The organism is Paenibacillus sp. TSA_86.1 (assembly GCF_052691815.1).
In genome coordinates, this window is the sequence record NZ_JBQZGE010000022.1 from 1 (window position 1) to 57,671 (window position 57,671).

Consider the following 57,671-nt stretch of genomic DNA (forward strand, 5'->3'; position numbering starts at 1 on the left):
CGTCTCATACTTTCGCGTTCATTCTGCAAGCAGAATGTTTACTCACTCGTTGTTCAGTTTTCAAAGATCAAACTTATTTAGTTACTGTCACTCATTCGTTTCAGTAACTTTTATATCATATCACGTCCAAACCAACTTTGCAAGCTCTTTTTCAAGTTTCTTTCGAAGCTTGTTTTCATTTGCTTGCCGCACCGTGTAATCTGTGTTTTCTTGGCCGGAATTAGAATATACCATGTACAGAATAACATTGCAAGTGTTTTTTCTATTTCTCCAAACAGCTTCATTCTTACTTCCAAGAATAATCAGAACTACACGAGTGCATAAGGAAAACCTCTTACAAAGGCATTAAATGATGATCTTACATAATAAACGTCTCTTACTTCCTATATTCCTTTAACCTAAATTTTTAACAGGAGCCTTTCTCGGCCATAAACTATAACTCATGCTAATCAGAAAGTCGATGCTCAGCACCATACCCCATACTCGGATCAGACCCGTAAACACCTCTGTACGTGCTGGATCACCGATCCACCTTATCATGATATACAAAAGCACACTCCCAATACTCCAAGCCAAAAAATGCCTGAACCAGCCTACGCGCTCACGCCTTGCATGCTCTTTACCATACAGCTTGTTTCTCCTGGGATTCTCTCCACCTCTAAACCAGTATTGAAAGTAACGGTCAGCCCAAGCAATCATCTGATGTCCAAAAGCAATACTTACCCCAATATAGATAGCTGCAATACCATGAACCATACTTGCTGTAGCTCCACGCTGGAGATCTATTACCGTGGCGACTAGCAACAGGACATCAATAATTGGCGTAGCTGCCAACAAGGCCAAACCCAGCCGCTTCATGCCCAGCATATATCGAACGCTAAGTCCTGCCGCAACAAATACCCAGAATGCGATCTCACATGCAATAATAAAATAAGCGATCATAACCATACCTCCTCATTATAGTACAACTGTACCATAATTATTTTAACACGTTTGTATTATATTATTCAATGATGATATAATACAGTCATGCCTAAAATCGTAGATCATGATAAACAACGCGTGCTTGTGGCCGAGGCCGCATGGCGTATTATTCGAAGAAACGGTATGGAACAAGCCTCTGTACGAAATATTGCGGAGGAGGCTGGTATCTCGGTCGGTTCCATGCGTCACTATTTTTCCACTCAATCCGAGCTGCTGTTATATGCAATGAATCTGGTCTCAGAACGGGTGACTTCCCGGCTTCAAGGCATATCTTTTGACGGGTCTCCAATGGAACATATGAAACAGTTACTACTTGAATTCCTGCCAAATACGGATGAGAAAATGGCTGAAATGGAGGTCTGGTTCGCTTTTACTGCCAAATCCAAAACTAATCCTGCACTCAAAAAGCTGGCTGACATTGTCTATAATGATATTAGGCGAGCTGTTGAATTTGTTATTACCTCACTGGTAGAGGCCGACATCTTCAGACCCGATCTAAATAAGGAACTTGAGATCGAAAGACTGTATGCTCTCGTTGATGGCTTGGCCATCCATGCGGTGCTTAGACCGGATCAGGTGAACGGCAATCTAATCGATGAAGCCCTCACATTACATCTGGCCTCACTATGCCTGTAGAACAAAGCCCGTAAATTGAACATCCCCATTGTTAATCAGGCTTAAGCAAATTAAGTAATGGCGCGAAGCACACATAGCAAGATCCAGGGTCTGCCTCAGACAGATTGTCATAGTTCAACTCTATCTCTATCTTGATAGACCCATCGCAAATAAAAAAAACGCAGCACATTCAATGTCACCCCCATTTTTTTGTATAAGGGAGTACATACTGAATGCCTGCGTTTTTTGTTGTTTTAACCAATGATAATCCGGCCTTCTGGGTGGCGGTAAAGTTTCTTTTCTTTACGGGGACGAAGTGCATATGCAATGGTCAGTGGTCCGATCCGACCAACAAACATGGTAAAGGTAATAATGATTTTGCCCCAATTAGTCATCTCATGGGTTACGCCCACCGACAGCCCCACCGTACCAATAGCCGATGCTGCTTCGAACATGAGTGAAAGGAATGGCGCATCCTCTGTCGTCAGCAGAAGCATCACCACAATCATGAAAATAATCAAGGAGACCATAATGATGGTTAATGCCCTCATCAGCAACTCTTTGGGGACGCGCTGACGGAAAAAGACGATATCTTTGTTGCCACGAATCATGGCGTAGACCGCCCCGATCATAATCAGAAACGTGGTTGTCTTGATTCCCCCACCTGTCGAACCCGGAGAAGCACCGATGAACATCAGCAAAATAAAGAAAAACTGTGTTGCCTGCCGCATCTGCGTGATATCAATGGTGCTGGTTCCGGAAGAACGTGTGGAGACAGACTGGAAGAACGATGCGTAGATTTTCTCGCTCCAAGTTAATGAACCCAGCGTATGACTATTCGTGAATTCAAAAATAAACAGCACCACTGCACCTATCCCAATCAGCGCACCTGACACAGATAGCACCAGTTTGGACTGCAAAGATAAGCGGCGGCGTTTGCGATACTCAAACAGGTCATTCAGGACAACAAAACCAAGCCCACCGGAGATCACCAGAATCGAAGCTGTGATGTTGAAAATCCAGTCTCCGGTATAATATTGAAAACTGTTGCCAAACAGATCAAATCCACCGTTGTTAAACAAGGACACCGAATGGAAAATCCCATAGTATACGGCCTGCATAAAAGGCATCTCGGTTGCCCAGCGCAAAGCCAGAATAACTGCAGCCACCCCTTCAATGGTAAACGAAAAGATCAGAACCTTGCGGATAATCCGCACAATCCCCTCCATGCTATCTGCATTAATGGCTTCCTTCAGCAATAACCTGTCCTTAAGAGAGATGCGTTTGCCCAGCACAAGTGCAAACAATGTAGCCATTGTCATAAAGCCAAGTCCGCCAAGCTGCATAAGGATCATGATGACAATCTGACCAAACAGATTGAAGGTTGTCCCTACGTCCACCACTACAAGCCCAGTCACGCATGCCGCAGAAGTAGCTGTAAACAAAGCATCAATAAAGGCGAGATGTATACCACTTTGATTGGAAAACGGCAGCATCAACAAAACTGTACCAATAGAGATAATCAGCAGGAACCCGCCAACCAATATTAACGGGGGAGATATGAACCTGGCGATGTGAAGCCTGAACTTCATGAAGGGCACCTCTTTTAACCAAAATGAAAATGTGAGCAACGGTGACCCGTTGTATAGCTGCCGCGTTGCTTATGTAAACCCAAAGAGGAACTTGCCCCAGCTTGAATCCAGTGGCAGGTTCCTCTTCTATTATGAACGAATGATACGTTCCTTATTTACTCTTGTGTACGTGGACGCATGTGCGGGAAGAGCAGCACGTCACGGATGGACGGCGAATTGGTCAGGAGCATGATCAGACGATCGATACCGATTCCCAGACCACCTGTTGGTGGCATACCATACTCAAGTGCACGGATGAAGTCGTCATCCATCTCATGAGCTTCGTCATTGCCATGCTCTTTCTCCAACATCTGTGCTTCAAAGCGCTGACGCTGATCAATTGGATCATTCAGCTCGGTGAAAGCATTGGCATGCTCACGTCCAACGATAAACAACTCGAAACGATCCGTGAAGCGTGGATCTGCATCGCTTTTCTTCGCCAGTGGCGAAATTTCAAGCGGGTGTCCCATAATGAAGGTTGGCTGAATTAGTGTTTCTTCAACAAATTCTTCAAAGAAAGCGTTCAAGATATGACCAAATGTCATATGTGGTTCAACTTTTACATTATGCTCTTTGGCCAGGCTGTGCGCTTCTTCATTCGTCATGTGTACGGAGAAGTCTACACCGACCACTTCCTTAACAGCATCCACCATCGTTACACGGCGCCATTGCGGCGTAAGATCTACTTCATGATCACCGTATTGAATCACTTGTGTACCAAGTACTTCCTGTGCAATGTGGGCTACAAGGTTTTCAGTCAAGGCCATGATATCCTTGTAATCTGCATACGCTTCATACAGCTCAATCATCGTAAACTCCGGATTGTGACGTGTAGACATACCTTCGTTCCGATATACACGACCGATCTCATATACTTTTTCCAAACCGCCGACAATCAGACGTTTCAAGTGAAGTTCGATCGCAATCCGCATGTACAATTCCATATCAAGCGCGTTGTGATGTGTAATGAACGGACGTGCCGCTGCACCACCTGCGATGGTATGCAAAGTCGGTGTCTCCACTTCCAGATAACCATGGGAGTCCAGATAACGACGCATGGATTGAATAATTTTCGAACGGGTAATGAAGGTTTGTTGCACTTCAGGGTTCGTGATCAGGTCTACGTAACGCTGACGATAACGCAGTTCAACGTCGGTCAGACCGTGGTATTTGTCCGGAAGTGGGTAAAGTGATTTCGATAGCACTTCCAAGTCCTTTACTTTAACGGAAGTCTCACCTGTTTTGGTTTTGAAAACAACGCCGGATACCCCAACGATATCTCCAAGATCAAGCAGACTAAACGCCGTAAACTTGTCCTCTGGCACGCTATCTTGACGAACATAGATCTGGATTCGGCCGCTCAGGTCTTGAATATGTGCAAAGCTTGCTTTACCCATGCCCCGCTTCGCCATAATCCGTCCGGCAATGCTGACTTCGATGTGCTTCTCTTCCAGCTCTTCTTTGGTCAGTTCTTCATACTTCTTCAGAATGGAGCCGGCCTCTTCGGTACGTACGTATTTTTGGCCAAAAGGGTCGATTCCCAATTTGCGGAGCTCGTCCAATTTGTCGCGGCGAATCTGTAACAGCTCGCTAAGTTCGGTTTCCTGATTCAAGACTTCATCCGTCATGATCTATATTCATCTCCTTATTTACATTGCAGCCCGTGATTACACGTTTGTCCGTAATGTTGAAAAAAGCTTCCCTAAGGAAGCTTTTGTCTACCGAACCTGACTGCTTCGTTACTACAGCTTTTTAATATCTACAATTTTATATTGAATTACGCCAGCAGGCACACTTACATCAACCACTGTACCTTTTTTCTTGCCCAAAATGGCTTTACCTACAGGACTTTCATTGGAGATCTTGTTCTGAAGCGGATCAGATTCCGCAGTACCTACAATCGTATATTCCGTGATATCGCCGAATTCCAAATCCTCTACAGTTACGGTTGCACCCACACTTACGGAATCGGTATCGATTTCATCGCTGTTGATAATTCGCGCGTTACGCAACAACTTCTCCAATGTAATGATACGTCCCTCAATGAAAGCTTGCTCATTCTTCGCATCTTCATATTCGGAGTTCTCACTGATATCACCATATCCAATGGCTACTTTGATCCGTTCAGCCACTTCACGGCGCTTCACTGATTTCAGTGTTTCCAGTTCTTCTTCCAGCTTCTTGAGTCCTTCTGGTGTAAGGATAACTTCCTTGTCGCTCATCTCAACCGATTCTCCTGTCATGGGAATAATTTGATTGTACGGCAACGGAATCAGTGCTGATGACAGAACTCCGCCCGCATACATCTTCAAAACTATATGAAGTTCTCCAGAGAAATAGAATATTCCTCCTGATGCTCTATATTTAGCAAACGCACATGGCGAATTTATACTGAGAAATTATAGGGGAACGATCTCGAAAAGTCAATGTTACACTCCCTGGGGCTGCAAACGTTTTAAAACTCTTCTCCTCTTAAGAAGCGTTTCCAGTGATTACTGGTTCAGATTCCAGATTACCTTCGGCTTTCAACTGATCCACAAAGCTCTCTAGAATGCCCACCATTTCATCCCGCTTGGTTCCTTCCATAATAACGTCCTTAATTCGCGCCGAACCTTTCAATCCCTTCAGATACCAAGCCAGATGTTTACGCATTTCGCGTACGGCAACCGTTTCATTCTTAAGTGCAATCAGTCGATCCATGTGCAGAACAGCTACACGAATCTTCTCTTCTGCATTCGGATCAGGAGGGAGCTGGCCTGAGCTCAGATACTGAATCGTGCGATACAGCATCCATGGGTTGCCCAATGCGGCACGCCCGATCATCACTCCGTCACAGCCGGTCTCATCCAGCATACGGCGGGCATCCTCTGGGGAAGATACGTCACCGTTACCGATGACAGGAATAGAGACGGCATCTTTGACATTTTTGATATGTGACCAATCCGCAGTACCGGTATAGAGTTGTTCTCTTGTCCGACCATGTACACTGACGGCACTTCCGCCCGCACGTTCCACTGCAAGAGCATTTTCAACCACATAGATGTGTTCGTTATCCCAGCCGATCCGCATTTTAACGGTGACAGGTTTCTCTACAGCTTCCACAACGGCCGATACCATCTCGTAGATTTTGTTCGGATCCAGAAGCCAGCGCGCACCTGCATCACACTTGATCACCTTGGGTACAGGGCATCCCATGTTAATGTCGATGATGTCTGCATTGGTTTCCTTATCCACGATCCTGGCTGCTTCCACAAGCGATTCCCGATCGCCTCCCCAGATCTGAAGACTGAGTGGCTTCTCACGTTCATCTACAAACAACATCTCGCGCGTCCGCTGGTTGCCATGCACGATGGCTTTGCCACTCACCATCTCCGCGCAGACAAGACCTGTACCAAACTCTTTAGCAATCAGGCGGAAAGCCGGATTACATACGCCAGCCATAGGTGCAAGGACGACCTGATTCTTCATTTCAATATTGCCAATCTTAAGCATGCTTGTTGTTTCACCTCTTTATCCATTTGAAGCCCGAACTGTTTTCACAATCCTTGACTGTTCCATTTTATTTAGTGTGCTTATTGTTATTTATACTTTTCTGTTTGTTCGTTGTTGTTCGTTGCTAATCGTTACTTACCCTGTAACTCCTCAATGCTAATCGCCAGCACACCTGCAATCTTGCCAAGTTCCTGTGGTGTCACCTTGCGATTCCCTCGCTCAATCGTTCCCAAAATGGCTAATGATATGCCAGTTCCGGCTGCAAGCTCATGCTGCGTTAATCCTTTCAACTTCCGGAATGCCCGGATTCGATTGGCCAATTGCATGTTTTCCAACGCTGTATTCCATCCCTTCCATCCAGTACAGACAACGATGCGTGTACAAAGGTATGCAAGCCTGATGCCTCATCCTGCGGTACAATATCCGACAGCGGCACCAGTACAAAAGCCCGCTCTCCCATACGGGGATGCGGCAGTTGAAGCAGTTCAGTATCTCGCGTCTCATCCTGCATCCAGAGCAAGTCCAGATCTACTGTACGCGGACCCCAGCGTATATCCCGAACCCGTCCAAGCCGGTTCTCCACACTCAGCAATTCGGCGAGCAGCTGCTCCGGTGTCAGACTTGTGCGAACTGCAGCGGCCATATTCAAAAACGCAGGCTGATCAACATACCCTACCGGCTCCGTCTCATACAGCGCAGAACAGCGTAGCACATATATATGAGAATGTTCATCCAAAAGCGTTAACGCTTCAATTAATGTCTGCTCCCGGTCACCCAAATTAGCCCCTAAAGCAATATAAGCCTCTGAGGATTCAGAGGTCGAATGTGCAATCATGATCGGTTCTCACTTTCTTGAGCGGCGAAGCTCTACGGTTACGCCTCCAAAATGAATATCAAATGGCGGATGCGGCTTCGTCACCTTGACTGTCAATGCATTGATAATAGTATAAGTGTCTATTAAAGAAGATGCAATATGTTCACCCAACGCTTCAATTAACTGGAATGATTTATTTTCGACGATCTGCTTCACCAGTTCATGAATCTCTGCGTAATTAATCGTTTTGGTCAGATCATCATTACGTCCGGCTTCACCCAGATCCATATCAATCTCCAAATCGATGTAATAACGTTGTCCGAGCTTCCGCTCTTCTGCAAATACTCCGTGATAACCGTAATACTCCATGCGGTGCAAAACCATTCTGTCCATGCATTTCGCCTGCCTTCTATTCAAATACTTTCTATATCAAAACGCTTCGCTCCAACATGGATGGGCCACAAAGCCCTCCATTATGATCTTCTCCGCAAGCCTGGAGAACGATACAACATAGCATCACACATGTCCGCCGTCCGCCGGATCGACTTCACATCATGGACCCGTACCAATTGGCAGCCTTGGGCAATGCCAAACGCCACCGTTGCTGCTGTGCCTTCCAGCGCATCGTCCGCACCCACATCCAGCGTATGCTGAATAAATCGTTTGCGGGATGTGGCGAGCAGCACCGGATAACCAAGTTCACCAAGCAGCCCCAGAGAAGACATCAGCTGCAGATTCTCTGAGATATCCTTTACAAACCCGATGCCCGGATCCAGTATAATCTGATGCTCCTGCACACCTGCTGCAAGCGCGTGCTGAATGCTGTCCTGCACATCACGCACAACATCATTCAGATAATCACTGTAGTCCCTTGCCTGTCGATTATGCATCAGAATGATAGGACAGCCCAGATCAGCCGCAGTCCGCGCCATCTCCGGGTCAGCCCTGGCTCCCCATACATCGTTGATGATATGCGCCCCTGCCTGAATCGCTTGACGAGCCACATCCGCCTTGTAGGTATCCACCGAGATCGGGATCTGCGGTGCCTCTGCGTGCAAGGCTTCGATGACCGGAATAATCCGTTGAAGCTCTTCGTCCGCACGGACAACATCTGAACCCGGACGTGTGGATTCTCCGCCGATATCAATCAGATCAGCACCGTCTTCCATCATCTGTTTGGCATGGGCTACAGCCCGCTCCACACTATTGTATCGACCGCCGTCGGAGAATGAATCTGGCGTGACGTTCAGAATGCCCATAATCTGTGTTCGGGTTCCCAGCGTAATTGAGGCTGACCCCCATTCATATGTCCGTTCATAGATGACTGGTGTAAGTGTCATGAAGTATACCCCGCTTTCTCCCGGTACATACGCAGCAACGCTGCGGTAACGGGGCCAATATGTCCGCGACTGACCGAGGTCTCCGTGCCGTCCAGATCCCGTAATGTCGTCACTGGAACGATCTCGGCAACCGAGCCTGTCAGAAATATTTCATCCGCTTGCTGAAGATCCTCCCAAGATGACTGCACTTCCCTACAAGGGATACCTTGCTGCGCAGCAATCTCTATCACCACCCCTCTGGTGATACCCGGCAGAATACCCGTGGACAGTGAGGGGGTATAGAGGACTTGTTCACGTACCCAAAACACATTACTAACAATGCCCTCCGCGACATAACCGTCTCTCGTGAGCTGCAATCCCTCTGCTCCCAGTATTCGCTGATCGTGTTGACCACAACCGTTTAATTCACGTTTCGCCAATATACTGTTCATGTAATGGAGTGACTTGAACCGGACTTGGCTCTCCGGCGTATTACGCGGTGTAGACAGGCGTTGGAGCATTTTACCCCTCTCATACAGAGTCGGAGATGGTTCAGCTAATGCTTTTGCCAGTACGATATGGGTCGGATCTGTATAATCTCCCGAAGGTAATCCGAGCGGTGCCTCACCAGCAGATACCGTGTAACGCACGTAAGCATCCTCAAGCCTATTTGCCTGCATCAGACGGGTTATCCAGTCTGTCACTTCTGCCGCTGTTACGGTAAAAGGAATACCCAGCTCTTCACAGCCTGAAGCCATGCGGTCCAGATGCCGTTCCAGAAGGTAAGGCTTGCCACAGTATGTTCGAAAGGTCTCGAACAGCCCCAGCCCGTACAAAAAGCCGTGATCCGTTACAGGAACCACGGCTGCCGCCAATTGAACCAGTTGTCCGTTAATCGCGGCATATTGCATGTTACACCTTCGCCTTTTGCTGTGACAAGAAGTTACGAAGCATCTGATGACCATGATCTGTAATGATGGATTCCGGGTGGAACTGCACACCTTCAATCGCATATGTTTTGTGACGCAGACCCATAATCTCTCCCTCCGCTGTCTCCGCTGTAATCTCCAGGCAATCCGGCAGACTGCTTCGTTCCACGATCAATGAATGATAACGGGTAGCTGTGAACGGAGAGGGTAAACCGGTAAATACCGATGTACCTTGGTGAAGCATTTCCGATGTTTTACCATGCATCATACGATCTGCCCGAATGACATTGCCTCCAAACGCTTGTCCGATCGCCTGATGCCCGAGACATACACCAAAGATGGGAATGCTGCCTTTGAAATGTTCAATAACTGCCAGGCTGATCCCCGCCTCATTCGGTGTGCATGGGCCTGGAGAGATCAGAATATGATCCGGTGCCAGCGCCTCAATGCCTGCCAGATCGATCTCGTCATTGCGCCTTACTTCCACCGTCTCCCCCAATTCACCCAGATATTGAACCAGGTTGTAGGTAAAGGAATCGTAATTATCGATAACCAGAATCATATGTCTGCTCCTCCTCATCTTCCACCGCAGACTGCGGCGGATGCCATGTTTATTTTAACTTAACTGCTTCGTTCTGTTCGACAGGTTCCTGCTCTCGTTGAGATTGCTCCTGCTTGGGTTGTTTATCAATATCAACATCAGCTCGTTCACTGTAGTTCACAGCCCTCATCATCGCCCGGGCCTTATTGTGACACTCCTTGTACTCACGATATGGATCAGAGTCAATAACGATGCCTGCACCAGCCTGAACATACCCAGTCCCATCTTTGATCGCAAGTGTACGAATGACGATATTCAGCTCCATGTTACCACTGTAATCTATCCACCCGATTGATCCTGTGTATGGCCCTCTCCGCACCGGTTCAAGCTCTTCAATAATCTCCATGGTGCGAACTTTGGGAGCACCCGTTATCGTTCCGCCCGGGAAAGTCGCGGCAATGACATCAAATACGGTTAATCCTTCGGCCAATCTGCCCTCCACCTGTGAAACCAGATGCATGACATGTGAATATTTTTCGATTGTCATTAATTCAGGCACATGAACCGATCCGTATGCAGCTATCCGGCCGATATCATTGCGCTCAAGATCAACCAGCATAATGTGCTCGGCTCGCTCCTTCTCACTACCAAGCAGCTCATCTGCCATTGCCTGATCCTCTGCCTCATCATGCCCTCTTCTTCTTGTTCCAGCAATGGGACGCGCGCTGACCTTGCCATTGTCCACTTTCACAAGCAATTCCGGTGATCCACTGACCAATTGAAATTCAGGGCTGCGAAGCATGCCCATATAGGGTGACGGGTTCACTATTCGCAGCCATTCGTAGATATGCTCACTGCTGGATTGAAGCTTCTTTTCATGTCTTAGTGACAGATTAACCTGGAATACATCACCTTGCCGGATATATTCCTGTACCTTGCGCACAGCTTGTTCAAAATCCTCTTGCGGGAAAGATGTCTTCCATCCCTCTGTTTCCCGCTCCGATTCTTCTCTACGCAGTGCAAGATGAACCTGCCTGTGACGGAGTTCCAGCGCTTGCTGCTGCTCTTCTGCCTGGGCAAAACCCGTAATATGAAGCCAGCTCTGCTGCATTGCAACCGCTCGTGCCTCTGCTGCAGCATAGAGATTGCTTAGACCATCCTGATCCTGCCGCTTGGAGTTCATCTCCACATGCACCATACAGAAAAGAGCCTGCTGGTCATGGTCATATGCCCATATTTCCTCAAATCGCATCCACAAGTAATCCGGTAGAACAGGATTGTCTTCAGCCACCGTTGGCAGCTTCTCCAGTGATCTGGCCACATCATAGCTGAGGTACCCCGCACAACCGCCTGCAAAATCGGGTGCTCCGTCAACCTTGGGTGCACGGTAAGGTGCCATCCATCTTTTTAAAACATCCAGTGGCTTGCCCTGATCTTTCCTTGTTGTCCCCTGAAACACATCGTGGATGGTTGCTTCCTGCCCTTTGCCGGAAACGATGGACACCGGATTTAAGCCGAGGAATGTATACCTTCCGCCTTTGCCATTCTCCAGTACGATTGCATTGGGAGATGCATGCTGCCATGCAGCTTCCCATGTCAACGGTAAACCGCCATGATACGGCCCTTCATCCAACTTCATTATATAGGGTAGCATTGTCCAGCCTTGTCCAGCCCACGCTTCCCAGTCGGCATATGTTGTCATCAGGTGTGTCATTGCGGCCCGCCGCCCTTTCCTGTGTCACTATATAGCTTATATAGTTCTTATTGTTTGATAGTATACTAAAGCGCCGTTGCTTTTAAAAGCATTACGCCAAAAATCCTTCCCACCCGTCAGGGCAGGAAGGATAAATATGAACTGGTTCAGGAGCATCAAGGTTTATCCGATAATCGATAAGTCCTGTACCTGTAATTACGCCTCGAAATTGTAAAGCGGTGTGCTCAGATAACGTTCACCATTACTTGGCACGATAACCACAACGCGTTTACCCGCTCCCAGCTGTTTCGCTACTTGAAGTCCTGCGCGAATCGCAGCACCGGATGAAATACCGGACAGAATGCCTTCTTCTTTCGCAACAGTGCGAGCTGTTTCAAATGCGTCATCATTCTCAATGTGAATGATTTCGTCATACACTTCCTGATCCAGGATCTCAGGAATAAAGTTTGCACCAATCCCTTGAATTTTGTGAGGGCCTGGTTTACCACCCGCCAGAATTGGCGATGCTGCCGGCTCTACGGCCACAATTTTGATTCCAGGAAATGCTTCTTTCAACACTTCACCCGTACCAGTGATCGTTCCGCCAGTACCAATCCCTGCAACAAACGCATCAAGTGTTCCACCTACAGACTGGATCGCTTCTACGATTTCAGGACCTGTCGTTTCACGGTGAATTTTCACATTCGCTTGGTTTTTGAACTGCTCCGCCATGAAGTAAGATGGGTTTTCTTTCAAAAGCTCTTCGGCTTTTTTGACTGCGCCGTTCATTCCCTCTGCTCCAGGTGTAAGCACAAGCTCAGCACCATAAGCGCGAAGCAAGTTGCGGCGTTCCAAGCTCATGGTTTCAGGCATTACAATGACCGACTTGTAGCCTTTAGCAGCAGCAACCATCGCGAGGCCAATCCCCGTGTTACCACTTGTTGCTTCAATGATCGTACCACCCGGTTTCAGCTTGCCTTCTTTTTCCGCCTCTTCAACAATGCTGATCGCGATACGATCTTTCACACTTGAGCCTGGGTTTTGATATTCCAGTTTCACCAAGATTTCAGCACTGCCTTCAGGTACGATATTGTTCAGACGAACAAGCGGAGTACCCCCGATGAGTTCAGTTACATTATTAACTACTTTAGCCATATGAATGCCCTCCTTAGTTGGATGAATAATACTTATATCGTTCCTGTAAACCTATGCGATCTGTACCAATAAACCTCTGGATGTTTATGAAGAACTGCGGAAATCCGGTGATTATCCGTTCCTTTCTGCATAAAGAGCCACGCATACAGGTATAGGCAGCGCCGAGTTTTCCGGAAGTTTCTTTATCCTAATGAAAACATATACTTCATACATATATCTTTTGATGTGTTTATATCCGAGTAAACGAGTAGGTATTTGATTATTTTCATCTTATCAACGTTACACGTCATTGTCAATATGAGTACTCAAAAAAATACTTTGCCTTGGGTCTTGAGACCGTAGACAAAGTATTTTTATCAAGATGCAACTCCTATAAGACAGGATGTTTATCAATCATCGTTTCAGGAGGCGGGAATTTCGGAGATAATCACAGCCTCATATTTATCTCGTAACATCTGTTCGACCTGCGGAAGTGGATCAGCCTGGCTCAAGGCCAGCTCCATACGAATTTCTTCATGGACTTCCTTTGCTGACTGCTCCTTGCGTTCGGCTTTGTCATTCATTTTCATGATTGCATAGCCGTTTTCCACCTGTACCGGACCAGCAATTTCACCGATTTTCATATTGGCAGCAAGCTGCAGAATTGATTTGGACTGGAACGGGTCATTCTGCTCAATCCACCCCAATCTGCCTCCTGCATCTCGGGAGTAGGTATCTTCTGATTCCGAGCGAGCCGTTTCTTCAAAATCTTTCCCATTCCGAAGTGCCGTGAGCAAAGCCTCGGATTCCGACTTTTCTTTTACCACTATAATGGATAGGTCATATTTCTCAGGAGTGATGTAGTCTTCACGATGCTCCACCCAATACTGCTGAATATCATCATCCTTAATATGAATGCCTGCGGTAGCAATCTTTTCAAGCAGTAGACGATACCCCGCTTCCAATTCGAGATCCTGCTTCGATAGGCCAAGCTGTGATTTCATCGCATCATAATAAGACTTTTCTGAATCATACCCATCCATAGCCTCTGCCATCTCTCTTGTGATCTCTTCGGGAGTGACCACCAAATTGCGTTGAAGAGCCTCAGCATACACCGCTTTTCGGTTCAGCATCTGCAGCAGGATTTCACTGCCATAACGTCGTTTTAACGCATCCGTCCAGACTTTATCCGTAATCACTTCACCATTAATCGTTGCCACCGTGCTTCCTTCTTCATGGTTGGCATCATGTGGTGTTTCTGCATCTTCTTTACCCTGATTAAGTACCTGCATCGCCATAACCGTACCCATCACCAATACGCCAAGTGTCAAAATAACGACCGCCGTCCACAATCCTTTTTCCTGTCTGGTCATACCGCATCCCGTCCCCGCATCGATCAGTTCTTGGCTTGTTCTAGGATGGTCTCTAGCTGCTCTTTGTTAAAATCATAAGCCTCATTGCAGAATTGGCAGATTACTTCCGCCTGTCCTTCTTCTTCGATTAGCTCCTCCAGCTCGGATTGTCCGAGACTGATCAGGGTTTGTTCCAAACGTTCACGAGAACAACTGCAGTTAAAATGAATATCAAGTTCACCCATAACCTGCACATCCGGCAGAAGACGGCGCAACAATTCTTCAAGCTCCAGTCCCTTGTTCAACAAGGTTGTCACCGGAGGCAAGGCACCAATGGCATTTTCTATTTCTGTGATATCCGGGTCAGTAAGTCCTGGGAGCAACTGTATTATAAATCCACCCGAAACGATAACCGAGTTATCTGTATCGACCAGGACACCCACTCCAACAGCAGAAGGTGTCTGTTCCGACTGAGCGAAATAGTACGTGAAGTCTTCGCCCAGCTCTCCTGAAATAATAGGAATACTGCCACGATAAGGATCTTTCAGACCCAGATCCTTCGTGATATTAATGAAACCTTCTGTACCTACCGCGCCAGCTACATCCAATTTGCCAAAACGATTGCTTGGCAGATGTACATGTGGATTGGAAACATAACCCCGTACCTCACCTTTGGCGTTGGCATCGGCTACGATCTGGCCTATCGGGCCATCTCCGTTCACTTGGATAGTGAGCTTTTCATCACCTTTCAGCATTGCACCCATAATGGCCGCTGTCGTTACAGTACGCCCCATAGCAGCTGTAGCCGTGGGAAACGTGTCATGTCTTCTCCGCAGCTCTTCTACCAGTTCTGTGGTCTGAACGGCAAACGCTCTTACCTTTCCATTCATTGCTGTACCACGGATCAACCGATCGTGTTTGTTGTTGTTTTCCAAGTCATTCAGCCTCCTTTGGCGTATAATCTTGTTCCTTAACAGAAAAAAACGGCTCAACATTTAAGCTGAATCCCAGCCTGCTGTATGCCGCCCTTTGTATGTCTACCGTTCCCGGTTCCGCTCATAGATGACACGCAGCCCCTCAAGCGTAAGCAGCGGATCGACTTTCTCAATGCTTCGGGTCTCTTCTGCAATTAGAGCAGCAAGGCCCCCCGTGGCAATGACCATAGGTTCAGCCTTCATCTCTTCGCGAATTCGTTCTACGATGCCGTCCACTTGCCCGGCGTATCCATAGATGATACCTGATTGCATGGCATGCACAGTATTGCGTCCAATAACCTTCTTCGGCTTCTCCAGCTCAATTCGCGGCAGTTTGGCTGCCCGCTCATAAAGTGCTTCGGTAGCAATGTGAATGCCAGGGACAATAGCGCCCCCCAAATAATGGCCTTTCTCGTCAATACAGTCAAACGTTGTGGCTGTACCAAAATCAACGACTACAAGAGGACCGCCGTACTTTTCCACGGCTGCCACGGCATTTACGATCCGATCCGCTCCGACTTCGCGCGGATTCTCATATCGCAGATTCAGGCCGGTTTTGATGCCAGGCCCGACGATCATTGGTTTTTGGCCCACGTATTTCACACACATCGTCTCGATGACATTCACTAGTGGCGGAACCACAGATGAAATAATCACACCCTCAATGTCGCGAACCGCGATACTGGACATATGAAATAAATTATAAATCAATACGCCGTATTCATCCACTGTAGACTGACGAGAGGTGCTCAGACGAAAATGGTGCAACAGTTCACGGCCCTGATATACCCCGAGCACAATGTTACTGTTACCCACGTCTACGACTAAAATCAAAGAGGTTCACCCCTCTTTCTTTTCGTTTAAATCCAGGCTGATATCCAGGCTCTCAAAAGAATAGGTTAACCTGCCAACCGAAATTACATCCACACCCGTTTCTGCAATTCCACGAATGGTTTCGAGAGAAACGTTGCCAGATGCTTCTACCTTCACATGCGGAGCCTGTTCACGAATCAAAGAGATCGCTTCCCGCATCCGATCAGGCCGCATGTTATCCAGCATAATGATATCTGCACCAGCTTGCAAGGCTTCTTGTACTTGAGTCAGATTTTCCGTCTCCACTTCAATCGTCATCGTATGCGGAATAACGGCTCGTGCCCGCTGCACCGCTTCGGAAATACTACCTGCACCTTTAATATGATTGTCTTTGATCATAACGGCATCATACAGGCCAAACCGGTGATTCGCTCCGCCACCAACACGTACAGCATACTTCTCTAACAAGCGGTGACCTGGTGTTGTTTTGCGTGTATCGACAAGTCTGGTCTTCAATCCTTCAAGAGCTTCTACGTAGGAGCGGGTACGCGTAGCGACACCCGACATACGCTGTAATAAATTAAGGGCCAGCCGTTCCCCGGTAAGGAGTGAGTGCGTGCTGCCCTCGACTACAGCCAAGATCGTGCCAGGAGTAACGGCATCGCCGTCATTTACTTTTGCCGTGTAACGAAGTTCTGGGTCTACAACCTGGAATACTAGCTCCGCTATTGTGATGCCTGCAATGACACCATGATCTTTGGCGTGAATCACAGCTTTGGACTCGCTGTCTGCAGGAATGGTCACATTGGTTGTGATATCTCCTGCACCTACATCCTCACGTAACCAACCTTTAATCGTCTCAACAAGTTCCTCATTATATCCGTTCAGTATCATGACATCCATTCCTCCACAATCGCTTGTTCTCGCTGTTGCAGACTATGCTTCTGCCACATAGCATCATCGCGTGCCGGGAAGTCCTCGCGGTAATGTGCTCCTCGGCTTTCCTCACGGTGCAGTGCTCCGCTGGTTACCAGCCATGCACAAGTCAAAAGGTTGGCATACTCCAGTTCTTCCCTTTGTGTGAGCTTTTGATCAAAAAAAGATAACTCCTGCTGCAATTTATCCATTGCCTGCTGCAGGTTCTTTCCGTTTCTTCGAAGTCCCACTTGGCGAACCATCATCTTCTGCAGGCGTAAACGTCTTTCCGATACCGGCTTGGCGATTTTCTGTTCCTCTGTATTGTTAATGTTAATCTCCTTTTTGTCCTTGCTCAGAGATTTCACATCTCTCCCAATCGATCCATTGAGTGATGGCAACGAATGAATGCGTTCCACGATTCTCCGGCCAAATACAATCGCTTCAGATAAGGAGTTGCTCGCTAATCGATTCGCTCCGTGCACACCTGTCGAAGATACCTCGCCACAAGCAAATAAACGAGGGATACTGCTCTCACCGCTTAAATCGGTCTTCACTCCACCCATCATGTAATGAGCAGCAGGCGCAACCGGTATCCAATCGGCGGTCATGTCGAGGCCATAACGCATACAGGTTTCATAAATGGTAGGAAAACGATGTTTCACCATCTCCGGCTGCTCGTGGGTAATGTCCAGATAAACAAACGTACTGTTTGTCAATTCCATCTCGCTAACAATCGCCCTGGCTACAATATCACGGGGTGCCAGCTCCAGCTGCGGATGGTACTTCTCCATGAAACGTTCACCCTTCACGTTGCGAAGGTACGCACCCTCTCCACGTACCGCTTCAGATACCAGGAAACGTGGAGCTCCCGGGTAACACAACGATGTTGGATGGAACTGAATGAATTCCATGTCGCGCACGATGGCACCTGCACGATATGCCATAGCCACCCCATCGGCAGTAGCAACATCAGGGTTCGTCGTATAACGGTACAGTTGTCCCGCTCCGCCAGAGCAGAGCACCGTTGCTTTGGCTTTGACAAATACTTTGGAGCCGTCCTCTTTCAGAATCAGAGCACCGATACATTCTCCTTGATCCGTAATAAGATCAACGACAAAGTGTTCATCCCAGACGTCGATGCCAGGATGTTCGTGAACCTCAACAGCGAGCGCTCTTACGATCTCATATCCTGTTGCGTCTCCGTTGGCATGTAAAATACGGCGGTGGCTATGCGCACCTTCCTGCGTCAACGCCAACTCGCCGTTCTCCAGGTCGAACAATGTACCCAGACGGATCAGTTCTCTGACACCGTCCGGGCCTTCGTTTACCAATACTTCAACTGCCTCGGATCGGCACAAGCCTGCTCCGGCAACAAGAGTGTCCTGCAAGTGGTATGCAGGCGAATCATCTTCAGCGATAACAGCCGCAATTCCCCCCTGCGCATATCTGGTGTTACTCTCAAGCAAAGACTTCTTCGTAATCATCAGTACACGATGCTGCTCACTGGCCTTAATGGCCGTGAACAGACCGGCAATGCCTGAACCGATGACCAGTACATCTGTCTCCACCATCGGCAGCGCAGAGAGATCAAAATCATAAATATATTGCGATATCATCTTATTCACCTGTCTCGGAGCAAGAGTAACGTATATTACTTCACCAGTAACATACGCTCTAGTGATTCTCTGGCTTGTTCAGCAACAGCCGGTGGGACATAAATCTGCGGTTTCATCGTTTCCAGACATTTAACCAGCTTTTTCAGGTTGTTGACCTTCATGTTGGGACATACCAGGAACTTGGTTGCAAAATGGAATTGTTTATCCGGGCTGTCAAGACGCAGCTGATATCCTGTGCCATCTTCAGTACCTACAATGAATTGCTTGGTTGTTGATTTCTTGCAATACTCCAGGATCGCTGTCGTGCTACCTACAAAGTCACCCATCTCCACAACCTCAGGACGACACTCCGGGTGCACCACAAACTCAGCATTCGGATATTTAGCCTTCATTTCAACGACATCTTTGACGGTCAGCATATCATGCGTGTTACAGTAACCTTCCCAAATAATCATCTTTTTGTCTGTATGCTGCTGCACATAATGCCCCAGATTTTTATCCGGTACCCAGATGATCTCATCGGAGTCCACAGACTGGATTACACGAACAGCGTTAGCGGATGTACAGCAAATATCCGTTTCTGCTTTGATCTCAGCCGAGGAATTAATGTATGTGACAACTTTAGCATTGGGATGCTGTGCCTTGAGTTTACGTAATCCGTCCACGTTCACCATATCCGCCATCGGACAGCCTGCACGTTCATCAGGAATGAGCACCGTTTTGTTCGGAGCCAGAATTTTAGCGCTTTCACCCATAAAATGAACACCACAGAATACGATGACATCTGCATCTGTCTGAGCTGCTTTCTGGGCCAGTAGGAAAGAGTCCCCACGGAAATCTGCGACTTCCTGTACCTCGTCACGTTGATAGTAATGAGCAAGAATAATGGCATTGCGTTCCTTCTTGAGTTCCATCAGCCGCTCACGCAGCTCACGATTCATCTCAGCCTTGCGCTCTAAAGCCAGAGCTTCCACCTGTGATCCTCTCCTTATCGGGACAGCGTCAATCGCTGTTTCATGGGCTAACCTATGTCGTTATGTTCGCTGGTGAAACGAATCACAAGCGGTTTAACAACTAATGTACACAACGTTCACGACTCTGTCAATAAATGAAAAAGGGCAGGATATCCCGCCGTATCACTCTTATACTGTCCGGTTCGCCATCTAGCTCTCGATTATCTGTTTCTCCTGCAAATGAATAATTGTTACAAAAAAAAGAGAGCCACAAGGGCTCCCTTATCATTCCGGTAGCATTACCGGACAATGTTACCTATTATGATGTCGGCTTCGTGCCACCATCATTCGGATCATTGCTACCCTTATCCAGGTCAGGAGTTTCATTCGGAATATCTCCAACCGGTGGCTCAGAAGTTTCATCTTTGCCCTGAATGCGTACGCGAACATCACCGATATTATCAATGATTGGCTCGCCGCCTTCATTTGGTGTGCCTTCTCCTGAATTGTCGTCTTCTGCTTTAGGTGTAAGGGAACCTGTTTCGATCAATTGCTTGATCTGATCCATTTCCAATGTTTCTACCTCAAGCAATGTTTCAGCGATCAGATGCATCTCTCTCGTATGTTTGGTAAGGAGAGCTTTACACTTCTCATAACAGTCGTTAATGAAACGCTGCATCTCTTGGTCGATCTCATATGCGATGGAATCCGAGTAATTCTGTTCATGACCGATATCCCGTCCAAGGAATACCTGTCCTTGCGAACTTCCGAATTGCATTGGACCCAGTTTCTCACTCATACCGTATTCCATAACCATGCTGCGCACGATACTTGTCGCTTGCTGGAAGTCACTGTATGCACCGGTACCAATCTCACCGATAAACAATTCCTCTGCCACGCGACCCCCAAGGAGTCCCGTTATTTTGTCCAGCAACTCCTGTTTGGTAACGAGCATGCGATCTTCTTTTGGCAACATGATTACATATCCACCCGCACGACCGCGCGGAATGATGGTCACTTTATGTACCATATCAGCATGTTCCAGGAAGTATCCTACAATGGTATGACCTGCTTCGTGATATGCGACGATACGTTTCTCACGATCACTGATGACACGGCTTTTCTTCTCCGTACCAACAATAACGCGGTCAATCGCCTCATCCACTTCACGCATGGAAATATCTTTTCTGTTGCGACGAGCTGCAAGCAATGCTGCTTCATTCAGCAAGTTTTCCAGATCTGCGCCAGAGAAACCTGTTGTACGCTTCGCAATAATGTCCAGTCTCACATCTTTCGTGAGTGGTTTGTTACGAGAGTGTACTTTCAGAACAGCTTCACGACCTCTAACATCTGGACGGTCTACTGTGATTTGACGGTCAAAACGTCCTGGACGCAGTAACGCAGGGTCCAGAATATCTGCACGGTTCGTTGCGGCAACGATGATAATACCTTCGTTTGCGCCGAATCCGTCCATTTCAACGAGTAACTGGTTGAGGGTTTGTTCACGTTCATCGTGACCTCCACCAAGACCAGCACCACGCTGACGTCCCACTGCATCAATCTCGTCAATAAAGATGATACAAGGTGCATTTTTCTTCGCATTTTCGAACAAGTCACGGACACGTGACGCACCGACACCGACAAACATTTCGACGAAGTCAGAACCGGAAATGCTGAAGAATGGAACTCCCGCTTCACCGGCTACGGCACGAGCGAGCAATGTTTTACCTGTACCCGGAGGACCTACAAGCAATACGCCCTTCGGAATACGTGCACCAACGGCTGCGAACTTCCGAGGGTCCTTGAGGAAGTCGACGACTTCAACAAGTTCCTGTTTCTCCTCGTCAGCACCTGCTACATCTTCAAATGTAACCCGCTTCTTCTCTTCGTTGTAGAGACGAGCACGACTTTTACCAAAGTTCATTACTTTACCGCCGCCGCCTTGAGCCTGATTAAACAGGAAGAAGAACAGCAGGAACATAATGATCAAAGGAATAAAGGAAGTCAGCAGTGTCAACCAGATGCTGTCGCCCTTCATTGGTTCCTGATGATATTCAAATTTGTTAGCTTCACTTGCAGCTACAAGTTCGGTAATTGCCTCATCCGTAGGAGGAATATACGTTGAGAAATTTTCTGATTTAGCCCCATCAGGTGCTTTTTTGTATCGGCCGGTCACGAGATATGTCTGACCGTTGAATTGAACAGTCACTTCGGCAATATTATTGGCTTTAACCTCAGCACGAAACTGATCATATCTAGGGTTTTCTATAACATCGTTTCCATCTGTGATAAATCTAACTAAACCCACCACAACTAAAAAAAGAATCAAATAAAAACCAGAATTCCGGATGAACCGATTCATCCCCTACCTCCTCTCGAGACACTTTAATTATTTTAACATAGCCCGACGTGGCTTCTCAATAGAAGCCATGAACAGCTCAAGGCTTGGGCCTTGCAGGATATCAGCTCGTGTAGATTTCCGGTTTCAGGATCCCGATATAAGGCAGGTTCCGGTAATGTTCGGCATAATCCAAACCGTATCCAACGATGAACGCGTCAGGAATGTCAAAGCCTGTGTAATGGGCTTCCAATTCCACTTTGCGACCAGATGGCTTATCGAACAGTGTAACCACACGTACCGTCTCGGCACCGCGGTTTTCCAACAGTTCAATTAAATAACTGAGTGTAAGTCCGCTGTCGATAATATCTTCGACAATCAAAACCTCACGCCCTTCAACAGATACATCCAGATCTTTGATAATTTTAACAACACCGGATGACTTGGTAGACGCACCATAACTGGATACGGCCATAAAATCCATTTCAACCGGTACCGTTATGTTTTTAACCAAATCAGCCATAAATATAAACGCACCTTTGAGCACGCAAATGACCAAAGGATTCCGGTTAGCATAATCGGCACTTAGTGTTGCGCCTAATTCCTTGACTTTAATCCGAATTTCTTCTTCACTGATCAATACTTCCTGAATGTCGTTCTGCAACTGTGCGAACCTCCTAAGTTATACTATGAAAGCCTTACCTGAACCATAACCACTACCCCTGAATCGTTGAATCGCCTACAGTCATGTACAGGATTGCGGAAGTACTCTCCCTGACAGGAGCCGCATTGGAGCGGCGAACACCCGGTAACCAGATGACATTGCCTGCTCCATCACACACCACTGGAATGCGGGGTCTGACAGATGGGGGAATTTTCTCATCGATGAAAATATTTTTCACCTTTTTGCTTCCGTTTAATCCCATTACTTTCATGGTATCTCCAGGTAACCGTGAACGTACGACCAGCGGCATCAGAAGCTCATCCACATCAAACGCAGCTTGATCCGCCGATTCCGGTACATGATAGTTCTCGGGACTCATCGGTATCAACCGGATATACCGGTCAATTTCGGTGAGTGAAAGCTCATAAGTTCCGCTCCATTGTGCAAGACGATACTCGTAAGATTGACCCTTTACGCCTGTTTGTTGGCCAAAAGAGATCCGATCATACTCCCGGGTACAAGTAAGTGTCTGTCCTATATCCAGACTCCAAGTTGTCACCTCGGTCTCCATGACCTTGCGCCGAATAGTTTCAATACGGGTAAAGTCGACAAAATCACTGTCCAAAGGCAGATAATTCAATATTAGTTTAATCAACCTTCGTTGTAAAGCAACATGTAACTTCAAGAAGGAAGGCACCTCAAAGGTCTGCCTTCCACCGTTCACCTGCACTAGACACCTGTATGTGTCTTGAGTACTCTTCTCCATGAAATCGTCTTCGTCACCCACAATTTCGGCAAGTCGATTCAGTGACGGCGTGAGTTGTCCATTATACTGCCCCAAAAAAGGAAGCACATCCAAACGAATCACATTACGCCGGTATTTGCGTTGTTCATTACTCTCGTCATGAAAGTAAGTAAAACCCTGTGTATTACAAGCTTCTACAAGGTCTGTCTTGTTTATACGAAGACATGGCCTGATAAGTTCCACATTTTTTTCGCGACGTTTGAACTTCATCCCTGCAAGCCCTGCAAGCCCGCTACCTCTTAACAAATGAAGCATCACCGTCTCGGCCTGATCATCGGCATGATGTGCCAGAGCAATGCTAGCTGCCCCATACTTATCAGCCACTTCATGTAAAAAGGCATACCGTCGGTTTCGTGCTGCCTCCTGCGGACCTTGACCCGTTTGTTTCATATAGGAAGGTATATCGGCTTTGACCCATTCAAATGCAAGGCCAAGCTGGCTTGCCAAATCCATCATCTGACGAGCTTCTTCATCTGACTCGGCCCGAAATCCATGATGTACATGGGCACAGATCAATTCAAGCGGCATATGCTGCTTGCTGATCTCATGCATGATATGCAAAAAAGCTACCGAATCCGGCCCGCCCGATACAGCGATGACAATCCGATCTCCGGGAACCCATAACTGATGCTCTTCCGCTACATCTAGTACGTTATTAACCAGTTTGTCCCAGCGTAAAGCTTCCATACCTGTTCCTCATTCCTTGCATTATGTATATGCACGTTTCAACATCAAAAACGCAGTGCATAGATAAGTACACCGATAAGTAAAATGACCGATAAAGCAAATGCATTTTTCAACCATCGTGGTGTGCTGCTTCTGGAACGCCGGCGCATCGGTGTAGGACGTGCCATTAATTCCTTCCACGCTTTTGCGGCATGGTCTGCATTCTGAAACTGTCCCCGAAGAGCCTTGGTGGTCCATTGACGAAAAGGGCTCAATCGCTCGCTTTTTTCCACCAGCAGCACAAGTTGATTCACATTCCGCAATTGCGGCAATCCGTCCGCAGCCAGAGACTTTAATGCGTCAGCCTCCAAAATATGAATCATTAACAGTGCAAAGGCAAACACGTCATAGGTAGCATCTGCGGTTCGGCTGCCTGCGTTCCAAAATCCCCGGTCATACCATTCCGTGAACTGTTTGACACTTCGTCCAATAGACGTGACCCCGCCATAATCAATTAGCTCAACATGGCCATAATCCGACACAAGCACATTCTGAGGTTTGAGATCGCCAAATACCCAGCCTGCCTGATGTAACTGGGCGAGCTTCTGCAGCAGTCTTAATCCAACTAGCAATGTCCAGTCCGTTCCCTGACGCCGAATGAAATGATGAAGGGCTTCCCCCCGAACATAGCGCATCACATAAAAAGGAATATCCCGGCCGCGAACGGCATAATCATCCACATCTTTAAGATAGGAAGGAATGCCGCTCTGCCGAAGGGCTTCATGATTACGCTGTAACTGAAACGATTTGAGCACATTGATCTCCGATTGCAAATCGACTGGATCAAATCCCATTTTGAGCGCATAATGTTTGCCATTCTCTCCACGCTGGACAAGGAATACAACCCCATTGGCACCTCTGCCTAGCAGCTTCCGAATCGTATAACGACTTCGATTCCATTTCCCCGTAATGACGGTTCCTGGCGGGAAAGAGGCATCAGATAACGTTGTCACCGAGCATCCCTTCTCTTTCAATGCGATAGTTCCCTTCTATTTCCTGCTGTTCCTCCAGTGTACCATAACGGTAAAAATCAATCACCTTCTGAATTGCAGGACCTGTCGGCGTTGCCCCCTTTGTCTGCAACCGTCCGAACAAGGAACGCACACGCCCGGGATCATCGGTCCAGTCGATGTCCATAACCGCATCCTCTCCGCTGTGGCGACCTGGAAAATGAAATACCGATAACCGGCTCTTGCCTACTCGCGCCTGCAAGCTTAACATCAAATCTCGAATACCTTCCTCTACGGCTGCCAGCTTGGGTTTCATACTTGCACTGACGTCAATCAGTAGCGTGACTTGCAGAGCAGCGTTCTCTGTCAAGTTATCAATTACTTCCACGACTTGTGAGCGCTGGGAGGGTTCCAGATCGGTTACTGTTTTGGCTCCCTTATCTCCCAAAATTTGTGTTAACTCTCTATTAACCGCCTGTTGAATCGTCTGAACCACCGTTTTTCTTGTCATCATCTGCATCGTATGAGCAAGCTGTCTTGTGCCTACAATCTGGCTGATTCCCCCACCGGCATTAGCGATATCCTCAATCTCCCGACTACCCAGCTCACCAATTGTGCCATAATCAATTACGCCTACTACGTTGACAGTAATGCCCTCTTCACGTGCCTCGGCCGCTGCCAGCACCGGGCTTACTCCTACATTGGAACAACCGTCGGTGATCAACAAAATTTGTTTCATCCGATATCCTCCGTTATTCGTACTCTCCAACTCTATGACTAGCATTGCCAGATTGAAGAGAGTTCAAACGGATTTGAGGGATTCGATTAGAACATGAATTGGGCCCATGATCATGAATGTTTAAGTCAAACCCTCTAACTTACAGTACGAGGACGTTCCATGCGGTTAATGCCAGGTACACGCAAAGTGGCCCATTCCGGCCGATAATGTTCAACTTTACCAACCACTACAGTCATGTCATCCAAAATCTCTTGTTGCTGATACCGGATAACACTTTCAAGCAGGCAATCTGCCAGTTCCTGCGGATCTTCCGTATGAATCTCTTGAATAAGGCGTTTCATCCACAACTCCTTGTTGACTGCATATCCTGGAGCATCATAGATACCGTCTGTCATCATAATCAAAATATCACCGGCCTGAAGCTGGAGTGTCACCAGATCGACCTCAATATCTTTAATAATGCCAATCGGCAGATTACTTGCCGAAACCTGGATAACCTCCTGCCCACGTTTAATAAAACTCGGCGTCGATCCAATTTTCATAAATGTCGTCTCTGCTGTATATTCATCGATCAGTGCCATATCCACTGTGGCATACATCTCCTCTGGAGAACGCAGCATCAGTACGGAATTAACCGATTTGATCGCCAGTTTCTCATCCATGCCCGATTGAAGCAGCTGCTCCAAAATATTTAGGGCGGCACTGCTCTCCATGCGAGCTCGTTCCCCATTTCCCATCCCATCACTAAGTGCAACCGCAAACGTGCCATTGCCTAATTCCACCGTGCTGAAGCTGTCTCCCGACATCACATCGCCTCCCTTGGCAGCAGCAGCTACACCTGTTGTGATCTCGAATGTCTTGGCCGATCCAAACGTAACGGTTGCCAATCCTTGGCGGGGGTCAGTCATCGTCTCATGCAATACAGCAATATGCTCGTCCAATACATTAGAGATCAGCGGAGCGATCATTTTACGGCATTCATCGAACCCCCTGGTATACGCGTGTACAATCTCAATTTCCACATTGCCTGCTTCCAGATTGATAATCTCAATGGAATGAATGGATAGTCCCAGTGACTCTAACGCATCCCGAATCTGTTCCTCCTGCTGAACCATCTCCTCACTTTCACGTTGAATTTCTTTGGCCAGATCCTCCATTACCTGAGATACTCCGGACAATTGCTCGGCAACCAGATGCCGACTATCCATAATCTGACGTTTCCATTGCATATTATGTTGATGCAGACCATACTGGGCTCGCATCACTTCAAGTACCTCCTCCGGCTTGGCGCAAACCCTGTTCCATTCCACCGGAATTTGTTTGCCAGACATCTCCGGATTTGTCTCGATAGAACTCATTACATCAGTCATATAGCTATACGTCTGAATAAACTTGGCATCCCAGCATTGCGTCCGCTTGAAGCAACCCGCACAGGTCCCTTCAGCAACCGCATTCATGAAGTGATCCATCCCTCCTTCTTTATGTATCGGTTCACCCGTACCGGACATCTGATCGAAGCTACGGGATAACTGACGGAAGACCTCTGAGAAGCGTGTCACTCGTTCCGCCGTAATATCACGAATACGTTTTGCATACTCATGCTGAGATTTCGTATGATCCTGCGTGCCTGGTACGTATTTGGAGATCGCTGTAAGCATACTCTTCGGTGTTAACATAAATAGCGCAATGGCTACACACGTTTCCCACAAGGAATTCATCACATCACCCGGGCCACCCAGATAAATGGATAGTATCGACGAACCCAGCAACATGCCCAGTGCAACCGCCGCACGTTTCCCCTCACGAAGCATACCCGCTAACATCCCGGCAAAAGCCAGCAAACTCATCTGATATACCGCCGACATATCGGCCAGACTTAGAATTAAACCTGTGATCACACCTACGGATGCCCCCAGAGGAGCTCCGCCCACCAGTGCAAAGATCAGAATGAGATAACGAGAAAGCATATGTTCCACGGAAAGGGACTGAATCGTCCAGCCCACCGCACCGGTCATTACAGAGGCAAGCAGAATGATCAGGCACAGGATCTCCTCGTTCTTTAGGCTGAACTTTTTTTTGCGGTAAGTGAAAATTGGAATCGCCTGAATGAACACAAGAGTAAGTACGAAGCTTAGCACCGAATCCATGGTCAGCATCAGCATCGCATACCAACTGAACGAAGGCCCAATCACAACGGCGAATAGCTTCACCATAAAAGTTGTCGTAAAGACCATCGTTGGTGCATAAGATAATTCAGCACGGTCATAAGACTCCAATCCTCGGAACAACAGATAGAAGATAGCGATCTCGGAGGCCACAATCAGCGAAACGGGAAACGGAGCAAACAGGCTTCCTGCGAGCAGGGCCGCACCAACCGGAATGATATAATCCCTGCGCATAAAAGCAATAACAGCGAAGTATGCAATGGCAAAAGGAGATAATTCATTCAGGATCATCGCCTTCCCCAGTAGAAATCCCATAAATGTAAGCAGCAACACCCACTTACGTGATGCCACAGCCTGGACAGCCTTGCGGGAACCTAGCCATTGTTTCAGACGTACCGATAGCTCCTCCCGAGCTGCAGCACCTCCTTTACCTGCTTTCATCCCCGGAAATTGAATGACATTCCACTTCTCCATCATGCTCAAGGCACCCCATTCGATTAATTTGAATTTCGTGTTTCATTCTCGATGGTTCTGATTATAGATAGAATAGAAGACGTAGTTTGTCAGAATAGCTGAACGGGCTTCAAAAAGTTTACGACAAAAGAAACCGCTGTGGCGCGATGGTGTGAAACCCTCGGCCTTATTGTAGTTCTTGAGATTTTCAAGCTGGCTGTTGAAAGGTGACATGTCTGATTTTGAACGAGAAGTGTGAGGGTGTCGCCATGATCTGAGCAGAATAACTGGGGAATGCCACGGAAACCTGTCGGTAAAAAATGGAAGACGACAAATGTTCTTATTCTTCCGTTGAACAGTGCAAATCTTGAAAAGATCTTGTCGTGCCTTACCTGAAAATCCATTCCTCTCTAAGGTTTCGTCGAAATACGATATATACATGGATGTATAAAATAAATGCACAAAAAAACCGTTAGCCCATGGGCTAACGGTTTTACTTATATATTCATATCAGGTTGAAACAGATTACACACGCTTGGCGCCACGGCCACCACGTTTGCCTTCTGTATTCTTCTTGAGCGAAGAGATCCGTTCTTCGCTATCTTTCAGGAAGCGTGACATTTTATCCTCAAATGAAGGTTTGCCTGCTGCGGGCTTGAAAGAACGGCCTCCGCGGTCACGGTTAAATCCACCGCCGCCACCACCACGACCTTGGCCACCACTTGGGCCTCCGCCGCTGAATCGTTCGCGATCTCCTCCACTGCGTTCCGGTCTAGGAGCTCTCGGGGGTCTGGATTGAGTTTGTTGCTCTACCGGTTTGTCAACAGCCTGTTTGATGGAAAGTCCGATCTTGCCGTCTTTGTCAACGTTGATAACCTTTACTGTGACTTGGTCATTCAGCTTCAGGTGGTCGTTGACATCTTTGACGTAATTGTCGGCGATTTCCGAGATGTGAACGAGACCCGTGACACCTCCTGACAGATCCACAAATGCTCCAAAATGCGTGATTCCTGTCACCTTGCCCTCTAACTTGGTGCCCACTTCAATTGCCATAGAATAAAATGATCCTCCCTTAAAAATATACAACCCGATTTTTTGAATGCCAAAATCATGCTGTGCTACTTGTAATTATACCTTATGCCATAAACCAAGGTCAACTGAGCGCTAGCCCATTATAGAGCCTATTTTTTCCGGTTTAAACATATAAGACTCATGGAAAACAAACCATGCTCAGCCAAAGGCTGAATTTCATTAGTTTCCTGCCCCCTCAACCTGAATCGGTGTTTCTTCAGGGAGGTAGTACCCTTTTTTTCGTGCCAGCTGTCCTATGTATTCAGGGTCCTTCAACCGACTGACCTCATACTTCAGCTGTTCCAGCTGTTTCTGCGTATCCTGCTGCGAAGTTTGCTGAGCGGCCAAATAAGAACTCTTGTCCGAAATTTGTGCATTCTGTACAAGAAACGTATATCCTGCCCAGATCGCAAAAACACCTACAAAAGTTAGCCACAACATTAGACGCCTTCGTGCACCAGCAGATTTCCCCTGATTAGCTGGGCCCTTATTTCTGCCCACAGGTGTTCTACTCATTCCCCGGACCTCCTTGAAACCAACGTTTCCATATCGCTGCAATTCTCGTACCCGCTTGGATCATCCATTGAGGCGTCACCCAATATTTCAGGAGCGGCCTAAACATCCAGCGGAACAATTTGCCGAAAGGGATTAAACATTGCAGCACCAGCTTGCCAAGGAACATTAGGATCGCAATGACGAAACCGAATAATACGCGAACTAATCTGTATATCCCCTTAGCTGGCACAACAATCAGGATGTTAAGGATATGTCCACACCACTGGATGAGTGTTCTTGCGAGTTTAATTAACATTACCACAAAACGCTGGGTTGTAACACTTAAAAGCCAAAAATAGAAGCAAACTCCGATAATCAGCCCCAAAAAGACATAAAACCGCAACTGTCCGTGGTTTCCGGCATACAACATCCGAAAAACGAACAGCGCGGAAGCAACCCAGTACAACAGATCAAGCGTATGGATGCTCCATCTCGGAAATCGCAGCTGCCTGGACAGTACCCGGTAACTGTCGTAAGCCACACCCATCACAACTCCCGATAATATCATCCAGCTCAGTGTGATCCACTGCGCATCCAGAATCATCGGAACATCTTACCAAACAGGCCCTTACTGTTTTTCGACTGGGCACCGGGATCAAGATACTGAAGTGAACTGACCGTCCCTTCAATAGATAAAAGCCCTTCCTCCAAGCTCAGGTTTTTGATATGTAAATTGTGCCCCCTGATTGTCAGATGCCCAAGTTCGGTCTGTAGCAAAAACTCCTCACTGTCAAAGCTCTCCACATTGGAGACCCCTGTCAGATCCAGCAGTTTCCGATTTTGCATATTGAGATGGTGCTGTTTGGCCTTTCCGTGTTCAACCATAGCATGTACCCCTCCTTCTTTAGTACCTAGCTTATGGATGAAAAACCCAGATTAGAACTACCGACTCATCGATCCCTTTAATTCCTCTGAAACGTAAAATAAAAAAACGCCCTCCCATGACCGGGAGGACGCCTCATTCAAGTTTTATATAACTAAAATTTAAAATGTTGTTGGACGGCCTGTTACCAATCCATCCCGTTATCCTTGGCGATCGGCTCTTCCTTAACCAAGGTGTAGAGGCTACTCGCCTCATCCTTCTTCGTACTCTCGGCAAGACGCTCCACCTTCACAGTGACCAGCTTCTGACCGAACTGAACCGTCAGCTCATCGCCTACTTTGACAGCAGCGCTGGGCTTGGCTTCCCGTCCGTTGACCAATACACGTCCCTGTTCGGAAACGTCCTTGGCTACCGTACGGCGTTTGATCAGCCGAGATACCTTCAGGAATTTATCAAGACGCATTATTTTACAGCTTCTTTAAGTTTGTTACCTGCTTTGAACGCAGGAACAGTAGACTCAGGAATTACGATTTCATTCCCTGTTTGTGGGTTACGTCCGGTACGTCCGGAACGTTTGCGGGTCTCAAAAGTGCCAAAGCCGATCAATTGTACTTTGTCTCCGCTGGCAAGTGCATCTGTAATTTCTCCTAAAAAGCCATTCAATACGGACTCGACATCTTTCTTAGTCAAACCGCTTTTGTTTGAAATGTTGTTAATCAGGTCTGTTTTGTTCATGTTAAAAGCCTCCCAAATTAAAAAAAAGTATCTGCGAGCTCTTGGCGCCTTATCTTAACCAAGTTATTTCTCGCAAGGTTACTACACATGTATTCTGGCTTATATACTAAATTCCTGCCTTGACCTGCGACTTTTTTTAGCTTTTGTCGCTGTATCGCAGAGATTCGTCTAAGTCCAGTACCCGAAACGATGTTTCATTAAACATCAGACTCCAAATGATGTTGAACACATGTTCGTATCATCATAACACACTGCCTAGCCTGATGGAACACGGGGATTGGGTATTTTTACAATTTGATTAGATCAAAGACCGGCTTTCTTCGCCATCTGCCAAAATTGTTCCATCTCATCTACCGTGCTGTCCGCAGGTGTTTTACCTAATTCACGCAGCCGCTCCTCAATGTATTGGAATCTGGCAACAAACTTGCGGTTTGTGGCGGCAAGAGCCTCCTCCGGATCTGTACCAATGAAACGTGCCACATTAGCTGTAGCAAATAATACATCACCGAGTTCCAGCTTGCGTGCTTCCGCATCATGTCCCTGCTGCACCGCTTCTTTCAGTTCAGCCAATTCTTCTTCAATCTTGGCAAAAACGCCTTCTACATCATCCCAGTCAAAGCCAACCTTTGCTGCTTTCTTCTGGAGCTTATACCCTTTCATGAGAGCAGGCAGGTCACGTGGAATGCCATCCAGTACCGAAGCCTCTTGCACATTCTGGCCTTTACGCTTTTTCTCTTCTGCCTTCATCTGTTCCCAGTTTTGCAGAGCTTCATTCGCATCTTCAGCCTGATGATCACCAAATACATGCGGATGGCGGAAGATTAGCTTGTCGTTCAATCCCTCAATGACGTCATAAACGTTGAAGGTGCCGATCTCTTCTTCCATCTGAGAATGCAGCATAATCTGCAGCAGCAGATCACCCAACTCTTCTTTCATGTGATCTGGGTCATCCTCATCAATGGTTTCAATAACTTCGTATGTCTCTTCAATCAGATTTTTACGAATCGACTGATGCGTCTGCTCCTGATCCCAAGGGCAGCCACCCGGGCTGCGAAGAATATTGACGATCTCGTGCAAACGCGCGAAAGAGCGGCGGCGCAGTGCATCATCTGTATTTTTCGGCACATAGATCAGCGACAGATTGCCATAACCCGAGATGCGATCCAGTTCATGCAGCGGTACTTTGTGAATGACTTCCTGACCTTGCACACCAAGAGCATGACCCACAAACACCGGGTAATCGTCCGGGTATACTTCCATCAGGCAAAGCTTCACATCCGAAGCTGTAAAAACATCGTACACTTGTCCGATCAACGTATGTAGCTGCGGCTGTACCAGTTCAGGATTCAGGCTACTTGCATCTAGCAACTGAAAACCTTCAATGGGATCAAAGCCAAGCCGGATAAAGGCTTCATCCAAGAAACTTTCCCCGCCCATGATCCGTAACGAAATCCCCTGTTGTGGGCAGCGTTCCTTCAGCAAACGAACGCTGGCTTCAGCGACCATTGGATGACCTGGTACGGCATAGACAATCTCAGTACCTGCATCCCCTTTCCGAGCCGCTTCAATCAATTGGTTCGCAATCTCATCGTAAACCTCCGGGAAGGAGGATTTTTCCTCATAGATGGCATCAAACGACGTCATCTCCAGTCCCTCTTTTTGCAGATCATTTAACACAGGATGATCCACTGTTCGTACAAACAGCGAAGTCGCATGTTTCATTTTTTTCATAATACCTAATGTGAGTTGGTCCGCATCCCCAGATCCAAGACCGACCACTATCAAAGCTGCACTCATTTCGCTTAAACCTCCATCCGAACCATCCTGTTATACCAGCTGCCTGCTTACATAACATATCTGTGTCCATAAGCATCTCACGTCTCGCCTTAACAGGATGGCACTCAATAATTAAACGTATTATACCAGAATCTGTCGATATCCTATAATTGCTTCTGTGTGCAGAGGTGCTTTCAGGCGCAGTGGTGCCGTTAGCCTGGTGTAGCAGCTATACATCGTAGCTGTGGTTCGGCTAGCGCAGTACACGTAGTCTGCGCAGCAGCTTGGCTAGGCGCGGCCCCAGCTTCGGCAAGGCCGCCAGCTCTGTGGCGGTCAGCAGCCCTGTCCGGGCCGCGACCAGCACAAACACGGCTGCGCCTGCGGCTATGCCCAGCAGGCTCACGCCCATCGCAGCCAGCCGAGTCGTGGCTGCGATGCCTACGCCGCCGAGCACCGCTTCGGCGGCCCAGGCCATGCCTAGCGCTGCCAGGCTCATGGCGGCGATCACCATCGCCGGCTTCGCCAGGGCGGCGCCAGGGGTAGAGCGCATGGCGGTAAGCCGCGCCAGCAGCGCCACATTCAGGCCAGCCGCCAGCATATAGGCGGCTGCACCTGCCAGCGCCGCGCCGCTGATGCCCAGCGCTGGCACAAGCATGACGTTCAGCAGCACCTTGACGCCTGCGGCGGCCAACATGCTGAACGCGGGAGCGCGCACGGCGCCGAGGCCTTGCAGCAGCGCCGCCGCGATGATGCTGACGGTGCTACCCGCAGCCGTCAGCGCCATATACCGCAATGCTTCGGTGCCTGCGGCATCCCCGTACAGCATGCGGTTAATCGGATCTGCCAGCACCGCAAGACCTGCGGAGGCTGCCAGACCGATTAGCCAGAACCAGCGCAGCGCTAGGCCTGCTTGCTGCCTGACGGCTTCTGGCCCGCCCTTCAGGCGCGCTTCGGCCATCGCCGGAATAAACAGCACCGAGAGTGACGTGGCAAGCATCGTCACTAGCTGCACCAGCGGCAAGCCGCGGTTGTAGATGCCGAACGATACCATCGTTTGCACATCATTCAGCCCTTCGCCGCGCAGCAGGCGCGGAACCGTGAAGGTGTCCACCAGATTCATCAAGGGCACCGCCAGAGATCCAAGACAAACTGGAATGGCATAGATCAGCAACGTGCGTATCCACTCCGCATTGGAACGCTTAGGCTCCTGAACGTGTGCACTCTCCCCAGCAACAGTAACATGTTGCACGGGCTCCCCAACATGTGCTCTTTGCCAGCCTCCTGTATTCAAAGAAGCATCCGTGGACTGTCTGATCTGACTACGATCTCTTAGGTGCTCCGCTCCTGCATTTATCGTCTCTCCATACACTTGTTTGCCTTTGTTCTCTCGATCTTCTGCACCCGATGCCTCACCGCCAACTGGATGCTCCACTCGTTCCTTCTGCCGGTGTCGGTATACGAATCCCAGCATCACGGCAAGACCTGCGCACCCTCCTGCAACTGAGCCTAACATCGCCCCTGCGGCAACTGTTTCAAGTGAAGCGTCCTGCCGGATCAGCCACAATAACACGATAATCATAATCGTCACCCGTACCGTCTGTTCAACCACTTGAGATACAGCTGTAGGCACCATCTGCTGCATGCCCTGGAAATATCCACGCAATCCTGTCATGAGTGGTACACACAACAGAGCTAAAGAGGCTGCCTTAATCGAAGGGGTCACATGCTGGTTTCCAATCAACCCTGCAACCCAAGGCGCACTAACGTACATCAACATAGCTGTAAAAATTCCAATTCCTCCGAGCAGCATTGATGATAATCGTATAATTCTACGGCTCTCCTCTGGTCTGCCGAGAGCATTCTGCTCTGCTACAAATTTGGATACAGCCAGCGGCAGACCCGCCGCAGCTAGCGTAATAATGAGCATATATAACGGATAGACGGTATTGTAGATGCCAAAAACACCGTCTCCCCCTAGATTCTGCAGTGGAATCTTTTGAAAAGCACCGATGATTTTGGAAATAATGGCGGCAAGCCCAAGGATAAACGCACCCTGTAGTAGCCTTGTTCCTGAAGACGGCTGTTTCATATGTCTGTGGTTCCTCCCATGTATACCTTGGCATTCAAATAAAGCAAAAGCTCCCTTTGCTATTATACCTGCCAGAAGCTACACAATACGAACATCCTTTGAGCCAGCCACAACCTGTGATCAGATCAAAGCCTCTAGCCTCCCCCATCTATGTAAGGTGAAATATTTTTTTACACTTAAACGGAGAGGACAGAAAAAAACTGAAAAAGCGAAGCGCTCGCCTTTATCACCGGATTTTCCCCTTTGGAAAAGGGAATCCAAAAAAATCTGGGGATAACAGCGATTGGAAGTTTATTCTGTCATCGAAGTACTTGTGTAAAACACCTATAGTTCAACTTATATGGAAAAGCAAAAACTCCCGTATGCCCTATTCAGGCTCACAGGAGTCCATCTGCTATCTATTGTTCCATTTGCTTGCCGAGGAATCCTGCAGCTGTCTCAGCCATTTTAACTTCCATCTGAGACATCTTCACGGACTCGTCCTTGTTGAACAGGATAACGGTTCCGATGGGATCACCACCGGAGATAATTGGCGCGATAACAAAAGAGGATAACGTCTCGTCATGATCTTTGCTAAGCTCGTAGGTACCATTGGTTGCTTCCATAATCGTCTTACGGTTTTCCATACAACTCTCCACAAGGCTACCAACCTGTTTATCCAGATATTCTTTCTTCGAGCCACCTGCCACTGTGATCATCGTATCCCGGTCAGAAATCATTGTAACGTGACCCGTACTCTCATACAGCGATTCAGCATATTCTTTTGCAAAGTCACCAAGCTCGCCGATCGGCGAGTATTTTTTAAGGATAACTTCTCCATCCCGATCCACAAAGATCTCAAGTGGATCTCCTTCACGAATTCGTAACGTACGACGGATTTCCTTTGGAATGACCACACGACCCAGGTCATCTATACGGCGGACAATACCAGTAGCTTTCATTTCACATGTTGCCCCACTTTCTCGAGAAGATTTTTCAACTACTGTTCCTTAATGGGTAGAGGAAAGTCCCAGAACGTTTAGTGTGATTTCTTGACCATAGTATTCATCTGTTCCCATATCCTTATACATGCTTTGCAGAATATCATGATTAACATTTACGAAAAAGTGATCTGATATTGCTCTCACGCTCCATATAAGCAAAAACGAAGCAACAGAAAGAACTGTAGTTCTCTCTGTGCCTCGTTAAAGGTTGTCCATATTAACCGTAACCTAACCCTCTCAGGAAGCTTTTTAGCTTCACTGAAACGCATGTTAGCATCACCGTTATTTCAGTTATTTACTGCTTGTACCTTCTTCGGTTTTTGCATCTTGGTCTGTTCCTGTTTTACCCTGATCTGTTTTCGCATCTGTACCTTTTGAATCTGTTTTTGAGTCGTCCGTTTTTGTGCCTTCTGTACCTGTTCCTGTTGTGCCCTTAGTACCTTCCTCTTTCTTCTCAGTTTTAGGAAGTTTTACTTCTTTGATGATTTTATCCAGCTCATTTTTCATGAACGTATCAATTTGAGCAGCAGCCAATTGGCTTTTCAATGATTCTTTTTGCTCGGCTGTCAATTTGGAGTAGTCTGCATCCGTACGTGCTTCTACCTTCATAACGTGGTATCCATACTCCGTTTCAATCGGATCACTGATTTTATTCAATGGCAGTGTTTTTGCAGCTTCTTTGAATGCATCAACCCAAGTGGCTACAGGTGTATCTTTAAACAATCCACCATCAGGTACAGACCTAGTGTCATCTGAATATTTTTTCACGACTTCAGTGAAATCAGTTCCACCATCAAGTTTCGCTTTTACTTCTTTTGCTAACTTTAATGCATCTTCTTTCTTACGTTCTTTCTGTGTTTTTGAATCCGTGAATCCAATCAATACATGACGTACAGTAGCCGTTGTAAACTGATCTTTATTTTTTTCAAACTCAGCCTTGATGGCATCTTCGGTTACACCTGTTTCTTTATCCTTGATCACCGTCATAATACGGGTCATGTAGTCTTTAATGTTCTGGTCAGTCAAATTCTGATTTTTCAGCATTTCAGTCCATTGCTCTTCTTTTACAGAAGCCTTCATTTTGTCGAATTGTTCAGTTGCTGTTTTGGCACCAGCTGTTTTGGCTTCTGCACTTGCTTTATTGCTCAGATACTCATAGGCGACCTCTTGTTTTACCAAGTATTCCTTAAAGTCATCCATATCCATCATTTGTGCATATTCCGGATAGAGGAATTTCATAACACGTTGTTCCAAGTCGAATTCATTTGCTGTAATTGTTCCGCCATCATACGTAGCGACTACAGCGCTGTTATCTTTCGATTCCGGTGCTTTCGTTTCTTCCTTCTTGCCACATGCAGCAAGCAAGGATAGGGACAATACTGCGATCATACCTACGGACAGTACTTTTCCCACTTTTTTATACTTTGCTAACATCTTTTAGTTCCCCCTTTGATTTAAAAGCAGTCTTCATGGACTCCAGAAACTTCTCTACCAGTTCCATCAGTTGCTTATCCCCAAGACCCTTGCCTTTGACATGAATCAGCATATGGGCTCCTTGTTCAAATTGTACACGTCTTTCGAACTGATTTCCAATGTGTGAGATTTTTGAGAGCTCGAAGGCATGTTCACGCCCTTCATAGAACTTGACGGTAAGGTCGTCACCGCGCTGTGTAATGGACTCGATACCATAGATTTTTCCGTACACCTTGAGGCGGGCTACCGCCATCAAATTGATCACAGCCTCTGGCAGATCGCCGAATCGGTCAACCAATTCGTCTTCGAGTTCCACCGCGTCGTCGAAGGAAGCAATAACTGCCACCTTTTTATAAATCTCAATTTTCTGAATACTGTCATAAATATAATCCGAAGGCAAGTAAGCATCGATACTGAGATCAAGCGTTGTATTCCACTGATCGGAAGGAACAGGCTCCTCGCCCAGCATTGTGACTTTGCGTTTGTTGATCTCTTCCGCCAGCATTTGTGAGTATAAATCGAAACCGACGGAAGCAATAAAGCCATGCTGTTCCGCTCCGAGCAGGTTACCCGCGCCACGGATGGACAGATCTCGCATCGCAATTTTGAAACCTGAACCAAGCTCGGTAAACTCCTTAATAGACTGAAGGCGCTTCTCTGCAACTTCGGTAAGCACTTTGTCCCGTTGGTACGTGAAATACGCATAGGCAATCCGGTTAGACCGACCTACCCGTCCACGCAGCTGGTACAACTGGGAAAGTCCCATTTTATCTGCATCATGCACGATCAGTGTATTTACATTCGGAATATCAACACCTGTCTCGATGATGCTCGTGCTTACCAGTACATCATACTCCCCGTCCAGGAAGTCGAGGATTGTCTTCTCCAGCTCGGTTTCACTCATCTGACCATGCCCGACGCCGACCCTGGCCTCCGGCACCAGTTCCGAGATTTCGGCTGCCATCTCCTGAATGCCTTGCACCCGGTTATAGAGATAGTACACTTGACCCCCACGGGCCAACTCCCGCTCAATTGCTTCACGGACAAGTGCCTGACTGTGCTCCACCACATAAGTCTGAACCGGAAAACGGTTCTCCGGCGGTGTCTCAATAACAGACAGGTCACGCACACCCAGCATAGACATGTGTAAAGTACGCGGAATCGGCGTTGCTGTAAGAGTCAACACATCCACGTTCGTTTTGAGCTTTTTAAGCTTCTCCTTGTGTGTTACACCAAAACGTTGCTCCTCATCAACAATGAGTAGGCCCAGATCTTTAAACACCAGATCCTGTGACAACAATCGATGTGTACCGATGACAATGTCGATCGTACCGGCTTTAATGCCTTTAGCTGTCTCATTCTGTTCCTTGCGGGAACGGAATCGACTTAGGACATGAATATTGAACGGATAACCGGAGAAACGCTCACGGAACGTTTCATAATGCTGCTGTGCCAAGATGGTTGTTGGAACAAGCACCGCCACCTGTTTACCCTCAATCGCCGCTTTGAATGCAGCGCGAATGGCCACTTCCGTCTTGCCGTATCCAACGTCCCCACACAATAAACGATCCATGGGACGGTTTTGTTCCATATCTTTTTTGATTTCCTCAATTGCGCGCATTTGATCCCGTGTCTCATCGTAAGGGAACATGTCTTCAAATTCTTGCTGCTCTGCGGAATCCTTGTCGAATCCATAACCTTTGGACGTCTGACGTTCTGCGTACAGCTTGATCAGATCATCAGCGATATCCTGCACGGATGAACGAACTTTATTTTTAACGCGCGTCCATTCATTGCCGCCTAACTTGTATATTTTCGGCTCTTTCTCTTCGGAACCGACATATTTCTGGATCAGATCAATCTGTTCAATCGGAACAGACAACTTGTCGCCACCAGCATACAGAATGTGCATGTAATCTTTATGAATACCGGCTACTTCTAGCGTACCAATTCCGAGGTATTTACCAATCCCGTGGTTCTGGTGAACGACATAATCGCCCACTTTCAGCTCGCTATAGGATTTGATACGCTCCGCATTGTCTATGTTTCGAATCGGTTTACGGGCTTTGCGTTGCTTCTGTGAGAACATCTCACCTTCTGTGATTACCGCCAAATGAATAGACGGCATCTCGAATCCCGTTTGCAAATTGCCATTCAGCATCTCCGGCTCAGGAATGTCGTAATCCTGCAATACCCGGCGCATCCGATCCATCCGTTCCTCACCATTTGCAAGCATCAACACCTGAACTCCAGCCTTCTGCCAGCGTTCCATCTCTGCCTTCAGCACGTTCATCTGTCCGTGGAAATCCTGCATACTCCGACTGATAAAGTTCAGAATGTTCTGCGGTTGGGTATGTGGAACCTGACGCAAAAAAATCGACATAAAGATGGTCTGGAACGAACGCTCATAGAGCAGTTCATCCCCATCTGCCGATAGCGGCAGATCCGGGAGTGTTTTGCCATTTTGCATTAAATGCAAATTCCATTCCGACTCATCCCGATCCAGCTGCTTGGATGTCTCCGACAGTCTCGCCGGCTCATCCAATACCAGAATTGTGTCTTCCGGCATGTAGTCATAAATCGTTTTATTTTCCGGATAAAGCGGGGAGATGTATTTGTACATTTCTGAAAAATAGACATGCTGACGCAGCAGTTCAATCTCGCGATGCATCTCTTCACGCAGACGCAGCTTTGCCTGACGATCTGTCATTTTTTCCAGTTGCTGTTCAAGCAGAAGTGCAGCTGTATCCGCTGCCTTCTCCATACGCTCCCGATCAGCTATCAATTCTTTGCATGGTAGCACTGTGATTTCCTCTATCCGCTCAATGGAACGCTGATCTGCCGGATCAAACGTACGAATGGAATCAATTTCGTCGTCAAATAACTCCACCCGATACGCAATCGATGAAGTCACTGGATAGAAGTCGATAATACCTCCACGTACACTCATCTCTCCGCGCGACTCAACGCGCTCCACACGCTCATAGCCAAGCTTCACCATCTCCATGAGGAACGCATCCAGTTGAAGCGTGTTGCCCTGTTTAATCTGAATATGTGCATTTGCCATTACTTCCGGCAGCGGAACATAACGTCTTACCCCGGAAAAAGGAATGACAACAACGCCCCTAAACCCTTGGGCGCAGCGAACCAAAACTTCTATACGCTGAGCAAGCGTCTCCGGACTGGATACTGCTGCCTCGGCTGCAACGAGTTCATTGGCAGGATAGATTAATACCTGATCGGTTGAAAGCGCTTCCTGTAAATCTTCTGCGATTTTTTGTGCGGAAAACATGTTATGTGTCACGACGAGCAATGGTCGGTTCATCTCTTGGTGTAACGCAGCCAGCATAATCTGGCGAGCCGAACCGGATAAACCTGAAACCAATTGCTCCTTCATGCCGGATTTGACCCCGGACGCAATGGACGTAAAGTCCGGATCTTTGGAAAAAGCCTGTATGAGTGCTTGTAACAAAAGGGGCACCTCTCTTATAACTTTCTTGATTATTGCACGCATCTGTGCAGCATCTTCATGGTCATTAAATTTTTAAAAATGGATACTTATTCCTTTTTCTCCTGTTTCATCATATAGGATTACGCGAAACATTGCCACATCTGTTCATGCGGCTCTCCTTGAATTTCAATCCAAATGTGAAGAAACGGGACTTCTGTTCCAACTGAAAAGAAGCCTCAGCAGGCTGCCAAGGCTATAAAAGGAGAGGCCGCTGTTTCGCGGCCTTCCTCTCTGTCATTTGTTCAATGTTCATTCATATCATCGCTATAATCACGGCAAGCGAAATCTACTGAAGCGGATTCGCAAGCAGGCTCAGCTCGGGGTTATGTTCCAACGCTTCCTTACAATAATCACATGTAATCCGTACGGTAACGTCACCACCGGAATTATACGCTATTATATCCCTCCGTTCGTCGGGGGTCAAGAAATGAAAACCGAGCTGTGCTTCCGTAATTTTAGCCGAATCAATTCGTCCGATAAAGGTACGGCAATGCCGACATACATAATTCACTGACATAGTTATGCCTCCTGAACATGGTTTATACATCCAGTATGCCCAGGTTGTCTGAATTGAAGTCGTACAATTGATCATTTTTCCAGTATTACCGGATTGTATCAGCCGTTGAATTTGGCCATCGTTTGCTCAAACGTATTCGTCAGGCTATGCTCCAGTGCGTCACATGTTTGCTCAATGGTCTGTTCCAGCGCTTCTTTTTCCTTCTTCATGAAGGTTGACAGGACATAGTCCACAATGGCATGTCCCGGGTCAGGTCGGGATATGCCCATCCGAACCCGGTTAAACTGTTGTGTACCCGTATGCTGAATAATAGACTTAATCCCATTATGTCCACCGGCACTGCCCTGATATCTCAACCGGACCTTGCCAATCTCTGTATCCATATCGTCGTATACAACGATTAGATCTTCAAGACTCACTTTATAAAAATCCATATAAGCTCGTACCGTTTCACCGGAAAGGTTCATATAGGTCATTGGTTTGATTAACACTGTTTTGACGCCGCCAATGTTACCTTCTCCAATAAGTGCTTTACACTTGTTCTGTGTAATCGAAATATTATGGCGATCTGCTAATCGGTCCAGCGCCATAAAACCAATATTATGCCGGGTTTTGGCATAGTTCGAGCCTGGATTTCCAAGTCCGACAATCCACTTCATCTTGTTCCCTCCTTGGAATTCGCTTAGGTGAGGCATAGACTTCGAATGTTATATTTCATATAATATCAGGAAAGTACGTATCGAACATTTATCCACCCAGGAAGGTGAGCGGGTTTTGCGCGAAGATAACGGACAACTGACTCAACATAGTGACTTTATTTATCATCTGGAGCATCACGTACCTGTACAGGTATACGACCGTGACACCCATATCGAAATTGGTCTGGTTACCCGTTTCGATAGTCAATTTGTCGAAATTGCCGATACACTCTTTCACAGACGCCGCTTCCGCTTTATTTCCCGCCCGGGATATTAATGCGGCAGCACCCTTATACATCATCAAAAACGGCACGCCGACAGGGGTTACATTTTCCGCTCAACCGGAAGACGTAACCCCTCTACTACTTTATGCAGACATCCTTATTCAATTTCAAACAGCTTGCTGATTGACAATTCCTCATGAACCCGGATGATCGCTTCTCCAAGCAATGGCGCTACAGAGAGCACTTTAAGCTTGCTTGTTGGATTCGCATGTGTAATTGGAATCGTATCCGTCACAATGACTTCCTTCAATGGTGCATTCTCCAGACGTTCCATCGCAGGTCCGGACAATACCGGGTGAGTACAGCATGCATAGACTTCCTTCACGCCGCCTTCCATCAGAGCATTGGCTCCCAGTACAATTGTTCCGGCAGTATCAATGATGTCATCAATCAAAATCGCTGTTTTGCCTTCGATGTTGCCGATAATATTCATGACTTCGCTGACATTTGGCTCAGGGCGACGTTTGTCGATGATCGCAAGAGGTGCATTCAGGAAATCAGCAAGTTTACGCGCACGAACCACACCACCGTGGTCAGGTGACACGACAACCGGGTTTTCAATCTGTTTCGAACGGAAGTATTGAGCCAGAATTGGCACACCCAGCAGATGATCGACTGGAATGTCGAAAAATCCTTGAATCTGCATCGCATGCAAATCCATTGCAATTACACGGGTTGCCCCTGCTTTTTCAATCAGGTTCGCAACTAGCTTTGCCGTAATTGGATCACGTGAACGTGCTTTGCGATCTTGACGTGCATAGCCGTAATACGGAATAACGACGTTAATTGTTTTGGCCGATGCGCGTTTCAATGCATCGATCATGACGAGCATTTCCATCAGGTTGTCATTAACCGGCAAGCAAGTTGACTGTACGATATATACGTGACAGCCACGAACACTCTCGGAGAGTTTCACTTGAATCTCGCCATCACTAAAGCTGGTTGTATGAGATTCACCCATAGGAATCCCGATATAATCAGCAATTTGATGAGCAAGCTTGGGGTTAGAATTGCAAGTAAATATTTTTAATTTCGAGTCAAAATAAGTCATAAAATAAAAACCCTCCGTGCTGGTTCATTGGAATCTATAAGCGTCTGCGACATGTCGGCACCTCTCGGGAATCGCGAGGCATGAGTTATCAAAACCCTTATTCGGGTTTAGCATTTTGTTTCTTGGCTTTGGCACGTCCGCGGATTTTTTCCGCGTAACCGGCTTTGTTCTCCTGACGTGGACGAGCAATCGCCAGATCATTCTCAGGAATGGAATGTGTAACGGTCGAGCCTGCAACGACATAAGCGCCTTTGCCAACCGTGATCGGTGCAATCAAATTGACATTGCTGCCTACAAAGGCATCATCTTCAATCGTGGTTACAGCCTTATTATATCCATCATAATTGACCGTTATTGCCCCGCATCCAACATTTACGTTCTTACCTACCTGTGCATCCCCGATATAACTGAGGTGAGACACTTTAGAGCCTTCATCAATTGTAGCATTTTTCACTTCAACAAAGTCACCAATTTTTACATTGCGACCTAACTTGGTGCCAGGACGCAGATTGGCGAATGGACCTACAGTTGCATCAGGACCAACCTCGGTTTTAGACAATACCGAATGTTTAATCGCTGCACCATCTTGTATGATGCTGTCTTCGATATCTGCATGAGGACCGATATGGCATGCCTCACCAATAGAAGTAATGCCTTTAAGAACGGTTCCCGGATACAATACAGTATCTGATCCAATCGTAACATCTGCCCCAATATATGTCGATGACGGATCAATAATCGTTACACCATTTAACATATGGCGCACAGCCAGACGTTCGCGCATATAGGCTTCTGCCTGTGAAAGTGCAAGTCTGTCGTTGACTCCGATAGACTCAGATATATCATCAGACATATAAGCCTCAACTATTTCGCCCTCGCTCTTAAAAATACCGACAACGTCTGTCAGATAATACTCACCCTGTGCATTCTGGTTCGTTATCTTCTCCAGCGCAGCAAACAACTTGGCATTATCAAAGCAATATGTGCCTGTGTTAATTTCCTGTACGGCATCTTCCTGCGGTGTGCAATCCTTTTGCTCCACTATTCGCTGTACAGAACTATCTTCTCCGCGGATCACACGTCCGTATCCCTTAGGATTATCGAGCTGAGCTGTTAGTACCGTGGCCGCTGCACCGCTTTCCTCATGCAACTTCATCAGACCTTCCAGCGTCTCGCTCGTAACGAGAGGTGTGTCACCACATACAACAATTGTTGATCCATGTTCACTGCCGAGCAAGGTCTTCACCTGTTTCACAGCATGCCCTGTGCCGAGCTGTTCCGCCTGAAGCGCGTATTCAGCTTTGGAACCTAAAAATGACTGCACCGCTTCGGCCCCATGTCCGACAACCACCACACTGCGTTCAACGCCTGCGCGAAGTGCTGCATCCAGCACATGTCCGACCATAGGTTTACCACATACGGGATGCAGTACTTTGTACAATTTGGATTTCATTCGTTTGCCCTGCCCTGCGGCTAGAACAATTGCCATGCGTTTCAAAATTAACGACCTCCTGTTCTGAAAATCCCATTGAATACCTTACACATTCATCTCCAATGAGTATCATTCAGCCGGCTTCAAGCCGGTCTTGTTCATCGCCTGCTGTCTCTGTAATCACGCGTAACAACAGATTCACAATCAAGTCATGACCTCATATGTTACACCGTGTGTCCGCGAGCTTAATTGAATCCCAACGATTCCTAAGATGCCGCTCTGCAACCGAACGCAGGATGCGCTCCGGTTCTCTTTTGAATAAACTCAATACTGAATATATCTTATTCCGGTCAAAAAGAAAAGAGAGCCATAAGACATGGCTCTCTGGCTCTCTTTTCCTTCGAACCCCAATAATGTTCTCAGGCACCTTCTTCAATGACTTCTTCCTCAGTAGCTGCACGATCATACTCAGTTAATACTGCTGCCTGAATCTTCTCACGCGTACCAGAAGAGATCGGGTGGGCGATATCACGGAACTCTCCGTCAGGAGTCCGCTTGCTCGGCATTGCAACAAACATTCCGTTGTTACCATCGATGACACGAATGTCATGAACGACGAATTCGTTATCGATGGTAATGGATGCGATAGCTTTCATTCTCCCTTCCGAGTTAACGCGGCGGAGTCTGACATCCGTAATTTGCATGTGTGTGTTCACCACCTTTTTCCATCAGAACTTGGTGTATAATTCCACACAGCCTATACGAACTCCTTCTTTTCGCGACCATAAAAATATCCTAATTTCAGGAATTTTTTTATTTAATACACAATTCGACAACGTTAGTGCCAGGTCGATGGAAAATAACCTTTCCCGACATGTCATTCGTCATTATTCTACAGGTCAAAATAGTTACCAGGTGAGACAGAAATGTGCCTGCTCTTGGCATCAACTGCTGTCAGCTTCGCGAGAGATACATAATCCGTCAGCAGACGTTCCTCAGAATCTACGGAACCAGATTCCACCAACACGCCAACTCCTGCCACCGTTGCATTAAACTCTGCAAGCAGATCAATCATACCTTGTACTGTGCCTCCGGCTTTCATGAAATCATCCACGATCAGTACACGGGAATGTTCTTTCATCGCCCGGCGGGATAGGGACATGGTATGCAGACTTTTGTGGGACCCCGATACATAATTAATACTTACGGCTGATCCTTCCGTAGCCTGATGGTCCCTGCGAACGAGCACAACAGGAAGGTTAAGTTGGGCTCCAGTCGCATAAGCAAGCGGGATTCCCTTGGTTTCCACCGTCATGACTACATCAATATTCATATCGCCAAAAGCCGTTGCAAAGATTTTGCCCGCTTCATTCATCAGAGCCGGCTGTCCAAGAAGATCTGACATATACAGATAACCTCCTGGCAAAATCCGATCCGGCTGTGCAAGCTGAGTGGACAACCGCTCAGCAAAAGCAAGAGCATGTTCAACAGGCACCTTCGGAATCCACCTCACTCCACCAGCAGCTCCTGCTAACGTATGCAGCTCTCCTGACCCACCTTCTTCAAACACTTCCTTGATAATGGCCAGATCCTCACTAATTGACGACTTGGCGGCACCATAACGTTCGGCAAAAGTGGTGAGCGGAATAACCCTATGTGGTCTGGACAATAAGTATTGCGTCATTTCAACCAGCCTTGCGCTTCGTTTTAACTTCTTCACAGAGATCCATCCTCACGATCACGGAAACATCCAAATCCGAATAATTATTTAAAAATATATCACCTTTATACGTGTTTGTACATTATAAAAGCGAATCACGTTAACAACCGTACAGCGTAAACTTCTTTACAGAATCCCCGAAGTCCATTATAAATCCGCGCCACCTTGGCTTCCTTGGACACAAGTCCGAATACCGTTGGCCCACTGCCAGACATCAGCACTCCGTCTGCCCCAAGGCGAATCATGGCATCCTTGAGATGCTGCACTTCCGGATACAACTTCAATGTCACATCCTCAAGCACATTGCCCATCTGGCTGCAGACCTCTGTAAAGGATTGACTGCGGATAGCCTGCTCCATTCTAACTGCACTGGGATGCCGAACAATCTTGTCACTGCGAAAGCGTCCGTACACATCTGCAGTAGACACATTGATTGGAGGTTTGGCTAAAATAACCCAGCATTGCGGCGGATTAGGTATCGGAGTTAACTTCTCACCCCGCCCTGTTGCGAGTGCAGTTCCGCCTGTAATACAGAAAGGTACATCTGAGCCCAGCTCAGCGCCTAGTTCCTGCAATTCCTGATCCGGTATATTCAGCCGCCACAGACGGTTCAGTCCACGCAGCGTAGCTGCTGCATCACTGCTGCCCCCGGCAAGACCGGCAGCAACTGGAATTTTTTTATCCAGATGAATATGAACTCCCGTACGAACGTTGTAACGCTCCTTAATCAGTCTCGCCGCTTGGAATGCCAGATTCTTCTCATCCAGCGGAATATATCCTGCCTGGCTGGAGATTACAATCGTATCTCGCGGCAATTCCGACATCTCCAGTCGATCGGCCAGATCAACCATCGTCATGATCATTTCAACTTCATGAAATCCATCACTTCTTTTATGTAGAACATCCAACATCAAATTAATTTTAGCAGGCGCTTTTTCGTAAATTTTCAAGACGTTCACCCGTCCTCACCTTTTCCCTAAGACAACTTAACATATTATATCAAAATGGGGCTGTCAAGTCATTTAGATTCCGCATCTATGGGGAAAAAGCGGGGTGATTCCTGGAGAATTGCCCCGCTCTTCAATCTGCTCCAACTTGATTATGATTTACGTGCTGACTGCTCTGCCATTTGAATTGCCCGTTTCACCATGTTACCGGCATCCTTGGCCTTGATTCCGCCCCAGCCTTCTTGCTGAACCGTATCATAGAAGCCTAGATCCTTCGCGAGTTCATACTTCAGTTCCTCCGACATGACACTTCTTCTTCTCCGACTCATGAACCATCCTCCTCCAGATCTTATTCAAGACATAATGAGTTCCTGCGATTCGGGATGTTCATCCCCAGGTCCTGGTGCAATATCCCCGCCTTAACAGAGACATTGCCCTGACCTGTTCAAATAGTATGCCGCCTTCCCTCCGTCATCATCCCTGCATATGTATGGTTTCATCCGTATAACAAACCAAACTTGTACTATGAGAACACAAAAAAAGCGACCCACCTGGAAGGTGAATCGCCCGTAATCCAATGCTTACGTCTCCATGTTGTAGGAATTAGTCTCGCTGCCCGGGTCAAAGACCATGACTTCCACAGACTCCGTAAGTATATCCGCATAGCTGTATGATACTCGCTTGAAGGTTTCTTGCTCCTCATCAAGCTTTACAATAAAAACAGAAGGGTACGTTTCTTCCAATACACCCGTACGCTCAATCGTCTTACGGCGGCCACCATTAGCTCGCAGCGTAATTTTTTGACCAATATGTGCATCGAGATTGCGTTTGATATCCAACAGCGTGTTTTTAGCCATTGTGGACGTCCACCTCTTTTCTTGTCCATTGTACCGTATTTTACAGTCAATGTCAAATCAAAGATAAATATTATATCAGCACTAAAAAGTTGTTGTCAATGATTTTTTTCGAAAAACAAAAAAGCCCCTTTTTAGGGACTTTTCTGAACCGGATTGTGACCTCAGTATCACATCAGTATCACTTCATCATACTGCAGATGGATTCACTTTTAGTGTAGATAGATCATTGAGCCCCGGTAAGCCTACCCGGTAGCTTCCCTTCGTTTCCACACCGCCTACACCTTGTATGCCACTAATCGTGTTGTGCAGTATATCCTTCATGTTTACCGTATCGCGAACGGACGTAAACGAAGCCTTGGCGGCTACGTAGACCGGGTCAAGCGCATGGATGAGAATTCGGCCTGGAGAACTCGCAAAGTTAGCACCCGCACGAAGCAGTGCCTCAAAGTGAGACTGACATGCTCCGGCAATAATCGTCAGCGCATCCAGATGACGCTCGTATTGCCTTGCAACCTGAATCGCCGAGACAAAGTTTTGTGAATTTTTGTAGCTTCCCAAACTGTAAAGATCATAAGGTTGTCGTGTCTTTAGCACACCGTCATGACCCGTGATCACGACGATATCAGGACGGACTTTGGGCAGCAGGCGATATAACGTATCGGCCATCGCTGATTCATGTACATACTGCCCTTCGGCAGGGACACGAAGTTGTTCATACAAGTCCATACTTTTTTTCAAATAATTCGGGTCACCATCCAGGTGTAGAACCTTGCCAGGCATTTCGAAATATGCCGGTTCCTGCGGTGCAGTCCATTCCTGCATCAGACCTTCCCGGTTACGCTCTGCCTGCTCCATACGATTCTGCTGCAAGCGTGAGAGGGTCTGATGCGCTTTGACATGTGCCTGGCGTGTCTTTGCACTCTGTGGTTCATAAGGAACCTGTATTAAATCATTCACCGGGGAGTCAGCGAGCAGACGGAACTCGGTCCCTTTAATGACCGCAGCATCCAACTGGAGTCCTTCTACCCGGAAAGTCACATCGCCGCCGTACGACTTTCGAACGACCAAGTCTCCGATATTCATCACCATTATCACCTCTACCCTATCGTATGGGCAGAGACCCGGTTTGGTTCATTTGAATTTATAGCCCGCCTTGTACCCCTGCTTCCCACATCACGGTGCTAAGGGTAGCATACTCCTGCAGACTTAATGTTTCACCGCGCCGTGAAGGCTGGATACCTGCCTTCTCCAGCAGTTGGTCTGCCTGTTCTCTATTCTCCTTCGTGAAGAAGCGAGCTTTGAGATTGTTGGAGATCGTTTTTCTCCGCTGGGCAAAAGAAGCCTGTACAACCTCGAAATAATGCTCCTCGCTTGGAACTTGCACGGGCGGCTGCTCACGCACCTTCAGCTTAATAACCGCTGACTCTACATTCGGCTGGGGAATAAACACGGTAGGCGGAACCACACAGACCAGTTCTGGCATACTGTAATACTGCACGGCAATGCTTAAACTTCCATAATCCTTGGAACCTGGTGCAGCCGCCATACGCTCAGCCACTTCCTTCTGAATCATAACCACGATGCTGTCTACCGGAAGCTTCTCTTCCAGCAGCTTCATCATGATTGGTGTCGTTACATAATAGGGTAAGTTTGCTACTACGCTAACTTTATCGACCGAAGCAAAATCCTTGGCAAACAGTTCGGCCAGATCCAGCTTGAGTACATCTCCATGATGAACACGCACATTAGGATAAGGCTCCATGACCTCCCCGAGAATTGGAATCAGGCGCTGGTCAATCTCTACGGCTGTAACAGGGCCTGCTACACGCGCAAGGCGTTCTGTAAGCGCTCCGATACCCGGTCCAATCTCCAGCGCGCCCTTGGTCTCGTCCAAATTGGCTGCGCCCACGATTTTATTCAGTATATTTTGATCGATCAAGAAGTTCTGACCCAAACTTTTCTTGAAAGAGAATCCATGCTTGTGAATAATTTCTTTGGTTCGTTTGGGTGTTGCTATTTCAATGGTTTGCTCCATGTCCTTCATATGCTCACAATCCTTCACGTTCAATTTGCGCTAATGCAGTGGAGAACTCTTCTCTTGTAATTTGAAATACACTCAGTCGTTTGTGGAATTGCTTGCCGTTACAATACCCGATGCCTAGCAAGTTGCCCATCTCCATACGACGTGCCGCTGCTTGCGGATGTATGATTAATCCTGCTTCAATCAGATCCTCCCAATCAATTAGACTAGGTGCACCTTCATAGGACGTGTGTACACGGGCTAGCGCATGCCGAATGGCCTCCGGTGAAGCATTCTCTACCCCGATATCCCCTTTACGCGTCGCGTCTGCCTCTGGAATGAAAGCATGCTTGCAGCCAGGGATCCTGTTGGCAATAATTTTGCGGATACGTTCTCCCGCATGGTCCGGATCCGTCAGGATGATGACACCACGTCTTTCCTGAGCAAGTGCGATTCGCTTTAGAATACGCTGATTAATGGCAGAGCCACCGGTTTCGATTGTATCAGCCTCAACCGCCCGGCGAATCGCTACCGTGTCGTCACGACCCTCCACAACAATAACTTCTTTTATCATGTTCCATTTCTTCCTTTCTAACGCAAAAAGAAGAGGAATATCCTCTTCTCTGCCAAACGGCGGAGGAGACTGATTTCAGACCCCTCCGCCGCATATTCCGCATGAATCATTCATGCAACTATTTTATAGCATTCCCATTTCAAAGTAAAACGAATTTAGTTCGCTTCCGGCTTCACAGGACCAATTACATAAACCGTTTTGCCTTTTTTACGTCCGAAATTCAGGGCGTGCTTCACACTATCATAATAAACGTCAATTTTATTGCCTTTAATCGCGCCGCCTGTATCTTCCGCACGACGGAAGCCGAGGCCCTCGATGTAAACCCACCAGCCAATTGGAATGACCTTAGGATCAACTGCGATGGTGCGCCCTTCCGTTACACGAGTACCGGAAGCTGTTTTTGTGCCAATACCCGGCTCTTCAGAAGAGTAGGCTGTCATGGAAACATTTTTCAGCACTTTAGAATATTTAAAAGAATTCCCTGAGACCGTAATCAACTTGCTGCCCGAGGCAGATGTTTTCTTCGAGTTCGTTGTTACTGTTTTTGCGGCGGTTGAAGTTTTGGCTGATACCAATTGAACTTCAGGCTCCTTCACTACTGGCTTCGCCTTTGTACCTACCGCGATCACTTTATCTACACGATTGGCAGCAACCGTTTTGCCGACCATTTTTTTGGAGACGAGTTCTCCATCTTGAAATACCTTTTCGATATGCTGCACAATTGTGCCTTCCTTGCCTTTCACTACAACACGGTTATCCCCTTGGAACAAACTAGAGTCTGCCGTTTTAACAACTTTGTATGCAATCGGTTGTTTCACATCCACTGTATGCTTTGTTACACGCACTACACGAATCTTCATCTCCGCTTTGATTGCAGTTCCGAGCGCTGGATACACTTTATCATGATTTGCAACTTCAATACCTGATTGCTGAATTACATCTTGTACCGATGAATCGGTTGTATACAGAGTCTTGGTGTCTCCGTCTGCCGTGATGTTAACTGGAACGGCCCGCTCAATAACGATTCGGTCTCCGTCGGTAATTGCCCCATTCATGGGCATGGATACCTTGTCGTGAGGGCTGACTGCGATTGACTGCTCCTCCAACATTTCCTGAAGCATTCCTGTACGAGTCTCTACCACTTGAGCTTTGCCGTCAATAACCAGTGATACCTGCTTCCCGGCCTGACCGTAAACGACTAACAAGATCATGATTGTAAGCGCAATTGAGAATATCGCGATCAGTGCCATTTGACGCAAGTTCTCATGCTTCCACCGCAACGCGAAAGACTTACTGGATGATCGTGACTCATGGGTCTCTTCTGGTTGGAATATGCCCACTTCTCCGTCCTCCTTCATAGCCTCGCCGTCTAAAGTAATGCATGATGTCTTTGACGCGACTATACCAATTTTTCTACAGAACACAGATCAGAGGTAATGACCGGTTCTGCACCATGAACCCCTCTTCGCAACATGATGCCACCATCCTGAATACTTACCGTATGATGAGCCAGTTTCTTTTATTCAAAACAAAAAAAGCCAAAGAAAGAGTGTAAGAGACCCTTTCGTGGCTTCCGAATGATTTTGAATATCGGAAATTCATGCACGAGGTTGCCTCTCTTTTTCCGCTTGCGAGGTTAGCTGTCGGGTTCGGGCGAAAGAGAGCCGCCCTATCTTAGGTCACCCGCTCATGGCGGACGCCCTTGAATTCACCCCGAGACCCAAAGAAGAAATCAAATACGGCTTCGCAGAACGATGCGCTGCTTTTGGGTCAGCGAACGGTGCGCAACGGCTAGAATCACCGCTGTTTAAGCCCTATTGGTTCCCCCGCTCTCCGTTAACGGAGACTCAGCGAGATTGATTCATGAAAGTAATGTTGTTTTATCGGAAAGTGTCCCTTTGTTCATCCCCCGAACATCTGTCCAATTTTCCGCACAACAATTCACTGAAAAGATGATATCCTGTTTCGATGCATGTTGTAAAGCGCGGATCAAGTACGTTTTTCTAAATATTTGGTTAAAATATTGTAATATTCTTCGTTTATTTGATACAAAGGGCAAATTACCTCTCTATAACTCCCTTTTTCACCCGATTTACTCGTTTTCTTATCGAATCCCAAAACGTTCCATGGCATTTTTGGTGGTTATTGCAGCAATTTCCTCCACCGAAATGCCTTTAATTTCCGCAGCTGCCTCCGCAACCAGACGTACATGCGCTGTCTCATTTCGTTTTCCACGATAAGGATGAGGTGTAAGATAGGGGGAATCCGTCTCAAGGAAAAACCTGTCCATCGGAACCTTGGCGAGCACCTCTTTAGGCTGCTTGGCATTTTTGAATGTGATGGGTCCACCGAAGGACAGATGGAATCCTAAATCCAGGCACATTTTTGCCGTTTCCCAGCTACCTGAGAAGGAATGCATCACACCGCCGACCTCACCAGCTTTCTCTTCACGCAAAATACGCACAATATCCTCATGAGCATCCCGATTATGGATGACAATCGGCATATTCAGTTCTCGTGCCAATGCAATTTGTTGTCGTAATACGCGATGCTGTACCTCCTTAGGGGAAGTGTCCCAATGATAGTCTAGACCGATTTCACCGATCGCTACCACTTTTTCATGTTTGCACAATGACGCAATCCACTCCAGGTCACCCTCTTGCATCGTGATCGCATCTACCGGGTGCCATCCTACAGCCGCATGGATAAAATCATACGTTTCAGCCAATTTCATCGTTGTTGGAATGGTCTCCCGGTTAAATCCTATATTAATCATGCGGGTGACCCCTGCATCCACCGCCCGCTGAATCATATCCTCTCGATCTTCGTCGAATTGTGGTGCATCCAGATGTGTATGTGTGTCGAATAACATTCTCTTTATTTCTCCCTTCGTTATCAAAAATCGAATCCAAGTATTTCTGTATTTAAACTTTAAATTTATTTTTTTATCAAAATTGTTTGGGACAACAGCAATTTCACTATTTTCATTTTTTACATCCAAGCTACTATATATAGAAGGAAAATAAAAAGTCAAATCAACATCTTGCTAAGAAAGGGTGTTCAAAACTGTATATTTACCCGCTTAGATTACAAAATTATGTCGATCTACATATCCTCCCCATTAAAGCAGATTAATGTATCATGTAAAATAGCTCTCTTAGAAAGTCTTTTGATATCAAAATGTTTCATCCCGCTGCATCACTCATGGTTACAGAAAATAGGGGCGTATATGGGACGGTAATTCATGAAGGATGGCATCCACCTTATTCTGCGGATAGTATAAATGATGTTTGCCCAGATGAAGTCCACTGATCGAACGTACAATATCGGACACTTCTGACAACTCGTGCAACTTGTCCTGCCGATCAAGCAGAAGAATCTGCTTATCAGTAGATTGATCTGGACGAAACACATCATACGGATTATCCGTCGGAAAATCAATTTCAAGATCGTACTCGGGATTCAGCCCTGCTTGTACAAAAGCTTCTCGAATCTCTTCAATTATGTCCAGATCCATCTGTTCGAGCTCCACATACTTATATAATCTGCGATTCATAAACCGTTCGCACAGCTCACTCAGAACAGAGTCGTCCTCCTTGCGCCATTGCATAAAAGCGGTCTGAATTAACGATTCATCAAGCTGCAAATACTCATTAACAGAAATTTCTCCATGAAAGAGTTTTGGCAGTGGTTCCACCATGAAATGGAATGGAAAACCTTGCTTCACAAGTTCTTTTACCCGTTTGAAGATTTGTCGCAATATAATTTCAGAACTGCGCGTCACGGGATGGAAGTAAATCTGCCAATACATCTGGTAGCGCGACATCAGGTAATCTTCTACAGCATGCATGCCAGACTCTTTAACCACAATCCGTCCATGAAATGGGCGTAACATGCGTAGAATGCGGTCCAGGTCAATTGTGCCATAATTTACTCCCGTAAAATAGGCATCCCTAAGCAGGTAATCCATCCGATCCGCATCAAGCGGACTGGTCACCAGATTCACGACAATCGGTTTATCATACGTCTTCTGGATAACAGAAGCCACTTTCTCGTCAAAATCCGGAGCATACCGTCTTAGAATCGCCCCTACCTCGGTATCACCCGTAATAATGCGGCATGTCCAATCTTCATGATTCATGTCAAAAGCCTCTTCAATGGAATGAGAGAACGGGCCATGTCCAAGATCGTGAAGTAAGGCAGCACACAACGTCACCAATTTTTCTTCTTTAGGCCAGTCTGAATAGTGACTTCGTTCAAACTGCGAGATAATTTTGCGAGTAATTTCGTACACACCTAAGGAATGGGAGAAGCGACTGTGCTCTGCCCCGTGAAAAGTAAGATAAGATGTCCCTAGTTGGCGAATGCGGCGGAGGCGCTGAAATTCAGGGGTATTAATCAACTGCCAAATAATCGGTTCTTGCACATGAATATAATTATGTACCGGATCTTTAAACACTTTCTCTTCCGTCAGACGATGTTCCATTTCAATTCACTCCTTTTAAAATGTTCTCTTGTCTTAAAGAATAACGCGTCCAGCTTCATTTTTCACCAAGGATTCGACACGTAATGACGAATTTTGTCGAATAAAGCACTTTTGTCGTTTTCCAAATCGACAAAGCTAACATGGATGTTTAAATATGAAAAAACGCGCCTAATCCCTTACCACCAGTAAACTTAACAAAAACACCCTATATTTTAAGCTAATTTTAAGGTTGACTGTTTTGGGAATCGTTGGTATGATGAGTATCATAAAACATAAAATAATGTCGAATAATGACAATGATAGTTAGCTGAGAGGAGCACTGATTATAATGATGAAATCAACAGGTATTGTAAGAAAAGTGGATGAACTGGGACGGGTAGTTATTCCAATCGAATTGCGTCGTACACTTGGTATTGGCGAAAAAGATGCTTTGGAAATCTACGTTGATGGTGAGCGCATCATGCTCAAAAAATACGAGCCAGCTTGTATCTTCTGTGGTAACGCAGAGAACGTAACTTATTTCAAAGGTAAAATTGTTTGTAACGAATGTATTTCCGAAATCCCTGCACCTGTAGCAAAATAAGAAAACAAGTATACTGGAATGATCTAAATTGTTAATTATAACCTTTTAATATTCCTTCATAGCCTTCCCAGTGTGAACCACACTGTTGGAGGGTCTTTTTTTATCCAACTTTAAGAGCAGACACATATCTTTCACAATTTTGGTGTGCTGCTCTTTTACATTTTAAGGTTATATTAAGGTAAGTTTTAAGCTCTTTTTCAGGTGTTTACACCAGTTCGACATTCTAACTGCTATAACTATTCAATTAATGCATTATATACGTCCCGTTTCGCCAATCCTCGATCAGTCGCTGTTTTTTTCATCGCATCTTTCCGACTATTTCCTTCATTTTCGTAGTGTTCCACATGTTCCTCTAGCGACAGAACCTGCCACCAGGCTTCCCGCTCAGCCTTACGCTCCTCTTCTCTAATCCCTTCAACCAGAAGACAATATTCACCCAAAGGTGGGTGCTCCTCGAGCCATTCCATGCATTCCTTCAGACTTCCTCTAACAAACTCCTCATGCCGCTTGGTCAACTCCCGTGCCAGTACAATCGAACGTTCACCTAAAATTTCCTCCAGAAAGATTAACGTTTTGCGGATTCGATGAGGAGATTCATAGAAAAGCAGTGTACCATTGGACTCGTCAAAAGACTCCAAGACCTTACGCATATCCTTTTTCTCTCGCGGCAAAAAACCACCAAAGGTAAAACGTTCTGTTGGTAATCCGGATACGATCAGAGCAGATAATGCAGCATTTGGTCCAGGGATGGGAATGACCTTAATTCCTGCTTCAATAGCCAGCTTTACAAGGTCTGAACCAGGGTCTGATATGGCAGGTAATCCTGCATCACTGACAAGAGCCAAATTTTTTCCTTCTATTATATAAC

General features: G+C 46.9%; 55 protein-coding genes and 1 riboswitch (1 of these 56 running past the window's edge). Of the genes, 3 read left to right on the forward strand and 52 right to left on the reverse strand.

The genetic code is table 11. From position 1 onward, the window contains the following. Positions 1-393: 393 nt before the first annotated feature. On the reverse strand, positions 394-942 hold the full coding sequence (locus ACUTVW_RS25225; protein ID WP_445648296.1) for a hypothetical protein: 549 nt from the start codon (positions 940-942) through the stop codon (positions 394-396). 87 nt (positions 943-1,029) lie between these two features. On the opposite strand from ACUTVW_RS25225, the gene ACUTVW_RS25230 reads away from it, so the two are divergent. Next, complete coding sequence (locus tag ACUTVW_RS25230) at positions 1,030-1,620, forward strand: TetR/AcrR family transcriptional regulator (RefSeq protein ID WP_445648297.1); 591 nt, start codon at positions 1,030-1,032, stop codon at positions 1,618-1,620. A 233-nt stretch (positions 1,621-1,853) separates the two neighbouring features. Here ACUTVW_RS25230 and ACUTVW_RS25235 read toward each other — a convergent pair whose 3' ends face one another. From ACUTVW_RS25235 to pth, 37 genes are all read right to left on the reverse strand, one after another. Further along, the gene (locus ACUTVW_RS25235) at positions 1,854-3,191 is read right to left on the reverse strand and encodes a TrkH family potassium uptake protein (protein WP_445648298.1); all 1,338 of its coding nucleotides are present in this window, start codon (positions 3,189-3,191) and stop codon (positions 1,854-1,856) included. Between the two features lie 155 nt (positions 3,192-3,346). Continuing rightward, the gene (gene lysS / locus ACUTVW_RS25240) at positions 3,347-4,858 is read right to left on the reverse strand and encodes a lysine--tRNA ligase (protein WP_445648299.1); all 1,512 of its coding nucleotides are present in this window, start codon (positions 4,856-4,858) and stop codon (positions 3,347-3,349) included. Between the two features lie 114 nt (positions 4,859-4,972). Next, positions 4,973-5,452 carry a transcription elongation factor GreA gene (gene greA, locus ACUTVW_RS25245; RefSeq protein ID WP_445648339.1) on the reverse strand — a complete coding sequence of 160 codons (480 nt, stop codon included), beginning with the start codon at positions 5,450-5,452 and terminating at the stop codon, positions 4,973-4,975. 250 nt (positions 5,453-5,702) lie between these two features. Then, complete coding sequence (gene dusB, locus ACUTVW_RS25250; protein WP_445648300.1) at positions 5,703-6,722, reverse strand: tRNA dihydrouridine synthase DusB; 1,020 nt, start codon at positions 6,720-6,722, stop codon at positions 5,703-5,705. Between the two features lie 131 nt (positions 6,723-6,853). Further along, positions 6,854-7,012 carry a helix-turn-helix domain-containing protein gene (locus ACUTVW_RS25255; RefSeq protein WP_445648301.1) on the reverse strand — a complete coding sequence of 53 codons (159 nt, stop codon included), beginning with the start codon at positions 7,010-7,012 and terminating at the stop codon, positions 6,854-6,856. Continuing rightward, complete coding sequence (folK, locus tag ACUTVW_RS25260) at positions 7,009-7,557, reverse strand: 2-amino-4-hydroxy-6-hydroxymethyldihydropteridine diphosphokinase (RefSeq protein ID WP_445648302.1); 549 nt, start codon at positions 7,555-7,557, stop codon at positions 7,009-7,011. The genes ACUTVW_RS25255 and folK overlap by 4 nt, the downstream gene beginning before the upstream one ends. Before the next feature lie 9 nt (positions 7,558-7,566). Next, positions 7,567-7,929, reverse strand: a complete 363-nt coding sequence (folB, locus tag ACUTVW_RS25265; protein WP_434748589.1) for a dihydroneopterin aldolase — start codon at positions 7,927-7,929, stop codon at positions 7,567-7,569. An 80-nt stretch (positions 7,930-8,009) separates the two neighbouring features. Then, on the reverse strand, positions 8,010-8,876 hold the full coding sequence (folP, locus tag ACUTVW_RS25270) for a dihydropteroate synthase (RefSeq protein ID WP_445648303.1): 867 nt from the start codon (positions 8,874-8,876) through the stop codon (positions 8,010-8,012). After that, complete coding sequence (locus tag ACUTVW_RS25275; protein WP_445648304.1) at positions 8,873-9,766, reverse strand: aminotransferase class IV; 894 nt, start codon at positions 9,764-9,766, stop codon at positions 8,873-8,875. Before ACUTVW_RS25275 ends, folP begins: the two co-directional genes overlap by 4 nt. Position 9,767: 1 nt before the next feature. After that, entirely contained in the window at positions 9,768-10,346 is a 579-nt protein-coding gene (pabA, locus tag ACUTVW_RS25280; protein WP_445648305.1) for an aminodeoxychorismate/anthranilate synthase component II, read from the reverse strand. Positions 10,347-10,395: 49 nt separating this feature from the next. Beyond that, positions 10,396-12,039, reverse strand: a complete 1,644-nt coding sequence (locus ACUTVW_RS25285) for an anthranilate synthase component I family protein (RefSeq protein ID WP_445648306.1) — start codon at positions 12,037-12,039, stop codon at positions 10,396-10,398. Between the two features lie 195 nt (positions 12,040-12,234). Continuing rightward, positions 12,235-13,173, reverse strand: a complete 939-nt coding sequence (gene cysK / locus ACUTVW_RS25290; protein ID WP_445648307.1) for a cysteine synthase A — start codon at positions 13,171-13,173, stop codon at positions 12,235-12,237. Between the two features lie 401 nt (positions 13,174-13,574). Further along, positions 13,575-14,525 carry a peptidyl-prolyl cis-trans isomerase gene (locus ACUTVW_RS25295; RefSeq protein ID WP_445648308.1) on the reverse strand — a complete coding sequence of 317 codons (951 nt, stop codon included), beginning with the start codon at positions 14,523-14,525 and terminating at the stop codon, positions 13,575-13,577. A gap of 23 nt (positions 14,526-14,548) precedes the next feature. Further along, positions 14,549-15,439, reverse strand: coding sequence for an Hsp33 family molecular chaperone HslO (hslO, locus tag ACUTVW_RS25300; RefSeq protein WP_445648309.1), 891 nt, complete (start codon positions 15,437-15,439; stop codon positions 14,549-14,551). A gap of 102 nt (positions 15,440-15,541) precedes the next feature. Next, positions 15,542-16,312, reverse strand: coding sequence for a type III pantothenate kinase (locus ACUTVW_RS25305; protein WP_445648310.1), 771 nt, complete (start codon positions 16,310-16,312; stop codon positions 15,542-15,544). 6 nt (positions 16,313-16,318) lie between these two features. Next, on the reverse strand, positions 16,319-17,185 hold the full coding sequence (gene nadC / locus ACUTVW_RS25310; protein WP_445648311.1) for a carboxylating nicotinate-nucleotide diphosphorylase: 867 nt from the start codon (positions 17,183-17,185) through the stop codon (positions 16,319-16,321). Next, positions 17,182-18,825: an L-aspartate oxidase gene (gene nadB, locus ACUTVW_RS25315; RefSeq protein ID WP_445648312.1), complete on the reverse strand. Its 1,644-nt coding sequence runs from the start codon at positions 18,823-18,825 to the stop codon at positions 17,182-17,184. Before nadB ends, nadC begins: the two co-directional genes overlap by 4 nt. A gap of 35 nt (positions 18,826-18,860) precedes the next feature. After that, the gene (gene nadA, locus ACUTVW_RS25320; protein ID WP_445648313.1) at positions 18,861-19,799 is read right to left on the reverse strand and encodes a quinolinate synthase NadA; all 939 of its coding nucleotides are present in this window, start codon (positions 19,797-19,799) and stop codon (positions 18,861-18,863) included. Positions 19,800-20,097: 298 nt separating this feature from the next. Continuing rightward, positions 20,098-22,140, reverse strand: coding sequence for an ATP-dependent zinc metalloprotease FtsH (gene ftsH, locus ACUTVW_RS25325; protein WP_445648314.1), 2,043 nt, complete (start codon positions 22,138-22,140; stop codon positions 20,098-20,100). Positions 22,141-22,240: 100 nt separating this feature from the next. Beyond that, a complete protein-coding gene (gene hpt, locus ACUTVW_RS25330; protein ID WP_434748601.1) occupies positions 22,241-22,780 on the reverse strand; it encodes a hypoxanthine phosphoribosyltransferase in 540 nt (179 codons plus the stop codon). A 52-nt stretch (positions 22,781-22,832) separates the two neighbouring features. Beyond that, positions 22,833-24,272, reverse strand: coding sequence for a tRNA lysidine(34) synthetase TilS (tilS, locus tag ACUTVW_RS25335; protein ID WP_445648315.1), 1,440 nt, complete (start codon positions 24,270-24,272; stop codon positions 22,833-22,835). 44 nt (positions 24,273-24,316) lie between these two features. Next, complete coding sequence (locus ACUTVW_RS25340) at positions 24,317-25,264, reverse strand: serine/threonine protein kinase (protein ID WP_445648316.1); 948 nt, start codon at positions 25,262-25,264, stop codon at positions 24,317-24,319. Next, the gene (locus ACUTVW_RS25345) at positions 25,248-26,000 is read right to left on the reverse strand and encodes a VWA domain-containing protein (RefSeq protein WP_434748604.1); all 753 of its coding nucleotides are present in this window, start codon (positions 25,998-26,000) and stop codon (positions 25,248-25,250) included. Before ACUTVW_RS25345 ends, ACUTVW_RS25340 begins: the two co-directional genes overlap by 17 nt. Before the next feature lie 134 nt (positions 26,001-26,134). Beyond that, entirely contained in the window at positions 26,135-28,642 is a 2,508-nt protein-coding gene (gene spoIIE / locus ACUTVW_RS25350; RefSeq protein ID WP_445648317.1) for a stage II sporulation protein E, read from the reverse strand. Between the two features lie 501 nt (positions 28,643-29,143). Then, a complete protein-coding gene (locus ACUTVW_RS25355; RefSeq protein WP_090924622.1) occupies positions 29,144-29,671 on the reverse strand; it encodes a S1 domain-containing RNA-binding protein in 528 nt (175 codons plus the stop codon). Positions 29,672-29,869: 198 nt separating this feature from the next. Then, positions 29,870-30,205, reverse strand: coding sequence for an FtsB family cell division protein (locus tag ACUTVW_RS25360; RefSeq protein ID WP_445648318.1), 336 nt, complete (start codon positions 30,203-30,205; stop codon positions 29,870-29,872). Continuing rightward, entirely contained in the window at positions 30,198-30,788 is a 591-nt protein-coding gene (gene yabQ, locus ACUTVW_RS25365; RefSeq protein ID WP_445648319.1) for a spore cortex biosynthesis protein YabQ, read from the reverse strand. Before yabQ ends, ACUTVW_RS25360 begins: the two co-directional genes overlap by 8 nt. Then, entirely contained in the window at positions 30,785-31,069 is a 285-nt protein-coding gene (gene yabP, locus ACUTVW_RS25370) for a sporulation protein YabP (protein WP_434748608.1), read from the reverse strand. The genes yabQ and yabP overlap by 4 nt, the downstream gene beginning before the upstream one ends. Before the next feature lie 182 nt (positions 31,070-31,251). Then, complete coding sequence (locus tag ACUTVW_RS25375) at positions 31,252-31,530, reverse strand: RNA-binding S4 domain-containing protein (protein WP_090924618.1); 279 nt, start codon at positions 31,528-31,530, stop codon at positions 31,252-31,254. Further along, positions 31,530-31,802, reverse strand: a complete 273-nt coding sequence (locus tag ACUTVW_RS25380; protein ID WP_090924617.1) for an HU family DNA-binding protein — start codon at positions 31,800-31,802, stop codon at positions 31,530-31,532. Before ACUTVW_RS25380 ends, ACUTVW_RS25375 begins: the two co-directional genes overlap by 1 nt. A 303-nt stretch (positions 31,803-32,105) precedes the next feature. Continuing rightward, entirely contained in the window at positions 32,106-33,599 is a 1,494-nt protein-coding gene (gene mazG / locus ACUTVW_RS25385) for a nucleoside triphosphate pyrophosphohydrolase (RefSeq protein ID WP_445648320.1), read from the reverse strand. A gap of 232 nt (positions 33,600-33,831) precedes the next feature. Continuing rightward, the gene (locus tag ACUTVW_RS25390) at positions 33,832-35,667 is read right to left on the reverse strand and encodes a putative polysaccharide biosynthesis protein (RefSeq protein WP_445648321.1); all 1,836 of its coding nucleotides are present in this window, start codon (positions 35,665-35,667) and stop codon (positions 33,832-33,834) included. 398 nt (positions 35,668-36,065) lie between these two features. Continuing rightward, entirely contained in the window at positions 36,066-36,608 is a 543-nt protein-coding gene (gene spoVT / locus ACUTVW_RS25395; protein WP_434748611.1) for a stage V sporulation protein T, read from the reverse strand. Positions 36,609-36,941: 333 nt separating this feature from the next. Next, on the reverse strand, positions 36,942-38,084 hold the full coding sequence (locus ACUTVW_RS25400; RefSeq protein ID WP_445648322.1) for a peptidylprolyl isomerase: 1,143 nt from the start codon (positions 38,082-38,084) through the stop codon (positions 36,942-36,944). After that, complete coding sequence (gene mfd, locus ACUTVW_RS25405; RefSeq protein WP_445648323.1) at positions 38,068-41,595, reverse strand: transcription-repair coupling factor; 3,528 nt, start codon at positions 41,593-41,595, stop codon at positions 38,068-38,070. The genes ACUTVW_RS25400 and mfd overlap by 17 nt, the downstream gene beginning before the upstream one ends. Before the next feature lie 325 nt (positions 41,596-41,920). Next, entirely contained in the window at positions 41,921-42,151 is a 231-nt protein-coding gene (locus tag ACUTVW_RS25410) for an anti-sigma-F factor Fin (protein WP_434748614.1), read from the reverse strand. 98 nt (positions 42,152-42,249) lie between these two features. After that, complete coding sequence (gene pth, locus ACUTVW_RS25415) at positions 42,250-42,810, reverse strand: aminoacyl-tRNA hydrolase (protein WP_434748615.1); 561 nt, start codon at positions 42,808-42,810, stop codon at positions 42,250-42,252. 115 nt (positions 42,811-42,925) lie between these two features. On the opposite strand from pth, the gene ACUTVW_RS25420 reads away from it, so the two are divergent. After that, on the forward strand, positions 42,926-43,126 hold the full coding sequence (locus ACUTVW_RS25420; RefSeq protein ID WP_342553600.1) for a hypothetical protein: 201 nt from the start codon (positions 42,926-42,928) through the stop codon (positions 43,124-43,126). A gap of 104 nt (positions 43,127-43,230) precedes the next feature. On the opposite strand, the gene ACUTVW_RS25425 is transcribed toward ACUTVW_RS25420, so the two are convergent. The 13 genes from ACUTVW_RS25425 to ACUTVW_RS25485 all read right to left on the reverse strand — a co-directional run bounded on the left by ACUTVW_RS25425 (position 43,231) and on the right by ACUTVW_RS25485 (position 56,220). Beyond that, positions 43,231-44,184 (reverse strand): ribose-phosphate diphosphokinase, encoded by a 954-nt coding sequence (locus ACUTVW_RS25425; RefSeq protein ID WP_017691370.1) that lies wholly within the window; start codon positions 44,182-44,184, stop codon positions 43,231-43,233. 97 nt (positions 44,185-44,281) lie between these two features. After that, positions 44,282-45,673 (reverse strand): bifunctional UDP-N-acetylglucosamine diphosphorylase/glucosamine-1-phosphate N-acetyltransferase GlmU, encoded by a 1,392-nt coding sequence (gene glmU / locus ACUTVW_RS25430; protein WP_445648340.1) that lies wholly within the window; start codon positions 45,671-45,673, stop codon positions 44,282-44,284. A gap of 362 nt (positions 45,674-46,035) precedes the next feature. After that, entirely contained in the window at positions 46,036-46,320 is a 285-nt protein-coding gene (gene spoVG / locus ACUTVW_RS25435) for a septation regulator SpoVG (protein ID WP_017691372.1), read from the reverse strand. A 188-nt stretch (positions 46,321-46,508) separates the two neighbouring features. Next, positions 46,509-47,336 (reverse strand): pur operon repressor, encoded by an 828-nt coding sequence (gene purR, locus ACUTVW_RS25440; protein WP_445648324.1) that lies wholly within the window; start codon positions 47,334-47,336, stop codon positions 46,509-46,511. 95 nt (positions 47,337-47,431) lie between these two features. Further along, positions 47,432-48,286 carry a 4-(cytidine 5'-diphospho)-2-C-methyl-D-erythritol kinase gene (ispE, locus tag ACUTVW_RS25445; RefSeq protein ID WP_445648341.1) on the reverse strand — a complete coding sequence of 285 codons (855 nt, stop codon included), beginning with the start codon at positions 48,284-48,286 and terminating at the stop codon, positions 47,432-47,434. Positions 48,287-48,435: 149 nt separating this feature from the next. Continuing rightward, entirely contained in the window at positions 48,436-48,612 is a 177-nt protein-coding gene (locus ACUTVW_RS25450) for a small, acid-soluble spore protein, alpha/beta type (RefSeq protein WP_445648325.1), read from the reverse strand. A gap of 252 nt (positions 48,613-48,864) precedes the next feature. Beyond that, the gene (gene veg, locus ACUTVW_RS25455; RefSeq protein ID WP_145336376.1) at positions 48,865-49,140 is read right to left on the reverse strand and encodes a biofilm formation stimulator Veg; all 276 of its coding nucleotides are present in this window, start codon (positions 49,138-49,140) and stop codon (positions 48,865-48,867) included. A gap of 186 nt (positions 49,141-49,326) precedes the next feature. After that, positions 49,327-50,223, reverse strand: coding sequence for a sporulation peptidase YabG (yabG, locus tag ACUTVW_RS25460; RefSeq protein WP_445648326.1), 897 nt, complete (start codon positions 50,221-50,223; stop codon positions 49,327-49,329). Between the two features lie 58 nt (positions 50,224-50,281). Beyond that, complete coding sequence (gene rsmA, locus ACUTVW_RS25465) at positions 50,282-51,184, reverse strand: 16S rRNA (adenine(1518)-N(6)/adenine(1519)-N(6))-dimethyltransferase RsmA (RefSeq protein ID WP_445648327.1); 903 nt, start codon at positions 51,182-51,184, stop codon at positions 50,282-50,284. Between the two features lie 4 nt (positions 51,185-51,188). Further along, positions 51,189-51,734: a ribonuclease M5 gene (gene rnmV, locus ACUTVW_RS25470; RefSeq protein ID WP_434748620.1), complete on the reverse strand. Its 546-nt coding sequence runs from the start codon at positions 51,732-51,734 to the stop codon at positions 51,189-51,191. Between the two features lie 155 nt (positions 51,735-51,889). Further along, a complete protein-coding gene (locus tag ACUTVW_RS25475) occupies positions 51,890-53,074 on the reverse strand; it encodes a ubiquitin-like domain-containing protein (protein WP_445648328.1) in 1,185 nt (394 codons plus the stop codon). Positions 53,075-53,343: 269 nt separating this feature from the next. Continuing rightward, a riboswitch (cyclic di-AMP (ydaO/yuaA leader) is annotated at positions 53,344-53,597 on the reverse strand. A 241-nt stretch (positions 53,598-53,838) separates the two neighbouring features. Beyond that, positions 53,839-54,606 (reverse strand): TatD family hydrolase, encoded by a 768-nt coding sequence (locus tag ACUTVW_RS25480; RefSeq protein WP_445648329.1) that lies wholly within the window; start codon positions 54,604-54,606, stop codon positions 53,839-53,841. Between the two features lie 336 nt (positions 54,607-54,942). Next, positions 54,943-56,220: an HD domain-containing protein gene (locus tag ACUTVW_RS25485; RefSeq protein ID WP_445648330.1), complete on the reverse strand. Its 1,278-nt coding sequence runs from the start codon at positions 56,218-56,220 to the stop codon at positions 54,943-54,945. Between the two features lie 328 nt (positions 56,221-56,548). Here ACUTVW_RS25485 and ACUTVW_RS25490 point away from each other — a divergent pair, with 328 nt between their 5' ends. Next, positions 56,549-56,803 carry an AbrB/MazE/SpoVT family DNA-binding domain-containing protein gene (locus ACUTVW_RS25490; protein WP_017691383.1) on the forward strand — a complete coding sequence of 85 codons (255 nt, stop codon included), beginning with the start codon at positions 56,549-56,551 and terminating at the stop codon, positions 56,801-56,803. A gap of 236 nt (positions 56,804-57,039) precedes the next feature. Here ACUTVW_RS25490 and rsmI read toward each other — a convergent pair whose 3' ends face one another. After that, positions 57,040-57,671, reverse strand: the 3' portion of a protein-coding gene (gene rsmI, locus ACUTVW_RS25495; RefSeq protein ID WP_445648331.1) for a 16S rRNA (cytidine(1402)-2'-O)-methyltransferase. It continues 253 nt past the right edge of the window; 632 of the gene's 885 nt are visible here — the last part of the coding sequence; its start codon lies off the right edge, out of view; its stop codon occupies positions 57,040-57,042.

Bases quoted from the DNA above. Each gene is read 5' to 3' on its own strand.
- veg (WP_145336376.1), bottom strand. From the start codon at position 49,140: ATGGCTAAAAACACGCTGTTGGATATCAAACGCAATCTCGATGCACAT.
- yabQ (WP_445648319.1), bottom strand. From the start codon at position 30,788: ATGATTCTGGATGCGCAGTGGATCACACTGAGCTGGATGATATTATCG.
- ACUTVW_RS25400 (WP_445648322.1), bottom strand. From the start codon at position 38,084: ATGTTAGCAAAGTATAAAAAAGTGGGAAAAGTACTGTCCGTAGGTATG.
- ACUTVW_RS25235 (WP_445648298.1), bottom strand. From the start codon at position 3,191: ATGAAGTTCAGGCTTCACATCGCCAGGTTCATATCTCCCCCGTTAATA.
- ACUTVW_RS25225 (WP_445648296.1), bottom strand. From the start codon at position 942: ATGATCGCTTATTTTATTATTGCATGTGAGATCGCATTCTGGGTATTT.
- ftsH (WP_445648314.1), bottom strand. From the start codon at position 22,140: ATGAATCGGTTCATCCGGAATTCTGGTTTTTATTTGATTCTTTTTTTA.
- spoVG (WP_017691372.1), bottom strand. From the start codon at position 46,320: ATGCAAATTACGGATGTCAGACTCCGCCGCGTTAACTCGGAAGGGAGA.
- pth (WP_434748615.1), bottom strand. From the start codon at position 42,810: ATGAAGTGGATTGTCGGACTTGGAAATCCAGGCTCGAACTATGCCAAA.
- nadB (WP_445648312.1), bottom strand. From the start codon at position 18,825: ATGATATCGCAATATATTTATGATTTTGATCTCTCTGCGCTGCCGATG.
- ACUTVW_RS25425 (WP_017691370.1), bottom strand. From the start codon at position 44,184: ATGACTTATTTTGACTCGAAATTAAAAATATTTACTTGCAATTCTAAC.
- cysK (WP_445648307.1), bottom strand. From the start codon at position 13,173: ATGGCTAAAGTAGTTAATAATGTAACTGAACTCATCGGGGGTACTCCG.
- greA (WP_445648339.1), bottom strand. From the start codon at position 5,452: ATGAGCGACAAGGAAGTTATCCTTACACCAGAAGGACTCAAGAAGCTG.
- rsmA (WP_445648327.1), bottom strand. From the start codon at position 51,184: ATGAAGGACATGGAGCAAACCATTGAAATAGCAACACCCAAACGAACC.
- ACUTVW_RS25360 (WP_445648318.1), bottom strand. From the start codon at position 30,205: ATGAGTAGAACACCTGTGGGCAGAAATAAGGGCCCAGCTAATCAGGGG.
- ACUTVW_RS25410 (WP_434748614.1), bottom strand. From the start codon at position 42,151: ATGTCAGTGAATTATGTATGTCGGCATTGCCGTACCTTTATCGGACGA.
- glmU (WP_445648340.1), bottom strand. From the start codon at position 45,673: ATGGCAATTGTTCTAGCCGCAGGGCAGGGCAAACGAATGAAATCCAAA.
- pabA (WP_445648305.1), bottom strand. From the start codon at position 10,346: ATGATTCTGGTTATCGATAATTACGATTCCTTTACCTACAACCTGGTT.
- tilS (WP_445648315.1), bottom strand. From the start codon at position 24,272: ATGGAAGCTTTACGCTGGGACAAACTGGTTAATAACGTACTAGATGTA.
- lysS (WP_445648299.1), bottom strand. From the start codon at position 4,858: ATGACGGATGAAGTCTTGAATCAGGAAACCGAACTTAGCGAGCTGTTA.
- ACUTVW_RS25480 (WP_445648329.1), bottom strand. From the start codon at position 54,606: ATGTTATTCGACACACATACACATCTGGATGCACCACAATTCGACGAA.
- yabG (WP_445648326.1), bottom strand. From the start codon at position 50,223: ATGAATATCGGAGACTTGGTCGTTCGAAAGTCGTACGGCGGCGATGTG.
- rnmV (WP_434748620.1), bottom strand. From the start codon at position 51,734: ATGATAAAAGAAGTTATTGTTGTGGAGGGTCGTGACGACACGGTAGCG.
- ACUTVW_RS25285 (WP_445648306.1), bottom strand. From the start codon at position 12,039: ATGACACACCTGATGACAACATATGCCGACTGGGAAGCGTGGGCTGGA.
- folB (WP_434748589.1), bottom strand. From the start codon at position 7,929: ATGGACAGAATGGTTTTGCACCGCATGGAGTATTACGGTTATCACGGA.
- ACUTVW_RS25450 (WP_445648325.1), bottom strand. From the start codon at position 48,612: ATGAGTCGGAGAAGAAGAAGTGTCATGTCGGAGGAACTGAAGTATGAA.
- folP (WP_445648303.1), bottom strand. From the start codon at position 8,876: ATGACACTTACACCAGTCATCTATGAACGGACATATGAATGGGGGTCA.
- nadC (WP_445648311.1), bottom strand. From the start codon at position 17,185: ATGATACTGAACGGATATAATGAGGAACTTGTTGAGACGATTAAAGGT.
- spoIIE (WP_445648317.1), bottom strand. From the start codon at position 28,642: ATGATGGAGAAGTGGAATGTCATTCAATTTCCGGGGATGAAAGCAGGT.
- folK (WP_445648302.1), bottom strand. From the start codon at position 7,557: ATGATTGCACATTCGACCTCTGAATCCTCAGAGGCTTATATTGCTTTA.
- spoVT (WP_434748611.1), bottom strand. From the start codon at position 36,608: ATGAAAGCTACTGGTATTGTCCGCCGTATAGATGACCTGGGTCGTGTG.
- ACUTVW_RS25375 (WP_090924618.1), bottom strand. From the start codon at position 31,530: ATGCGTCTTGATAAATTCCTGAAGGTATCTCGGCTGATCAAACGCCGT.
- ACUTVW_RS25390 (WP_445648321.1), bottom strand. From the start codon at position 35,667: ATGAAACAGCCGTCTTCAGGAACAAGGCTACTACAGGGTGCGTTTATC.
- ACUTVW_RS25355 (WP_090924622.1), bottom strand. From the start codon at position 29,671: ATGGCAATTGAAGTGGGCACCAAGTTAGAGGGCAAGGTGACAGGAATC.
- ACUTVW_RS25485 (WP_445648330.1), bottom strand. From the start codon at position 56,220: ATGGAACATCGTCTGACGGAAGAGAAAGTGTTTAAAGATCCGGTACAT.
- mazG (WP_445648320.1), bottom strand. From the start codon at position 33,599: ATGAGTGCAGCTTTGATAGTGGTCGGTCTTGGATCTGGGGATGCGGAC.
- ACUTVW_RS25345 (WP_434748604.1), bottom strand. From the start codon at position 26,000: ATGAAACAAATTTTGTTGATCACCGACGGTTGTTCCAATGTAGGAGTA.
- ACUTVW_RS25490 (WP_017691383.1), top strand. From the start codon at position 56,549: ATGATGAAATCAACAGGTATTGTAAGAAAAGTGGATGAACTGGGACGG.
- yabP (WP_434748608.1), bottom strand. From the start codon at position 31,069: ATGGTTGAACACGGAAAGGCCAAACAGCACCATCTCAATATGCAAAAT.
- dusB (WP_445648300.1), bottom strand. From the start codon at position 6,722: ATGCTTAAGATTGGCAATATTGAAATGAAGAATCAGGTCGTCCTTGCA.
- ACUTVW_RS25295 (WP_445648308.1), bottom strand. From the start codon at position 14,525: ATGACCAGACAGGAAAAAGGATTGTGGACGGCGGTCGTTATTTTGACA.
- ACUTVW_RS25380 (WP_090924617.1), bottom strand. From the start codon at position 31,802: ATGAACAAAACAGACCTGATTAACAACATTTCAAACAAAAGCGGTTTG.
- ACUTVW_RS25275 (WP_445648304.1), bottom strand. From the start codon at position 9,766: ATGCAATATGCCGCGATTAACGGACAACTGGTTCAATTGGCGGCAGCC.
- ACUTVW_RS25230 (WP_445648297.1), top strand. From the start codon at position 1,030: ATGCCTAAAATCGTAGATCATGATAAACAACGCGTGCTTGTGGCCGAG.